The organism is Acinetobacter sp. AOR18_HL (assembly GCF_027855145.1).
GTDB classification, from domain to species: Bacteria; Pseudomonadota; Gammaproteobacteria; order Pseudomonadales; family Moraxellaceae; genus Acinetobacter; species Acinetobacter pittii.
Genome location: NZ_JAKTIG010000011.1, coordinates 1 through 56,673, shown reverse-complemented (window position 1 = coordinate 56,673; position 56,673 = coordinate 1). Strand labels below are relative to the sequence as shown.

The 56,673-nt window shown below is 39.2% G+C and carries 53 protein-coding genes and 4 tRNA genes; 41 read left to right on the top strand and 16 right to left on the bottom strand.

Going from position 1 to position 56,673, the window contains the following annotated elements; genetic code table 11:
• Positions 1 to 153 precede the first annotated feature (153 nt).
• A complete protein-coding gene (filE, locus tag MKL51_RS03045) occupies positions 154 to 1,464 on the top strand; it encodes a putative pilus assembly protein FilE (RefSeq protein ID WP_270904174.1) in 1,311 nt (436 codons plus the stop codon).
• Between the two features lie 18 nt (positions 1,465 to 1,482).
• Positions 1,483 to 3,411, top strand: coding sequence for a putative pilus system protein FilF (gene filF / locus MKL51_RS03040; protein WP_017481238.1), 1,929 nt, complete (start codon positions 1,483 to 1,485; stop codon positions 3,409 to 3,411).
• Between the two features lie 58 nt (positions 3,412 to 3,469).
• Here filF and MKL51_RS03035 read toward each other — a convergent pair whose 3' ends face one another.
• Positions 3,470 to 4,018, bottom strand: coding sequence for an NUDIX hydrolase (locus MKL51_RS03035; RefSeq protein ID WP_002115876.1), 549 nt, complete (start codon positions 4,016 to 4,018; stop codon positions 3,470 to 3,472).
• 114 nt (positions 4,019 to 4,132) lie between these two features.
• Here MKL51_RS03035 and MKL51_RS03030 point away from each other — a divergent pair, with 114 nt between their 5' ends.
• From MKL51_RS03030 to fghA, 6 genes are all read left to right on the top strand, one after another.
• Positions 4,133 to 4,759, top strand: coding sequence for a CoA pyrophosphatase (locus tag MKL51_RS03030; RefSeq protein ID WP_014208431.1), 627 nt, complete (start codon positions 4,133 to 4,135; stop codon positions 4,757 to 4,759).
• Positions 4,760 to 4,781: 22 nt separating this feature from the next.
• Entirely contained in the window at positions 4,782 to 5,309 is a 528-nt protein-coding gene (locus tag MKL51_RS03025; RefSeq protein WP_080612917.1) for a gamma carbonic anhydrase family protein, read from the top strand.
• Between the two features lie 135 nt (positions 5,310 to 5,444).
• Entirely contained in the window at positions 5,445 to 6,110 is a 666-nt protein-coding gene (gene tsaB / locus MKL51_RS03020; protein WP_017481240.1) for a tRNA (adenosine(37)-N6)-threonylcarbamoyltransferase complex dimerization subunit type 1 TsaB, read from the top strand.
• Positions 6,111 to 6,121: 11 nt separating this feature from the next.
• Positions 6,122 to 6,913: a class I SAM-dependent methyltransferase gene (locus MKL51_RS03015; RefSeq protein ID WP_002115856.1), complete on the top strand. Its 792-nt coding sequence runs from the start codon at positions 6,122 to 6,124 to the stop codon at positions 6,911 to 6,913.
• A gap of 136 nt (positions 6,914 to 7,049) precedes the next feature.
• Positions 7,050 to 8,501, top strand: a complete 1,452-nt coding sequence (locus tag MKL51_RS03010) for a C13 family peptidase (RefSeq protein ID WP_005071224.1) — start codon at positions 7,050 to 7,052, stop codon at positions 8,499 to 8,501.
• Positions 8,470 to 9,315 (top strand): S-formylglutathione hydrolase, encoded by an 846-nt coding sequence (fghA, locus tag MKL51_RS03005; RefSeq protein WP_017481241.1) that lies wholly within the window; start codon positions 8,470 to 8,472, stop codon positions 9,313 to 9,315. Before MKL51_RS03010 ends, fghA begins: the two co-directional genes overlap by 32 nt.
• 5 nt (positions 9,316 to 9,320) lie before the next feature.
• Here fghA and MKL51_RS03000 read toward each other — a convergent pair whose 3' ends face one another.
• On the bottom strand, positions 9,321 to 9,593 hold the full coding sequence (locus MKL51_RS03000) for a DUF2218 domain-containing protein (RefSeq protein ID WP_017481242.1): 273 nt from the start codon (positions 9,591 to 9,593) through the stop codon (positions 9,321 to 9,323).
• 184 nt (positions 9,594 to 9,777) lie between these two features.
• On the opposite strand from MKL51_RS03000, the gene rpe reads away from it, so the two are divergent.
• The 15 genes from rpe (at position 9,778) to MKL51_RS02925 (ending at position 21,354) form a co-directional block, all read left to right on the top strand.
• Positions 9,778 to 10,464, top strand: coding sequence for a ribulose-phosphate 3-epimerase (gene rpe, locus MKL51_RS02995; protein WP_017481243.1), 687 nt, complete (start codon positions 9,778 to 9,780; stop codon positions 10,462 to 10,464).
• A 356-nt stretch (positions 10,465 to 10,820) separates the two neighbouring features.
• Positions 10,821 to 11,642 (top strand): Cof-type HAD-IIB family hydrolase, encoded by an 822-nt coding sequence (locus tag MKL51_RS02990; protein ID WP_017481244.1) that lies wholly within the window; start codon positions 10,821 to 10,823, stop codon positions 11,640 to 11,642.
• 103 nt (positions 11,643 to 11,745) lie between these two features.
• Entirely contained in the window at positions 11,746 to 12,141 is a 396-nt protein-coding gene (locus MKL51_RS02985; RefSeq protein WP_017481245.1) for a hypothetical protein, read from the top strand.
• A 41-nt stretch (positions 12,142 to 12,182) separates the two neighbouring features.
• Positions 12,183 to 14,120 carry a copper resistance system multicopper oxidase gene (locus MKL51_RS02980; RefSeq protein ID WP_057062510.1) on the top strand — a complete coding sequence of 646 codons (1,938 nt, stop codon included), beginning with the start codon at positions 12,183 to 12,185 and terminating at the stop codon, positions 14,118 to 14,120.
• The gene (locus MKL51_RS02975; protein ID WP_017481248.1) at positions 14,107 to 14,862 is read left to right on the top strand and encodes a copper resistance protein B; all 756 of its coding nucleotides are present in this window, start codon (positions 14,107 to 14,109) and stop codon (positions 14,860 to 14,862) included. The genes MKL51_RS02980 and MKL51_RS02975 overlap by 14 nt, the downstream gene beginning before the upstream one ends.
• A gap of 28 nt (positions 14,863 to 14,890) precedes the next feature.
• Positions 14,891 to 15,886, top strand: a complete 996-nt coding sequence (locus MKL51_RS02970) for a cation transporter (RefSeq protein ID WP_017481249.1) — start codon at positions 14,891 to 14,893, stop codon at positions 15,884 to 15,886.
• 149 nt (positions 15,887 to 16,035) lie between these two features.
• Positions 16,036 to 16,356, top strand: coding sequence for a DMT family transporter (locus MKL51_RS02965; RefSeq protein WP_002115842.1), 321 nt, complete (start codon positions 16,036 to 16,038; stop codon positions 16,354 to 16,356).
• Between the two features lie 12 nt (positions 16,357 to 16,368).
• On the top strand, positions 16,369 to 16,848 hold the full coding sequence (locus MKL51_RS02960) for a methylated-DNA--[protein]-cysteine S-methyltransferase (RefSeq protein WP_032063532.1): 480 nt from the start codon (positions 16,369 to 16,371) through the stop codon (positions 16,846 to 16,848).
• A gap of 134 nt (positions 16,849 to 16,982) precedes the next feature.
• Positions 16,983 to 18,203: a bifunctional glutamate N-acetyltransferase/amino-acid acetyltransferase ArgJ gene (gene argJ / locus MKL51_RS02955; RefSeq protein WP_017481251.1), complete on the top strand. Its 1,221-nt coding sequence runs from the start codon at positions 16,983 to 16,985 to the stop codon at positions 18,201 to 18,203.
• A gap of 144 nt (positions 18,204 to 18,347) precedes the next feature.
• Entirely contained in the window at positions 18,348 to 19,412 is a 1,065-nt protein-coding gene (gene nadA / locus MKL51_RS02950; protein WP_017481252.1) for a quinolinate synthase NadA, read from the top strand.
• Positions 19,413 to 19,554: 142 nt separating this feature from the next.
• Positions 19,555 to 19,631, top strand: a tRNA-Pro gene (locus MKL51_RS02945).
• A gap of 56 nt (positions 19,632 to 19,687) precedes the next feature.
• Positions 19,688 to 19,764: transfer RNA gene (locus tag MKL51_RS02940), tRNA-Arg, on the top strand.
• Between the two features lie 33 nt (positions 19,765 to 19,797).
• Positions 19,798 to 19,873 (top strand) — tRNA-His (locus MKL51_RS02935).
• Between the two features lie 4 nt (positions 19,874 to 19,877).
• Positions 19,878 to 19,954: transfer RNA gene (locus tag MKL51_RS02930), tRNA-Pro, on the top strand.
• Positions 19,955 to 20,235: 281 nt separating this feature from the next.
• Positions 20,236 to 21,354, top strand: a complete 1,119-nt coding sequence (locus tag MKL51_RS02925) for an acyltransferase family protein (RefSeq protein WP_017481253.1) — start codon at positions 20,236 to 20,238, stop codon at positions 21,352 to 21,354.
• Positions 21,355 to 21,406: 52 nt separating this feature from the next.
• On the opposite strand, the gene add is transcribed toward MKL51_RS02925, so the two are convergent.
• On the bottom strand, positions 21,407 to 22,399 hold the full coding sequence (add, locus tag MKL51_RS02920; protein ID WP_005803337.1) for an adenosine deaminase: 993 nt from the start codon (positions 22,397 to 22,399) through the stop codon (positions 21,407 to 21,409).
• A 401-nt stretch (positions 22,400 to 22,800) separates the two neighbouring features.
• Between add and MKL51_RS02915 the strand changes: the two genes are divergently transcribed.
• Complete coding sequence (locus MKL51_RS02915; RefSeq protein WP_017481254.1) at positions 22,801 to 23,976, top strand: zinc-binding dehydrogenase; 1,176 nt, start codon at positions 22,801 to 22,803, stop codon at positions 23,974 to 23,976.
• Between the two features lie 102 nt (positions 23,977 to 24,078).
• Here the strand turns inward: MKL51_RS02915 and MKL51_RS02910 are convergent, their stop codons facing one another.
• Positions 24,079 to 25,026, bottom strand: coding sequence for a LysR substrate-binding domain-containing protein (locus MKL51_RS02910; protein ID WP_017481255.1), 948 nt, complete (start codon positions 25,024 to 25,026; stop codon positions 24,079 to 24,081).
• A 245-nt stretch (positions 25,027 to 25,271) separates the two neighbouring features.
• Here MKL51_RS02910 and MKL51_RS02905 point away from each other — a divergent pair, with 245 nt between their 5' ends.
• The 3 genes from MKL51_RS02905 (at position 25,272) to MKL51_RS02895 (ending at position 29,321) form a co-directional block, all read left to right on the top strand.
• Positions 25,272 to 26,492, top strand: coding sequence for an acyl-CoA dehydrogenase (locus MKL51_RS02905; RefSeq protein WP_017481256.1), 1,221 nt, complete (start codon positions 25,272 to 25,274; stop codon positions 26,490 to 26,492).
• Between the two features lie 225 nt (positions 26,493 to 26,717).
• Positions 26,718 to 28,040, top strand: coding sequence for an MFS transporter (locus tag MKL51_RS02900; RefSeq protein WP_017481257.1), 1,323 nt, complete (start codon positions 26,718 to 26,720; stop codon positions 28,038 to 28,040).
• Positions 28,041 to 28,091: 51 nt separating this feature from the next.
• Positions 28,092 to 29,321, top strand: coding sequence for a CaiB/BaiF CoA transferase family protein (locus MKL51_RS02895; RefSeq protein WP_017481258.1), 1,230 nt, complete (start codon positions 28,092 to 28,094; stop codon positions 29,319 to 29,321).
• Positions 29,322 to 29,405: 84 nt separating this feature from the next.
• On the opposite strand, the gene MKL51_RS02890 is transcribed toward MKL51_RS02895, so the two are convergent.
• Complete coding sequence (locus MKL51_RS02890; protein WP_017481259.1) at positions 29,406 to 30,065, bottom strand: VOC family protein; 660 nt, start codon at positions 30,063 to 30,065, stop codon at positions 29,406 to 29,408.
• Positions 30,066 to 30,079: 14 nt separating this feature from the next.
• The gene (locus tag MKL51_RS02885) at positions 30,080 to 30,628 is read right to left on the bottom strand and encodes a TetR/AcrR family transcriptional regulator (protein WP_005302902.1); all 549 of its coding nucleotides are present in this window, start codon (positions 30,626 to 30,628) and stop codon (positions 30,080 to 30,082) included.
• A 97-nt stretch (positions 30,629 to 30,725) separates the two neighbouring features.
• On the opposite strand from MKL51_RS02885, the gene MKL51_RS02880 reads away from it, so the two are divergent.
• Complete coding sequence (locus MKL51_RS02880; protein ID WP_017481261.1) at positions 30,726 to 31,259, top strand: HPP family protein; 534 nt, start codon at positions 30,726 to 30,728, stop codon at positions 31,257 to 31,259.
• Positions 31,260 to 31,336: 77 nt separating this feature from the next.
• Here the strand turns inward: MKL51_RS02880 and tcuB are convergent, their stop codons facing one another.
• The 6 genes from tcuB to MKL51_RS02850 all read right to left on the bottom strand — a co-directional run bounded on the left by tcuB (position 31,337) and on the right by MKL51_RS02850 (position 38,423).
• On the bottom strand, positions 31,337 to 32,470 hold the full coding sequence (gene tcuB, locus MKL51_RS02875; RefSeq protein WP_270904173.1) for a tricarballylate utilization 4Fe-4S protein TcuB: 1,134 nt from the start codon (positions 32,468 to 32,470) through the stop codon (positions 31,337 to 31,339).
• Positions 32,460 to 33,866, bottom strand: a complete 1,407-nt coding sequence (gene tcuA, locus MKL51_RS02870; protein ID WP_000543960.1) for an FAD-dependent tricarballylate dehydrogenase TcuA — start codon at positions 33,864 to 33,866, stop codon at positions 32,460 to 32,462. Before tcuA ends, tcuB begins: the two co-directional genes overlap by 11 nt.
• Before the next feature lie 103 nt (positions 33,867 to 33,969).
• Positions 33,970 to 34,899 carry a LysR family transcriptional regulator gene (locus MKL51_RS02865; protein ID WP_017481263.1) on the bottom strand — a complete coding sequence of 310 codons (930 nt, stop codon included), beginning with the start codon at positions 34,897 to 34,899 and terminating at the stop codon, positions 33,970 to 33,972.
• A 120-nt stretch (positions 34,900 to 35,019) separates the two neighbouring features.
• Positions 35,020 to 35,814: a substrate-binding domain-containing protein gene (locus MKL51_RS02860; protein ID WP_017481264.1), complete on the bottom strand. Its 795-nt coding sequence runs from the start codon at positions 35,812 to 35,814 to the stop codon at positions 35,020 to 35,022.
• 91 nt (positions 35,815 to 35,905) lie between these two features.
• The gene (locus MKL51_RS02855; protein ID WP_017387501.1) at positions 35,906 to 37,216 is read right to left on the bottom strand and encodes an MFS transporter; all 1,311 of its coding nucleotides are present in this window, start codon (positions 37,214 to 37,216) and stop codon (positions 35,906 to 35,908) included.
• Between the two features lie 277 nt (positions 37,217 to 37,493).
• The gene (locus MKL51_RS02850; protein ID WP_017481268.1) at positions 37,494 to 38,423 is read right to left on the bottom strand and encodes a LysR family transcriptional regulator; all 930 of its coding nucleotides are present in this window, start codon (positions 38,421 to 38,423) and stop codon (positions 37,494 to 37,496) included.
• Between the two features lie 510 nt (positions 38,424 to 38,933).
• Here MKL51_RS02850 and MKL51_RS02845 point away from each other — a divergent pair.
• The 7 genes from MKL51_RS02845 (at position 38,934) to MKL51_RS02815 (ending at position 46,326) form a co-directional block, all read left to right on the top strand.
• Positions 38,934 to 39,107: a hypothetical protein gene (locus MKL51_RS02845; protein WP_155394939.1), complete on the top strand. Its 174-nt coding sequence runs from the start codon at positions 38,934 to 38,936 to the stop codon at positions 39,105 to 39,107.
• A gap of 108 nt (positions 39,108 to 39,215) precedes the next feature.
• Positions 39,216 to 40,268: a Bug family tripartite tricarboxylate transporter substrate binding protein gene (locus MKL51_RS02840; protein ID WP_017481270.1), complete on the top strand. Its 1,053-nt coding sequence runs from the start codon at positions 39,216 to 39,218 to the stop codon at positions 40,266 to 40,268.
• A 54-nt stretch (positions 40,269 to 40,322) separates the two neighbouring features.
• Positions 40,323 to 40,769, top strand: coding sequence for a tripartite tricarboxylate transporter TctB family protein (locus MKL51_RS02835; protein ID WP_080612898.1), 447 nt, complete (start codon positions 40,323 to 40,325; stop codon positions 40,767 to 40,769).
• 13 nt (positions 40,770 to 40,782) lie between these two features.
• A complete protein-coding gene (locus MKL51_RS02830) occupies positions 40,783 to 42,282 on the top strand; it encodes a tripartite tricarboxylate transporter permease (RefSeq protein ID WP_000382837.1) in 1,500 nt (499 codons plus the stop codon).
• 49 nt (positions 42,283 to 42,331) lie between these two features.
• Positions 42,332 to 43,378 (top strand): AbrB family transcriptional regulator, encoded by a 1,047-nt coding sequence (locus MKL51_RS02825; protein ID WP_017481273.1) that lies wholly within the window; start codon positions 42,332 to 42,334, stop codon positions 43,376 to 43,378.
• Positions 43,379 to 43,539: 161 nt separating this feature from the next.
• Positions 43,540 to 44,925 carry an outer membrane protein transport protein gene (locus MKL51_RS02820; RefSeq protein WP_107908852.1) on the top strand — a complete coding sequence of 462 codons (1,386 nt, stop codon included), beginning with the start codon at positions 43,540 to 43,542 and terminating at the stop codon, positions 44,923 to 44,925.
• A gap of 33 nt (positions 44,926 to 44,958) precedes the next feature.
• Entirely contained in the window at positions 44,959 to 46,326 is a 1,368-nt protein-coding gene (locus tag MKL51_RS02815) for an amidohydrolase (protein ID WP_017481275.1), read from the top strand.
• 56 nt (positions 46,327 to 46,382) lie between these two features.
• Here the strand turns inward: MKL51_RS02815 and MKL51_RS02810 are convergent, their stop codons facing one another.
• On the bottom strand, positions 46,383 to 47,390 hold the full coding sequence (locus MKL51_RS02810; protein WP_270904172.1) for an AraC family transcriptional regulator: 1,008 nt from the start codon (positions 47,388 to 47,390) through the stop codon (positions 46,383 to 46,385).
• A gap of 215 nt (positions 47,391 to 47,605) precedes the next feature.
• Between MKL51_RS02810 and MKL51_RS02805 the strand changes: the two genes are divergently transcribed.
• Positions 47,606 to 48,631 (top strand): fatty acid desaturase, encoded by a 1,026-nt coding sequence (locus tag MKL51_RS02805; protein WP_080612922.1) that lies wholly within the window; start codon positions 47,606 to 47,608, stop codon positions 48,629 to 48,631.
• A gap of 101 nt (positions 48,632 to 48,732) precedes the next feature.
• Here the strand turns inward: MKL51_RS02805 and MKL51_RS02800 are convergent, their stop codons facing one another.
• Positions 48,733 to 49,341 (bottom strand): LysE family translocator, encoded by a 609-nt coding sequence (locus MKL51_RS02800; protein ID WP_017481278.1) that lies wholly within the window; start codon positions 49,339 to 49,341, stop codon positions 48,733 to 48,735.
• Positions 49,342 to 49,596: 255 nt separating this feature from the next.
• Here MKL51_RS02800 and MKL51_RS02795 point away from each other — a divergent pair, with 255 nt between their 5' ends.
• The 4 genes from MKL51_RS02795 (at position 49,597) to MKL51_RS02780 (ending at position 53,566) form a co-directional block, all read left to right on the top strand.
• Positions 49,597 to 50,469: a LysR family transcriptional regulator gene (locus MKL51_RS02795; RefSeq protein ID WP_017481279.1), complete on the top strand. Its 873-nt coding sequence runs from the start codon at positions 49,597 to 49,599 to the stop codon at positions 50,467 to 50,469.
• A gap of 368 nt (positions 50,470 to 50,837) precedes the next feature.
• Positions 50,838 to 51,824: a DUF1852 domain-containing protein gene (locus MKL51_RS02790; RefSeq protein ID WP_017481280.1), complete on the top strand. Its 987-nt coding sequence runs from the start codon at positions 50,838 to 50,840 to the stop codon at positions 51,822 to 51,824.
• A gap of 21 nt (positions 51,825 to 51,845) precedes the next feature.
• Positions 51,846 to 52,889: a methionine synthase gene (locus MKL51_RS02785; protein WP_017481281.1), complete on the top strand. Its 1,044-nt coding sequence runs from the start codon at positions 51,846 to 51,848 to the stop codon at positions 52,887 to 52,889.
• 185 nt (positions 52,890 to 53,074) lie between these two features.
• A complete protein-coding gene (locus MKL51_RS02780; protein WP_000249487.1) occupies positions 53,075 to 53,566 on the top strand; it encodes a flavin reductase in 492 nt (163 codons plus the stop codon).
• A gap of 53 nt (positions 53,567 to 53,619) precedes the next feature.
• Here MKL51_RS02780 and MKL51_RS20960 read toward each other — a convergent pair whose 3' ends face one another.
• Positions 53,620 to 54,036 (bottom strand): NF045616 family extracytoplasmic (lipo)protein, encoded by a 417-nt coding sequence (locus MKL51_RS20960; RefSeq protein ID WP_025468418.1) that lies wholly within the window; start codon positions 54,034 to 54,036, stop codon positions 53,620 to 53,622.
• Positions 54,037 to 54,734: 698 nt separating this feature from the next.
• On the opposite strand from MKL51_RS20960, the gene MKL51_RS02765 reads away from it, so the two are divergent.
• Complete coding sequence (locus MKL51_RS02765; protein WP_002115916.1) at positions 54,735 to 55,286, top strand: TetR/AcrR family transcriptional regulator; 552 nt, start codon at positions 54,735 to 54,737, stop codon at positions 55,284 to 55,286.
• Here MKL51_RS02765 and MKL51_RS02760 read toward each other — a convergent pair.
• The gene (locus MKL51_RS02760) at positions 55,283 to 56,578 is read right to left on the bottom strand and encodes an ImmA/IrrE family metallo-endopeptidase (RefSeq protein ID WP_005075179.1); all 1,296 of its coding nucleotides are present in this window, start codon (positions 56,576 to 56,578) and stop codon (positions 55,283 to 55,285) included. The genes MKL51_RS02765 and MKL51_RS02760 overlap by 4 nt on opposite strands.
• Positions 56,579 to 56,673: the final 95 nt, after the last annotated feature.

The window sequence follows — 56,673 nt, the reverse complement described above, 5'->3', positions numbered from 1 at the left end:
ATTTACAGAATTAGGCAGACCTCATACCCAAGTTGTAACCTAAATTTTAGCAACTTAGGAAAACTTTACCTTCAAAGGCTTTATGCAACAAAGCCGTTTAGATGTAAAAACGAATACTAAAGTTACAGTGCTTGGTTTGAGTTATAGAACAAAATGGTAAGACAATATAAATGGATGTTCCGCCCTAAACTTGCTATCTCAATTTTATCTGTTGCGATGGTAAGTGTTTCTGGATCTTATGCAGATGGTTTTTACACGATTATAGGTCCAGATGGGCGTCCTATGATTGTACCGAGTAAAAAAGTTGATCAAAAAAGACAGCTACCTCCTAGAGTGGAAATACAATCTCAAAATCTACCGAATAAAATTATAATTGATCCAGCTCAAAAAGTTTCTAAAGAAAAAACTATAGATGCACCAAAAAAAATGGAGCAATCAACACAAAACAAATTAAATACTGCACCGACTGCACCGACTGCACCGACTGCACCGACTGCACCGACTGCACCGACTGCACCGACTGCACCGACTGCACCGACTGCACCGACTGCACCGACTGCACCGACTGCACCGACTGCACCGACTGCACCGACTGCACCGCAAAAAGTCCAAAATACTCAGCCTACTTCAGCAAATAGTCATGAATTAAAAACACCTATTGAAAATGTAAAACTTCAAACGGCGTCTAATAATGAATGGCAGAAACAATTACTTTTAATTCCACCTCCGATCAAAAGTACCTCACAGGCTTCTCCTGAGCCAACTTCTTCACAAGATAAGTCTAAATTTACTACTATTGATGGCATAGAATATGTAAATAGTGAATATCTAGAAGACCAAGAGTTTAATTTAGAAGGAAAAAAACGTTTTTATATCGTGCCAGATGGATTAGGCAGAACTGAGTCAATAGAACGGAAAAAAGGTCTAAGTCGATCAACATTGGATCAGCTTTTTAATCGCCATACTCAAGATACAGAGTCGGCAGTGGTATTAGCCCCGACGTATATACGTTTATCTTCTCAAGACTTAGAAGCAACTTTTGAACAGGATAAGTGTTTTATTAAAAATTATAATAAATCAATTAAAAAGCTCAGTATAAATAAAGAAGTAAATTTGTGGCCAAGAAAACCTCTTAAAGAGAAGTTTGAGTATGAGTTGATAAAGCTTGATCCTTCAATTCAACATTTAAAACTTATGTCATTCGCTGCTAGTAATGAAAGACCTTTATATTATTGGCCTTTGGTTATTTTTTTAGATGATAAAGGGTGTATTTTAGAGGGGGTGAGCGGTTTCAAGAGTAAATCGTATCCTTCTACTCTATTACAACACGCATCAATTCAGGGCGTTTTAAAATTACCACCCTCAGCGTACTACATGATGTTGACACCATTATCCTCTGCTGTAGATGTTGCAGAAAATGAGTTAACGAATCAGGGACAAATTCAAATTTCGGTATTACGTTAAAAATAAGTAGGATATCTAATGAATAAAAAAGTTTTATGGCCTTTTGCACTTACCACACTGGCACTGATGCTAAACGGATGTGGTGGTGGTAGTTCCACAATAAATGAGAATCCTACAAATGGATCAGGAGGAGCTACTGCTAATGGAAGTTGTTCTGTAACAAACAGTGATTGTCTACAATTTTCTTTAGACTACCCAATAGCGGGTATTAATTTTACCTGTAGTAGTGCAGCGAATCTAAGCTTTGTTACTAAGGCTTCTGGAAATCGTGTTATTGGATCTTGTAAAGCCGGCGATACTGCTAGTTTTTATTTGCAAGATGCTAAAGCTACAAAAAAAATTGAACTAGGTTCTGTTAAGTTAGACACTGTTTCAAAAATTCAGATGACTGTTCCCCCACGCTTGAAAGTCATGGATATGGCAATAGGATTAACTGGCCAAACTCCAACATCACTTAATCAGAGTGACCCTACAGTGCAGGTTGCAATGGCATTGGTAAAACTCTTTCAAAGTATTGGCTTAGAGAGGGGAGATAATGTTGCTGGTGATTTGCAGCCAACCCAATTTACCGATGAGAAGAAAAACACTTTAAATATTTTAGTTCAAAATATTACAGCTGCAGAATGGAAAAATGGTGCTTATGTCAATATTTTGAAACCCTGGTTAGATGTAAGTCCAGTATCAGATACGCAAGCTTTTGACTTGGTAACGCGGTTGGCACACTTAAGTTTAGTAGGGTTATATCAATCAGATTATATTACTTTGGCTAAACCTGATTTTGTAGCTGAAAATTTTTATGGTTGTAATTTAACTAATTTAGTGGATTGTCCAAAAAGTGGGGTTAATACCCAACATATGTTTGGCAATTTGTTCTTATTATCCGATCGTCAGGGATATACCTTTGGTTATGGCTTACAATGGAAAGGAACAAGTACGATCGCCAGTGAAACAGCAATTAGTAAAGTATTTAATATCTTTACAAAATCTAAGCCAACTCAAATGATTGCGGATTCTCAAACTACTTGGCTTGATCCAATACAGACAGAAATTAAATCAACACAACCATTCCGTTTAAAAACTTCTAGCAATACAAATGAAGATTTAGTGATTTATCAAGGTAAATTATTGAATGATTCACTTATTGCAGGACGTGATAGTTCATATTTCGGGTTAACAAATACTAAAACTCCTAATCCTCAGCAGTATGCTTTATGGAAACAGAGTGTTGATAACCAAAATTATAATGGTTCTATGGATATTTATAAGGTAAGCCCTGCGAGCTATTTATCTAATCAGATCTTTAAAACAGCTAATAATGTCAAATCTGGTCAAACTTATATTTTCCCATTATATGCAACTCTAAACTTTAAATTTGATACAGCAGGAATTGCACCTATTGATTTGGGTATTGTAGTTGATGAAAATGGAGACATTAGAACAGATATTAAACCTAATGCTACTGCAACAGACATGTCTGGTCAGTGTGGAGTGGTTTCGAATACGAGTTTAATTGATAACAATGGGGTTCAGCAGTACAGAATTGGTACAACTGGAGGAACAGAGTCGGCCACCAATGATAAGTCAATTACAGTAAGAATGATTTTTGGGGTGCCTCAATTAGGGAATTTAAATGGCATTGTAGTAGGCCTAAATTCAAATGTTGTTCAAAGTACTTCTCAAACTGGTAGCCAAACTTTACTTGTAAGTGGCGCAAAAATTAACGTTGCGAACTTATTACAAGGGCAGGTCAGTGGTGCAAACCTTACGACCTATACAAATACAACAGTTTCATGGTTAAATCCATATGCTTTCTATCAGCAGGTATATAATAATATTAAAGATATTTCACCTGCTCCGACTGAGGCCGAAAAAGCTTTAGGTCAGCGTATGGCTGGAACTGTAACACTTAGAACCGCTGATTGTTATCAGATTAAGACTAAATCTTAAAAATAAACGACAAATAAAAAAAGACCGCGAGAGCGGTCTTTTTTTATGATTCAAGTGATTAACCTGTATGGTCTAAACGAGTCCCCAAAGTTTCAAGATGGGTTGGGAATACTTGTTTCTTACGATCTTCAAAATAATGTCTTAATGTATGTTCGACGCTAGGGAAGGCAAGCTCACCCCATGGAATTTCATGTTCTTCAAACAACCGACTCTCGATACTTTCTTCACCTGCACCAAAAATGCCATCTTTCAGCTGTGCTTTGAAAAGAACATAAATTTGACCAATACGAGGAATATTGTACATACAATACAGTTGTTCTATTTCTATCTCGGCTTCTGCTTCTTCTCGAGTTTCGCGTGCTGCACCTTGCTCCATGGTTTCGAACAATTCCATATAGCCAGCAGGCAAAGTCCATAAACCATAACGAGGTTCAATCGCACGACGACAGAGTAATACTTTGTCTTCCCATAACGCTAAGGCACCGCAGATTACTTTGGGGTTTTCATAGTGAATATTTCCACAATGAGTACAAACACGGCGTACTTTATGATCACCTAAAGGAATTTTTTGTTCGGTTTTATGCCCACACGCTACACAGAAACTCATAATTATCATCGAGTATAGAGATGCCTCAGCATAACTGAATTTTTAGACTTACGCATCAACTCTATTCCCTAACTTTGATTTTCAGATATGATGCAAAGAGAGACAGAATAATAGGTGAATGGTATGGAAGAGCACTTGCTAACACAAAAGTTACAGCAAAGATTACGCTTTTCCACCCGCATACAAGAAGCACAAGCTGCAGTACTCATTGCCATTACGAATGAGAATGATCCAAAGGTACTGCTTACACGCCGTTCAATACATATGAACAACCATGCGGGGGAAGTTTCTTTTCCGGGTGGAAAGCGTGACCCCAGTGATACGAGTAATATTGTTGTAGCGTTGAGAGAGGCTCAAGAAGAGACAGCTTTAAATCCGTTTGATGTACAGTTGTTAGGTGATTTGCCGATGCAGCGTGCAAGAAGCGGTTTGTCTGTAAAACCGATCGTTGGGCTTATTCCTCCTGAGGTCACTTTAATACCTCAGCCTACCGAAATTGATCGAATTTTCTTTGTCCCATTACAGCAACTTATCGAGACGCGTCCAACACCTTATGAAGTTCGATATGCTCATCAGTCTTTATATTTTCCAAGCTTACAGATTGATAATGAAATTATTTGGGGCTTAACTGCTCGTATGTTAGTTGCTCTGTTTAAATATGGATTGGGTTATCAAAAAGATTGGCCATTTTTACTCAACTCACCAACCTTTGGAATGCCAAAGTTTTCTCATAAAAAATAAAGATCAGGATTGATAAATTATGATGTATAGCTATCAAGGACAGCACCCAAAAGCATTACATGAGCCATGGGATGGCTGGGTTGCTCCAACTGCAACGCTTATTGGGCAGGTAGAACTAGGCCGTCAGGTCAGTATTTGGTTTGGTGCAGTAGTTCGTGCTGATAACTGTGTCGTTCGGATTGGTGATTTCTCTAATATTCAAGAAAATTCTGTCTTACATACCGATGCTGGACTTGAGCTAAACATTGGTGAATATGTCACCATTGGGCATAAAGTCATGCTGCATGGTTGTACGATTGGTGATAATAGTTTGATTGGTATGAACGCCGTAATTTTAAATCGGGCTGTGATTGGTAAAAATTGTATTATCGGTGCTAATGCTTTAATTCCTGAAGGGAAGGTGATTCCAGATAATTCAGTGGTGATGGGTTCACCTGGCAAAATTGTCAAAACTTTAGATGAAGATGGCGCTGCAAAAATACGTTTGAGTGCATTGCATTATGCTGAGCACTTTAAGAACTATGCAGATTTAAAAGAATTCCACTTTTAACTCTTTTTTAGCAAAATATTTTTATGCCAAGCACAAGCTTGGCATTTTTATTTAGAAAGAGAACAACTCGCCTATCAGAGCCGAGTGGGGTATCATAACCCTCGTTTTTAATCTGATTTAATACTAAGGTTGTGCATGAAATTGCTGGCGTTGGAAACTGCAAATGAGCAGTGTTCTATTTCATTAGTCGATGAAACCCAAGAACTATTTTTTCAACTCGATACGCGGGCGAAAGCACAAACCCAGACCATTTTGCCCATGATCGAGCAAGGGCTACAACAAACAGGTCTTGAAGTTGCTGGTTTGGATGCGATTGCCTTTAGCCGTGGACCTGGTTCTTTTAGTGGTGTTCGAATTAATGCTGCTGTTGCCCAAGCTTTAGCTTGGTCACAAGATTTACCTGTAGTTCCAGTTTCTACATTGCAAGCTTTAGCACAAGCGGCATACCGACTTGAAGGTTTGGAACAAGTGACTGCCGTGCTCGATGCGCGTATGAATGAAGTTTACATTGCAAGTTATGTTTTAGATGAACAAGGAATTATGCAGTGTATTGATGAAGAAAAATTAATGGGCTATGAGCCAGCAGCAGCTTATGCAAAACATTGCTTAATTGGTTCGGGCGCCAAGCTACTTCAAGCTGATGCAGAGCATCAAACAATCACTGCAACTGCACAGGATATTGCTTCTATTGCACGTGTCTATGCTACACAAAAGCAATGGGTGGATGCCGAGCATGCTTTGCCAGTTTATTTACGTGATGATGCGTGGAAAAAGATAGCGGATCAGGGTAAAGCAAAGTAAAGGCAGTACTCATGCATATATATTTTGAAGAAGATTTTCAAGAACAAGCACAGCACTACCAAGCTGTGCTTTGTTCTAGAGGTGTGACTGTCGATTTACAGCCAATTGAAAAGCTGAATGCGCGATTTTTACGCTTCAATCCTGAAATTGCCCTTTGTGTAGATGAAAACGGATTATGGTTATCTGCTAATGGCATGAAAATGCAGCCCGACTGGAAAGCAGAAATTCCACGTTTAAAACGTGCAAGTCTTAAATCGGAAATGATTGCCCGTGCTTGTCAGTTAGGTGAAAAGCCGGTATTGGTTGATGCTACAGCGGGTTTAGGCCATGACAGCTTACTTATGGCTTATTTAGGTGCCCAAATCCAGCTTGTTGAGCGCCATCCGATTTTATTTACTTTACTTGAAGATTCAAAAGCTCAGGCGGAACGTGATCCATTCTTAAGTCAATTTATGGATCGTATTCAACTGATCTTTGCTGACTCTGGAAGCTATTTACAGCAATTACATCAAGAAGCAAAAACGGTTGATGTAGTCTATCTTGACCCGATGTTTCCACAGCGCGACCAGAACCAACAAGCAATTAAAAAACAAGCTCAAGTCAAAAAACAAATGCAGCTTTTACATCTTCTTTTACCTGAAGATGGTGAGATGGATTTGGGGGATAATTTGCTGGTTTTAGCACAGAGAGTTGCTAAACGTGTAGTCGTTAAGCGGCCACGCCATGCTATTTTCTTGGCAAATCAAGAGCCAGCTCATCAATGGCAAGGAGATGCTTGTCGTTTTGATGCGTATTTTCAGTAGGCTTATGTAAGGTTAGGTTTTATTGCTTGAATAATGCACAAATATATGTGATATAGTTCAAAAGCATGATTGCTAAAATTCTTAGCAGGCATACACTTAAGATGCCTGTCAAAAACGAAATTTTTGAAAACCTTTTATGATTGATCTTAAACCCTCCATTAACTTTTGGCATGATTTTAAAAGCAACCAAATTGCCGGAATGTGGCTGTTTTTGGGGTCAAGACGTTCTTTACAGATTGTACATCCATCTATTCTTCAGCTTATTGTTTGGGGAATTTTAGGAGGATGTACCAACTCTCTTTATAGCTGGCTTGTAGCTGGTCAAATCGGTGATTTTAATTCACAAGGTTTAATTGGTTATGCACTTTGGCCATTCATTGCCTTAATTGTTGGTATTTTCTTATCACAGCGAACTAACCAACCTCGCTTAATGCTAGTTCCTGCTTTACTGTGGTTGGTTCTAGATACAAATATCTTATTAATTCAATGTTTAATCCAGTATTTGGGGTCTAACGGTTATCTCAACTTTATTCCCGATGCTATTTATAACGGAATTTTACCGAGTTTATTTGTAGCTTTATTCGTGTGGCAAAGTTTAGCCGTAATTTGGGTTTTCTCACGTGAGCTTAAGTGGCCATGGTGGGAACGTGCACTGGTTATGGTTGCGACCATTGCAACGATGGTGGTTTGGCAACTTTCTGTAAAAGATCAACCGATTTGGAAGGTCGAAGATTCGGCTCCAACGTTTGCTGAAGATGCTTTTTATGCGCAAAGTAAACTGTTAAATGATTCTTTAGAGCAAGTTCAATATGGTGAGCTCGCCAAAAGCCATTGGTATTTTCTAGGTGTTGCTGGCGATAGTTATCAAGATGTTTTTAAATCGGAAGTGGTCCGTATTAAAGAACAGTTTGATACACGTTTCGGAACGATAGGTCGCTCAATGATGCTGGTCAATAATCCAGATACCCGTACAGAGATTCCAATTGCCTCTAAAACCAGTATCGAGTTAGCCCTACGCCGTATGGGGCAGCAAATGAACCGTGATAGTGATGTCTTATTTCTATATATGACTTCACACGGTGAACAAAATCACTTTGAAATTGAAAATGCGCCATTAGATTTAGGGCAAGTAGACCCGAAATGGTTACGTGAAACACTGGATAAATCCGGTATTCGCTGGCGTGTAATTGTGATCTCAGCCTGTTATTCAGGAAGCTTTATTCCTGCTTTACAGTCTCCTGATACTTTAATTATTACCGCATCGGCTGCTGATAAAACTTCTTTTGGGTGTAATAACGAAGCTGACTATACCTATTTTGGTCGAGCTTTCTTTGATTTGGCTATGCGAGAGCAATCGTCGATGAAAGATTCGTTTAACACAGCTAAGCAAACGGTAACCAAATGGGAAGTGGCTCAAGGTGTTGAACCTTCAGAACCTCAGTGGATGATCGGTAAAAATATGGAACTTATGCTACCTCAATTGGAAAAGTATCTATTTCCTCAGCAAAATACGGGTAGTGTAGATATTGCTCAAACAAAAACAGAGGCTAAAAACGATGCAACTCCTGCAAAAAAACCGCTGCTTTGAGGGCGAGCAGCGTATATACCAATTTGAATCTTCTTATTTAAAAGGACCAGCGAAGTTTGGTGTTTATTTACCACCAGCAGCTTTAGAGGGTAAAGCTTGCTCAACTTTGTTTTACTTAGCTGGGTTAACGTGTACTGAAGAAACTTTTGCCATTAAAGCCCATGCTCAGCATATGGCAGCACAACTGAGCCTCATACTGATTACCCCAGACACTTCTCCACGTGGTGAACAGGTTACGGCAGGGGATCATTGGGATATAGGTCAAGGTGCGGGCTTTTATATTAATGCTACAGAAGCACCTTGGTCTGAGCATTATCAAATGGAAAGTTATTTAATTGATGAGCTACATCCACTCATTTTAAAAAGCTTTCCTGTAAACGATCAACAAGTTGGTATCTTTGGGCACTCAATGGGTGGCCACGGCGCATTGACTTTGGCTTTTAAATATCCTGAGAAATTTAAGTCGGTATCTGCTTTTGCTCCGATCTGTGCACCAACAGAGTGTGCATGGGGAAACAAAGCGTTTAGCCATTATTTAGGTGCAGATCGCAATAGCTGGTTAGCTCATGATGCTACAGCTTTAGTCTCAAAGAATGGTGCAATATTTAGCGAAATTTTGGTGGATCAGGGATTGGATGACCAATTTTATGAACAACTTCACCCTGAAAAATTTAAGCAAGCATGTTTAAAAGCAGGACAGCCTTTAACTTTAAGACAACATGCTGGCTATGACCATGGTTATTATTTCATTCAAACCTTTATGGATGAGCACTTACAGTTTCATGCAATCCAGTTAGAAAAAGTATTTGGCTAATTAGTTTAGTGTTGCCATTCAACTTGAAATTCTTGTTGAGCCATACGGTTTAGATGATCAAGAACAACTTTTTCTAAGTGGTTGTGGTCATCTAACTGACTATCAATAGCAACGTTTAACTGCTCTGTTGCTGGTGCAAGCGTAATTGTTGCTGTAGGCATTAAGATTTTAAAATCCTGTTCAGTTTCTTGTACTTCAAATTTGTGTTTCCAATGATTAACTAGACGTTTTGCAATGCGTTTTCCATCGTTTGTTAATAGATGAGTTGTGCTTTTCATTATCAATCCTCACATTGGTTTAATGTACCTTAACAAATTCGTTTCGCCGTTAGCATTCTATTGTTGCAACGTTACGTTGCAAGTTTGAAATGTTGTCATTTAAGCAAGGAAGGGCGGGCCAATTAGGTTCTTTTTTGTTATAATTTTTAGTCTCTCCTTAAACTTCTAGCCAGGTCATCCACCTATGTCCAAGCCTTATTTGATTGCTCCTTCTATTTTATCTGCCGATTTTGCTCGTTTAGGCGAAGATGTAGACAAAGTGTTAGCCGCAGGTGCAGATGTAGTGCATTTTGACGTTATGGATAACCACTATGTTCCAAATTTAACTTTTGGTGCAGGTGTATGTAAGGCTTTAAAAAACTATGGGATTACAGCTCCTGTTGATGTGCATCTAATGGTATCTCCAGTTGATCGTATTATTGGTGATTTCCTAGAAGCAGGTGCAGATATTATTACGTTCCACCCAGAAGCATCTCACCACATTGACCGTTCATTACAGCTTATTAAGTCTGGTGGTGCTAAAGCAGGTTTAGTTTTTAACCCAGCAACGCCATTGCATTATCTAGATTATGTACTTGATAAAGTTGATCAAATTTTATTAATGAGTGTAAACCCTGGTTTTGGTGGACAAAAGTTCATTCCAATGACTTTAGACAAATTACGTGAAGCGCGCAAAATTATCGATGCAAGTGGCCGTGATATCCGTTTAGAAGTTGATGGTGGTGTTGGCCCTGCAAATATCCGTGAAATTGCAGAAGCTGGTGCAGATATGTTTGTTGCCGGTTCAGCAATTTTTGGTCAACCCGATTATAAAGTTGTGATTGACCAAATGCGTGCAGAGCTTACGAAAGTAGGCAGTGTTGATGCTTAAAAAGATAGAGTTAATCTAAAATAAACTTGTGGATAACTTTGTTTATAACTGTATGGATAACTGTGTTGATAACCGTATGGATAAAATGTTGGTAAAATAAACAAAATTAGATCAACCGTTTATTCTATAGACAAAAACTATGAAAAAAGAACGTTTTGGCGTTCTTTTTTTATGCGTGTTGAATAATTTATTAGCTGGTTTTTTATTAAGCTTTGCTAAAAAATAACCTGTGCAAAAAACGATGTAGCTCTGTGTAAAACTTTTTGTGCATAGATACGTATAAAACTGTAAAAGTGTCATGAAAAATAAAGCTAAATTTGGTTTAATAAGTTTTTAGTAAGAGACCTTGATCATTAATGACAGTAAAAATTTTAGCAGTAGATATGGATGGGACTTTTCTTAATTCCAAAAAGCAGTACAACAAAGCACGTTTTTTAAAACAATACGAACAACTAAAACAAAATAATATTCATTTTGTGGTAGCCAGTGGTAATCAACTTGCAAAACTTGTTACCTATTTTCCAGAAATTAATCATGAGATTGCTTTTATTGCAGAAAATGGCGCACATGTTGTAGATGCAGGGCAAGAAATAGCTTTTGCTCATTTAAGTCAGCAACAATACGTTGAGATTTTAAAAGCGATTGACTCTTCATATATCTCAACCATGGTGATCTGTGGGAAACAGAGTGCTTATGTGCATAGCAGCATGAACGCAGAAGACTATGCCAAAGTTGCCCGATATTTTGAAAAACTGACAGTTGTAGATGACTTTTATGCACTAGATGACTTGGTGTGCAAAATTACTTTTACCGCTCAGGAAAACGAAAGCTTTGCGATTTTTGAACATTTTCAGAAGCAAAGTTTTGTAGCAGATAAAGTTTTGGTACCTGTTTCAAGTGGTTTTAATTTTATCGATTTGATTCTTCCCGACCAGCATAAAGCACATGGTTTGAAGCTGTTACTACAAAAATGGCAGGTTGCACCTAATCAAGTGGTTGCGATTGGTGATAACAACAATGATATGCAGATGATTAAAGCTGTGGGTTATGGGTTTGCAGTTGAAAATGCAGTAGAAGCATTAAAAGCGGTGGCACCTTATACCACTGTAAGTAATGAACAAGAAGGTGCATTAGAGGTGATTGATTTAGTCCTTCAGCATCAACCTCCATTTGCTTAATTACTTTAAAACAAACAGTTAAGATTGAAAATTGTATCTGTTTGAAAACTTGGTTATGCTAATGGGGTTAAGATCACTCATCGGCTCTAGGTGATAAATCACAATGGCTCTACAACACTTACGCAAGTATGCTTGGTTTGTGTTCCTAATGGCTTTCGTCATTGGGTGGAGTGGTGTGTCTATTGCACAGACGCCTATGCAACATGATCTTCATACTATGCCGTGTCATAGTGAAAAATCTTCGCATAACAATATGCATGCTCAAGCAAATGATCAGACCATATGTCATCAAAAGATGACTCAGTCTCTTCATTTGCATGGTGAGCATTGTCAGGACTGTAACCCAGTCCATTGCCAAATGGTGAATTTGGCTCTGCAACAAGTTGTACCTGACGTTGAATCTCCACTTATTCCTATTTCATATCAATTTAGCAGTATTTATCAGGCTCAACATTTAGCCGGATACTGGCAAGAGATTTTACGTCCTCCTAAAGCTTGATCCTTATTTACTTATTTTTTTAATTAAAAAGGATCACAGCAATGTCTCATAAAACAATTAGCAGCTTAGTTGCTGTATTTGGACTATTGGTTTCACCATGGTCACTCGCAGCAATTAAGGAATATCACCTTAATATTAATGAACAACAGGTCAATGTTACGGGCAAACCCCTTAAACGAATTACCGTAAATGGCAAGTTTACAGCCCCACTCCTTGAGTTTGAGGAGGGGGATGAAGCAGTTATTCATGTTCATAATCAGCTAAAGAACCAAGATACCTCTTTACACTGGCATGGCTTATTACTGCCAGGGTTAATGGATGGCGTACCGGGTTTCAATGGTTTTAAAGGAATTGCGCCAAATGGAGATTTTGTTTACCGCTTTAAGGTGAAACAAAACGGCACCTATTGGTATCACGCGCATAGTAAAGGCCAAGAGCAAGATGGTTTATATGGCCCACTTGTGATTTACCCAAAAGGGAAAATACCCGTAGCTGCTCATGAGAAAACTGATCGTGATTACGTGGTAATGCTTTCAGATTTTCATAATTCTTCTAGCGATAGCATTATGAAGAATTTGAAGAAATCTGCTGAGTATTATCAAAACCGCCGTGAAACGGTATCTGATGTCTTGAAGCAAGTTAAAACGCAAGGTTTAAAAGCAACTTGGCAAGATCGTTCGATGTGGAATCAGATGCGGATGTTAAAAACCGATATGTCTGATGTGACGGGCTATACGTTCTTGGTCAACGGCAAGACACCTCAGCAAAACTGGACAGGTAACTTTAAGACTGGCGATAAGGTTCGATTACGATTTATTAATGCATCGGCCATGTCATTTTTTGATGTCAGAATTCCAAATTTGAAAATGACTGTTGTGAGTGCAGACGGACAGCCAGTTAAGCCTGTTGCAATTGACGAGTTTCGTATTGGTACAGCTGAAACCTACGATGTCATTGTAGAGCCTACGCAATCAAATTATCAGATTGAAGCAGAGTCTATTGACCGTAGTGGTTTTGCTATCGCTACTTTGCATAATGAAAGTGCACAGGCTCTAGGCCCAGTTCAAATGCCAGAACCACGTCCACGTGCTTTGTTAACCATGGAAGATATGGGCATGAGTCATGGCAATGGGGCAAGTGATGAACATGCTGGCCATCAAATGAACATGCAACATGACATGTCGGCTATGCCTGAAATGAAAAAAGAAGCGAACTATGCTAATCATGATTCTACAATGATGAATATGGATCATGACATGAAAAATAATTCATCTAGAGAACATGATCATTCCATGATGCAAATGAAGCATGACATGTCAGCGATGCCTGAAATGAAGCATGATATGCAGGCAATGTCAGCTAGCGAGCATGACCACGCTATGATGAATATGAATCATGAGATGCCTGCGCAATCTGAGAATAAGCCTAAAAAGGATGAACCCGTTTATGGTTGGGCAAATGCTTCAACACCAGCGGACATGAGGGCACTGCAATATAGCGATTTGCAATCTTTAACACCTCAACCAGACACGCGTGCACCAGAACGTGAATTAGTTATTCGTTTAGGTGGCAACATGGAGCGTTATATCTGGACCATTAATGGCAAAAAATTTAGCGAAGCTGAGCCATTACAAGTTAAGTATGGCGAACGTATTCGCTTGAAGTTTGTGAATGACAGCATGATGGCCCACCCAATGCATTTACATGGGATGTTTATGCAATTAGAAAATGGCCAACAAGCTGAAAACTTACCAAATAAACATACTCTCATTGTTCCACCAGGAAAAACCGTTACTGCGTTATTGACAGCTGATGCCTTAGGCGAATGGGCGATTCATTGCCATCTGCTTTATCACATGAGTGCTGGAATGATGAATAAGTTGATTGTGGCTCAAGTGAATGATGGACAACAACCTGCTCAAGCTCAATCACCTGTTCAATCTGAAAATGAGAAAGGAGCTAGTCATGCGCATCACTAAGTTATTTTCTCAAATGTTATATTGCGGTGCTTTCTCGAGCATATCAGTATTTACTTTTGCTCAAGAGCCTTTAACTCATGATCATTTACGTGAACATGGCGGACAGGTTTATCAAGCAACAAAAATTGATACTAGCTGGACTCAAAATGAAGAAGGAGAAGGTAGTTTTTCTTCTGAATTAGAAACTTGGGTGGGAACGGATGAAAATAAATTGTTCATTAAAGCCCATGTGGATAAAGCAGAGTCAGAAGATGCTAATTACGGCAGTTCAGTACTTTATAGTCGAAATGTAGCTGACTATTGGGATGTACAGGCTGGGGTAAACTACGAGCGTTTGCAGCGGGAAGATGAAAAGCAAGATCGTTGGGCAGGTGTCGTGGGTTTACATGGCATGGCACCTTACTTTTTTGAAACCGATGCATATCTTTATGTAGGTGAAGACCAGCTATGGAAGTTAAGTTTAGAAACGGAAAGGGACTTGCTCTTCACCCAAAAGTTAATTGGTAAACCTTATTTAAAAGCAGATGTTGTTTTGCAAGATGAATCTCGCTATGCAAGCAAAACAGGTTTATCAAGTTTACAAGCTGGTTTCCAAACCCGTTATGAAATCAACAAAAAGGTGATGCCATTTGTTGATGTTGGTTACGGCTATGAAAAAGGTTTAAAACAAACTGCTTGGCAAACTGGAACCGACTCTGAACATGGTTGGTATTATGGAGCTGGCTTAACACTAAAATTCTAATTGCCGAACAAAAAGTAAGCTTAAACATATGCCATTGGTTTATACTAATGGCATTGTTTTTTGTGTCAGTTATGGTGCAAAGATGGCTTTAGAAAAACAAGAGAATCAAATACATTTAAGTAAAAATAGCTCTAACTGCGAATGCTCAAGCAGGTCGTCTCAGGAGAGTTTCACGCCTAGTGAACCTGTGGCTAAAAAGAGTCAATGGGTAAGTTATTACCATATTCCTCGCATGGATTGTGCAGCCGAAGAGCAAATGGTACGGATGGCTTTGGCTTCTTACAATGACGATATTCAAGAACTTTATTTTGACTTACCAGCGCGTCATTTGGCGATTTATCATAGTGTTCAGGCTGAAATGATTACTCAAAGTTTACAGCGTCTAGGATTAGGAGCAGAGTTACAACAAACGCAGCCACATTATGAACCAGTTGAAAAACCTAAAAAGGTTCGAGCTAGTTCTTCAACTAATGCAGCACAAAAGCAAGTTTTACAATGGTTGTTACTGATTAATGGTGTCATGTTTGTCATTGAGTTTATGGCCGGCATCATCGCTTCCTCTACAGGATTAATTGCCGATTCGCTCGATATGTTTGCCGATGCTGCAATTTATGGCATTGCTTTATTTGTGGTGGGTAAAAATCTAAATGCGCAATTAAGGGCTGCACATCTTTCGGGGTGGTTGCAGTTTGGCTTAGCCATGATTGTGTTAGTTGATGTACTGCGCCGTTTTATTTATGGCAGTGAACCCGTTTCAATTCTCATGATTTTAATTGGCGGATTAGCGCTTGCGGCCAATATTAGTTGCCTTTATTTAATGAGAGACCATAAGGAGAGCGGGGCACACATGAAGGCGAGTTATATCTTTTCTGCAAATGATGTCATCGTCAACTTGGGTGTCATTGTCGCGGGAATATTGGTTGCCATTACAGGTTCGCGTTATCCTGATTTAATGATTGGATTGATTATTGTTTTGTTTGTTTTAAATGGTGCACGAAAAATTTTACAGTTAAAAAATGAATAATATTTTCTGATAGAGGCAAGCCTGTGTCAGGGTTTGCCTTCATTTTTTATTTTAAAGTAAACTGAGTCCTCACATAAAGGAGGAACGACCTCCCCCATAATGGGACATCATGTCGGGACGACCTGACGCTATAAAAATTAGTGAATGTTATGGCTTGGGCTATTTTAATTTTAGCAGGTGTATTTGAAATCATTTGGGCATATTCTATGAAAATGTCCGAAGGTTTTACACGTTTAACCCCTAGTGTTATTACCGTAGTTTTTATGATTTTGAGTGTAGTTCTGCTTTCAATATCAATGAAAACTTTACCTCTTGGCACTGCCTATACGGTTTGGACAGGCATTGGCGCAATTGGGTCATTTCTTGTAGGTATATTTTTTCTTCATGAACCTATTGGAGCTATGCGAATGATTGCCGCTGTATTAATTGTGTCAGGTTTGGTTTTAATGAAAATTTCATCGCCGTCTTAAGAGAATAAAACTATGTTGCTGTCTTATAAGTATATCAATTCGCCTGTTGGGCAATTAAAGCTAGTTGCGAATGAAAATGCTTTAGTGGCAGTACTCTGGGACAATGAAAATCCAAAACGTGTTCGACTGGCTGAGCTGGTCGAACAACTTGAACATCCAGTTTTATTAAAGACCGAACGACAATTACAAGAATATTTTGAAGGTAAACGCCGAGAGTTTACATTGCCACTAGATTTCGAAGGAACCGCATTTCAAAAGTTGGTCTGGTCTGCTTTACTGACCATCCCTTATGGGGAAACAAGAAGTTATAAAGATATTGCACTCCAAATTGGCAATGAAAAAGCGGTGAGAGCAGTGGGCGCGGCAAACGGTAAAAACCCAATTTCCATTATTGCACCTTGTCACCGAGTCATTGGTGCTGGTGGAGCTTTAGTTGGTTTTGCTGGTGGGCTTGATAAGAAAGATATTTTATTAAAACTAGAGCAACAATGAGCCGTTTTTGCGCTCGATTTTTTTAGTCTTTTCTACTAAGCTGTCCACTATGATATTTCATAAGGTCGGTGCTTCACTGCATTGCTTTTTTGAAATATTGATCTTATTCATAACAAACTTTGGATGTTCTAAAAATGGCTGTCGGTGACGTAACAATGCCACAAATGTATGTGGTAAAAGGTGTAAAAATTGGCTCAACAGAAGCATATGTACGTTACCAAAACCGACGAGATTTAGTCATTTTTGAGTTTGCAGAAGGCTCAAATGTTGCTGGTGTATTTACTCAAAATGCATTTTGTGCAGCACCTGTTCATGTCTCTAAAGCTCATCTTGCCGAAGGTAATCCGCGCTATTTAGTGATTAACACAGGTAATGCCAATGCGGGTACTGGACCTACAGGTTTGAAAAACGCTCAAGATACTTGCGCGAAGTTAGCGGAGCTTGCAGGAGTTAATAGCTCTGAAGTACTTCCATTTTCTACAGGTGTGATTGGTGAGCAGCTTCCAATGGAGCGTTTACTTGCTGGTCTTCAGCCTGCATTAAATAGCGTACAAGATGCTGCTTGGAATGATGCTGCAACTGGCATTATGACAACAGATACTGTGCCTAAAGGCGCATCTGAACAATTTGAACTTGATGGCATTACTTATACCATGACAGGTATTAGTAAAGGCGCCGGAATGATTCGCCCGAACATGGCAACCATGTTAAGTTTCGTGGCAACAGATGCACCTATTAGCCGTGATTTAGTACAAAAGCTACTAAAAACCACGGTTGAGCATTCATTTAACCGTATTACGATTGATGGCGATACTTCGACTAATGACTCTTGTATTTTCGTAGCAACAGGTCAGGCGGGTGGCGCTGAAATTACATCGGACAGTGATGTACGCTACGCTAAAGTGTTAGAAGTTCTTGCTCGTGTAATGAATCGTTTAGCACAGTTAATTGTCCGTGATGGTGAAGGTGCGACGAAATTTATTACTGTTGCTGTAGAAGGCGGCGCAAATACTCAAGAATGTTGTGACATTGCATATAGCATTGCGCATTCACCACTTGTCAAAACTGCACTTTTTGCATCGGACCCGAACTGGGGACGTATTTTAGCTGCGATTGGCTATGCAGGCGTTAAAGACTTAGACGTGTCTAAAATTCAAGTGTGGTTAGACGATGTACAAATCTGTAAAGACGGTGGCGCAGCTGAGGACTATACCGAAGAAGCGGGTGCGCGCGTTATGGCACAAACCGAAATTACCATTCGTGTTGATTTAGGACGTGGTCAGGCCAAAGACACGGTATATACGTGTGACTTATCTTACGACTATGTCAAAATTAATGCTGATTACCGTTCTTAAATATCAGTTATAATCAAGCCTCGACAAAGAGGCTTTTTTATTAGCCCCATCTTTTGATATTAAATGATTCAATCCGTAAATCATTTAAGCAGTAACGTTATATGCGAGCAGGTATGCCAGCATGAAGGATAGAGAAGACGTTTTATGAGTGATGCGACTTTAATTGCCAACGATGCAAAAAACATTGTACAAGCGCATTTAGACCGTTTAGGTGAGCCAAAAGACAATCGCTTAAGTGAAGAAGCAAAACAAGAAAAGTTTGCGCAGATCGAAGCAGAGCTCAAAAAACGTGATGCTGTCCTTGTTGCTCATTACTATTGCGACCCTGAAGTACAAGAACTTGCCGAAAAAACAGGTGGATGCGTTTCTGACTCTTTAGAAATGGCCCGTTTCGGACGAGATCATGCAGCCTCTACACTGGTTGTGGCTGGTGTTAAGTTTATGGGAGAAACAGCAAAAATTCTGTCTCCTGAAAAAACAATTTTAATGCCGACACTTGAAGCAACCTGTTCACTCGATTTGGGCTGTCCTGTCGATGAGTTCACGGCATTTTGTGATCAGCACCCTGACCACACTGTAGTTGTTTATGCTAATACATCGGCTGCTGTTAAAGCACGTGCAGATTGGGTCGTGACATCAAGCTGTGCGGTTGAAATTGTTGAGCATCTAGACAGCTTAGGTGAAAAAATTATTTGGGCACCAGATCAGCACTTAGGTCGCTATATTCAGAAGAAAACTGGTGCAGATATGTTGCTTTGGGATGGCGCATGTATTGTGCATGAAGAATTCCGTGCGCGTGGTATTGCCAACATGAAAGCACTGTATCCAGACGCTGCTGTATTGGTACATCCTGAGTCACCAGAGTCAGTTGTAGAAATTGCAGATGCGGTAGGTAGTACTTCTCAACTCATTAAAGCTGCGCAGACTTTGCCAAACGAAAGACTCATTGTGGCAACTGACCGCGGTATTTTCTACAAAATGCAGCAAGCAGTACCCAATAAGATTTTAGTTGAAGCGCCAACAGCGGGTGAGGGGGCAACTTGTCGTTCATGTGCGCACTGTCCGTGGATGGCAATGAATGAACTTGACGGAATTTTAGAAGTTTTACAAAAAGGTGATCAGGAAATACACGTCGATCCAGCGCTTGCTGAACGTGCCAAAATGCCTTTAGATCGAATGTTAGCCTTTAGTGCATCGTTAAAACGTTAAAAAGCCTCAAAATGCTTGTTAAATATACATTTGATAAGGATTTTTAACTTTTTTTGACAATAGGTGTTGACGTCTGAGGGCGTCGCGCCTAGAATGCACACCGTACCGCACGATGTGCGATACAGCAAAAGCTGAGATAGATCGGAGCATAGCACAGCCTGGTAGTGCACCTGGTTTGGGACCAGGGGGTCGTAGGTTCGAATCCTACTGCTCCGACCACTTAAAAGAATATTTTAAGATCGGCGAAGTATCGCATGATAAGCATCATCGGTTAAGCGCCTGTAGCTCAGTTGGATAGAGCATCCGCCTTCTAAGCGGATGGTCACAGGTTCGAATCCTGTCAGGCGCGCCATTTGGTAGCTTGGTATGTAGAACTTATTTGATGGTGGATGTAGCTCAGTTGGTAGAGCCCTGGATTGTGATTCCAGTTGTCGCGGGTTCGAATCCCGTCATTCACCCCAATTTCGGAGCATAGCACAGCCTGGTAGTGCACCTGGTTTGGGACCAGGGGGTCGTAGGTTCGAATCCTACTGCTCCGACCATTTGAATAATTTTTTCATTTCTTAAATAGTTTATTTAATTATCCTATTTTTATAAATTAGCAAAAATTTAATTTTTTTATTTTCTCAAAAATCGCGAAGTTCTTAAAATTTGAATACAAGATGATTTTTAAAGTAATATTCAGATATAATTTGTTTTTTTATATCTTTACTCCTTCTCAATTTTTTAAACATAATTTTATTTTTTGTAAACTTTTGTATAGAAATTTAACACAATAAAAATTAGAATACTCTTTATTCCTAAGAAGTAAGTTTATATTTTTATGACACTTTTTCAAAATGAAGCATTGCTCTTGCTTGTTTTACTATGTTTTTCTGTAACTATATTTTCCCTTATCTTCACCAAAATTAATATTTTGCCAGAGACAAATTCTGGCAGAACATCAACCATTGATGGTCTGCGAGGCATACTAGCCTTATCGGTTATGACACATCATTTCTACATTACATATATATGGAAAACAGTAGGAGAGTGGAAAAAGCCCGAAAATATTTTAATAGATAATTTTGGTGGAGTAGCAGTCTCATTATTTTTTTTGATTACAGGTTATCTGTTTATCTCAAAAATCAGAAAAGATGAAGTTTCATGGAAGCAAATTTACATTTCACGTATCAAGCGAATCATTCCTTTATATCTATTTGTCTTTTTATTTATTTTGGCAATTACATTACTCAATGTTCAGATTACAGCATCAAATTACATAGAATTCCTAAAGTGGGTTAGTGACTGGATTCTATTTAAAGGTGGAAGTTTTCAGAACTTTGAAAGTGGGTTAGTCATTGCTGGTGTTCATTGGACATTAATATACGAATGGAAATTTTATTTCGCTTTACCCCTAATCTTTGTGATCTGGCAGCAAAAGATTCCCAAATGGATATCTAGTATTCTAGTCATTGCTTTTATGGTATATATCTTTAAGCATAAGTCTCATCACTTATATGCATTATTTTTCCTTGCAATTCCAGCAGTATTGTATAAGGATAGGTTTAAGCAATTCATGCAGACTAAACCTGCTATTACCCATATTGTATTAGGCATTTTAAGCATCATAGTATTATTCTTCACTGAAGCTTATTCATGGTTTCAGATGCTAAGTTTGGCTGTTATTTTCTCATTTATTGTTAGTGGATATAGCTTTGGTATCTTAAATCATAAGGGTTTAAAAGTACTTGGAGAAATAAGTTATAGTATTTATCTAATACACGGGCTTGTATTATATACAATTTTTACCGTAATTAATATTGTGGATTTGAAGACAATTTCATTGGAAAAATATTATTCATTCTTCTTGCCTACAGCATTATTGGTGACGATAGTATCTTTGTTTACTTATAAGTTTATTGAGTGTCCTTTTTTGAGAAGACCATTAAAAAAATTATAATCATGCTCTTATGATCATTTAAATAAGGTACTACATAAGGCAGTTTTTTCTTTCAATATTTCTGTCTTAACTCATCTTTTTCTTGTTCTGATAAAAATGCGATTTTAAGTCCATTTTCTTGAGCTGTATAAATATGCTCAGGGCTTAAACCTGCTAGTGGGGCAGCAGTTAAATATTCATGTTGTATCTCAATGCCTTCTACTGCTGGGTCATCCGTATTAATGGTAGCAAGCACACCATGTTCTAAAAAAGTCTTTAATGGATGCTCTGCTAAAGAAGGCACTGTGTTGGTTTGAATATTTGAGGTGAGACAAGATTCAATCCCAATCTGGTGTTTAGCCAAATAATCTAGAAGTTTTAAATCTTGAACTGCTTTAACACCATGTCCAATCCGTTCTGCACCTAATTCTACAATGGCTTGCCAAATACTTTCTGGGCCAGCAGCTTCGCCTGCATGTACGGTAATGTGCCAACCTGCATCACGTGCTTTTTTAAAGTGATCAATAAATAAATTGCCCGGAAAACCAAGCTCATCTCCAGCGAGATCCAACGCTTTAATATCATTTTTATGGGCAAGCAGGGCATTTAATTCTTTTTCGCAGGCTTCTTGACCAAAAGTACGACTCATAATGCCAATTAAATTCGCTTTTACCCCGTACACCTGACTACCCTCTTTTACGCCAGCAATCACAGCTTCAACAACACCTTCGAGCGGGAGTTGATGTGTCATTCCCATATAACCCGGGGAAAAACGCAGCTCTACATAGTCTAGGCCTTGCTGTGCTGCATCTTGCATGTTTTCAAAAGCAATACGTTTGCAGGCATCTAGGCTCGCTAATACTTTTACACCCCAATCGAGCTTAGATAAAAAACTTAATAAGTCTGGTTGGTTATCCATCACTTGTACGTGGGGTCGTAAAGATTCAATGTCGTAAGCAGGTAAATCTAAATTGTATTGTTGCCCCAAGTCTAAAATGGTTTGAATGCGGATGTTGCCATCAAGGTGGCGGTGTATATCTGTAAGTGGAAGCGTTTTAGTAATCATAAATTTCTTCTTATCTGTTCGTATCAATTCATCATGCATGTTTAGTTGCGCTGATAAAAGTTTGGATTTGCTATGTTTTTGTGAAAAGCGTTGAGTTGAGTTTTTTGAACTTACTATATTTGTATAAGTTTTAATTTTGATGACATTGTTCTGGCCTAAGAAGACAACGCAGTCTGTGTAAAATACAAGCACCAAGATTTTTATTGTTTTTAATTTCGCTGAGCCTGTTTTTGTTGACTCTTCAAGAGTGGATTGGCTGAAGAATGGTCATTGGTATTTTGCTTTTTAGTTGTAAAGATGAATAAAGGCTTGCTAAAGACCAAACTGATAAAGCGATTAATTTATCTGTAGAAATCTATTTCTGGCAAGTAAATGAAAAAGAAGAAATAGGAAGCGCTCAAATGAAGTCGGTACTTTGTCATCAAGCAAAATTACAAGTGGTAGACCAACCGAACTTAACGCCTGCAAAAGGGCAGGTTTTATTGGAAGTGGTGCGATGTGGGATCTGTGGTTCAGATTTACATATGCAGCACCACTGCGACCACATGCATGATTTGGCTGCACGTGTCGGGTTTAATGGTTTAGCCAAGTCTACAGATCCGTTTGTATTGGGACATGAGTTTTGTGGCAAGGTTTTAGACTACGGCCCAAAAACACGTCATAAATTTAAAGCCGATACACTTGTCTGTGCAATGCCGCTTTTAAATGTAGATCAGCATGGTTATTTATCTACAGGGCTTTCTCCAAATGCTTCGGGTGGCTATGCCGAGCAAGTATTGGCTCAATCGAGCTTGATGTTTGAAGTACCCAACGGTCTAGATGCCGATAGTGCTGCCATGACTGAACCTATGGCGGTTGCATTGCATGCTGTTCGCCGTAGCCGTGTAAAAACAAGTGAACCTGCGATTGTGATTGGTTGTGGTCCTGTTGGGTTAGGTGTCATATTAATGCTTAAAGCGGCTGGTGTTAAAACTGTAGTTGCCAGTGACTTTTCTCCAAACCGTCGTAAGCTTGCCGAGCAATGTGGTGCGGATATTGTGGTAGACCCTAAAGAGACATCACCATTTGCCAACTGGAAAGAGTTTGGTTTGCTTGGCAATGTTTCTGATGCCATTAACATGGGCATGGGACTGTTTGATAAGTTGCAAGCGACACGCTTACCTTGGTGGCATGGATGGCGCATGATTGATAAATTGGGTGCTCTGCCAAAACGTCCTGTTATTTTTGAATGTGTGGGCGTACCGGGTGTTTTACAGCAGATTATTGAAGGGGCGCCTTTATTTTCCCGAATTGTTGGGGTGGGCGTCTGCATGCAAAGTGACAAAATCGAACCCGCACTTGCAATTAATAAAGAGTTAGAAATTCAGTTTGTGTTGGGCTATACACCGCTTGAGTTTCGAGATGCGCTACACATGATTGCAGAAGGTAAAGTGAACTGTTCACCACTGATTACGGGTGTTGTTGGCTTAGAAGGAGTTACCAATGCATTTGAAGCGTTACGTGACCCTGAACAACATGCCAAAATTTTGATTGACCCGAAGCGTAGTGGTTCAGATATTCAATTAATGAGTCATTAATTTCAAAGTCATTTATACTTAACTAAAAGATTGTGATTAATCAAATCACAATCTTTTTTATTTTATAGATCGTAATATTGAGCATAAATAAAACCTGCTGAGCTAATTTGAATTGCTCTTTAGTTGTTCTAGTTCTTGGTAAATCCACTCAACAAATTTTTGAATAGTCGGTGAGATGTCTTGGCCCGAATGAATAAGGTAATACTTTCGGCTACCTTTTAATTTTTTATTGGAAACAATCACCAGTTCCTTTTTTTGTAGTTCAGACTCAATCAACATTTGCGGAATTAGAGCCATTCCCATGTCATGACTGGCAGCAACCGCAAGCATTGAAAATAACTCATGGCGTTGTCCATCAAAAGGCTTCGGGTGTTGCATCTGATGAGTGAGAAACCATTCTTGCCAAATGCTAGGTCGAGTGGTTTGTTGTAGTAGAGGGATTTTTAATAAATCTTCTGGGCTTAAATCATAGGTATTTTCATTAATCATCACCGCATCTGGAAAATACTTTTCGATTAGTCTTGGTGAGCACACAGGTACAATTTCTTCATCCATTAAATAATGTGCTTGTATGCCGGGCCAGTGGTCAATTTGCTGTTGCGTACCTGCAAAAATCGCAGCATCAAAAATGTTGTCATTAAATAAAAAAGGTTTAGTACTGGTTTCTAAATGAACCGTAATTTCAGGGTGTTTTTGATTTAAAAGATGGAGTTTGGGTAATAACCATCGCGTTGCAAAGGTAGGAACCACACCTAACTTTAATGTTCCACCTAAACCCTTATGAGAAATCACATCGGCTGTACATTTCTCTAAACCTAATAAGTAGGGCTTAATACTTTTAAAATACTGCTGACCAGCAATGGTGAGTTCGACACCATGCCGAGTACGTATAAAGAGTTCAACGCCTAAGAAATCTTCTAATTGTTGAATTTGGCGAGAAACTGCACTTTGGGTAATACATAACTCTTGCGCAGCATAGGTATAACTTAGATGTTTTGCTGCACTTTCAAAGCAAATTAGACCCTGAATGGAAGGGATGCTTCTTCGCATAAATAAATCCTTTTATTTGTCGTCATATTTCAAAACAGCATATGATCTAAACGCAGATATCAAAGTTTAGTATAAAAATAAGCCATTTTTAATGAAATACAATGAATTAAATATCTAAATTTAATACGTCTTATTTTAAATATGCGTAAGTCGCATATCTGCATGAACATTTATCGTTTGATTACTGCATTTTTCACGCATAACATCGAGTTAAATAAAGAAGTTCAAATTAAGCAGAGGATGCGATGAATCACATGGTGACAACAAAAAAAGCAAAAGTTCAATTTAACTGGCAAGACCCATTTTTAATTGAGCAACAGCTTAGCCCAGATGAGCGCATGATTCGTGATGCGGCTCATGCCTATTGTCAAGAACGTTTGCAACCCCGTGTACTTGAACAATTCCGTCATGAAACAACAGATCCATCTATTTTCCGTGAAATGGGAGAGCTTGGCTTACTTGGCCCAACCATTCCTGAGCAATATGGCGGCGCGGGTTTGAACTATGTGAGTTATGGTTTGGTTGCGCGTGAAATTGAATATGTCGACTCGGGCTACCGCTCTATGGCGAGCGTGCAAAGCTCATTGGTCATGGTTCCGATTCATGAATTTGGTACTGAAGAGCAAAAGCAAAAGTATTTACCTAAACTTGCCACAGGTGAATACATTGGCTGTTTTGGTTTGACTGAACCTGATCATGGCTCAGACCCGGGCAGTATGATTACTCGTGCTAAAAAAGTTGACGGTGGTTATCGTTTAAGTGGCGCAAAAATGTGGATTACCAATAGTCCAATTGCCGATGTATTTGTCGTTTGGGCAAAAGAAGTTTCTGCTGAAGGTAATGTGGGTGACATTCGCGGCTTTATTTTAGAAAAGGGTTGGGAAGGCCTATCTGCGCCTGCCATTCATGGCAAGGTCGGTTTACGTGCCTCGATTACGGGTGAAATCGTGATGGATAACGTTTTTGTACCTGAAGAAAATGCGTTCCCTGAAGTTCGAGGTTTAAAAGGCCCATTTACCTGTCTAAATAGCGCCCGCTATGGTATTGCATGGGGTGCGATGGGTGCTGCCGAGTTCTGTTGGCATACAGCCCATCAATACACCATGGACCGTAAACAATTTGGTCGTCCATTGGCTGCAAATCAGTTGATTCAAAAGAAACTGGCAGATATGCAAACTGAAATTGCTTTGGGTTTACAGGCTGCTTTACGTTTTGGCCGTATGAAAGATGAAGGTATTGCATCCGTTGAAGGTACATCTTTAATTAAGCGTAATAACTGTGGAAAGGCACTTGATATTGCCCGCATGGCACGTGACATGATGGGTGGAAACGGCATTAGTGACGAGTTTGGTGTGGCACGTCATTTGGTCAATCTTGAAGTCGTAAATACCTATGAAGGTACACATGATGTTCATGCCTTAATTTTAGGTCGTGCACAAACAGGCATTGCCGCATTTAGTAACTAACTCAATCATTTTTTAAAGATAGAGGTGTTCTTTCGAGAGCACCTTTAGGGATTTTTACGCAAAAATTTATGGAAAATGACAAGATTCATCGTAAGGATACTCATGTGAAGATGTCCTCTGTGTACTTAAAACTAAATATAAGATGGTGAAAATATAGAAGATTAAGTCATACAGAAAACATAAGTAGGCTACCGATGACTCATTTGGGAAAATGAGGAAATAAATATGAACAATGACGTTCAAGTAATATCGAAAGAATTAAGAACCACATTTCCAAGTAACCTTGGAACATATGAAAAGATTGGACCAAATACATGGAAATGGGCGTTGTTATTTGCCTATTTTGCGATGGTGGTCGATGGCATTGATATTATGCTGCTGTCTTATAGCTTGACCAGTTTAAAGGCGGAGTTTGGTTTAAGTACCTTTCAAGCGGGTGCCTTAGGCAGTGCTTCTTTAGCAGGTATGGGTATTGGCGGTATTTTGGGTGGTTGGGCATGTGACAAGTTTGGCCGTGTACGAACGATTGCCAACTCGGTAACCTTCTTTTCGGTAGCGACTTGTTTGTTAGGCTTTACGCAAAGCTTCGAGCAATTTATGGCTCTACGTTTTATTGGTGCTTTAGGAATCGGAGCACTCTATATGGCTTGTAATACCTTAATGGCTGAATATGTGCCGACAATTTACCGTACAACGGTCTTGGGCACATTACAGACGGGTCAGACCGTAGGTTATATTGCTGCGACGTTATTAGCTGGTGCAATTATTCCAGATCATGGCTGGCGTGTTTTGTTCTTCCTGACCGTAGTGCCTGCTTTTGTTAATATTTTCCTGCAACGCTTTGTGCCAGAGCCAAAATCTTGGCAGCTCACCAAAATTGAAAGCTTACAAGGCAACAGACAACCTAAAGAAAGAGTGGTGGCTGAAAAGCCGAAAAGTAGCAGTATCTACAAACAAATCTTTAATAACTTTAAGCACCGTAAAATGTTTTTGTTGTGGATGACCACAGCATTTTTCTTACAGTTTGGTTATTACGGCATTAACAACTGGATGCCAAGTTATTTAGAAACAGAAGTACATATGAACTTTAAAAACTTAACCAGTTATATGGTGGGTTCATATACTGCAATGATTCTAGGCAAAATTTTAGCGGGTTATCTTGCTGACAAATTTAACCGCCGTGCTGTTTTTGTGTTTGGAACAATAGCCAGCGCCGTGTTCTTGCCAATCATTATTTTCTTCAATACGCCTGACAATATTTTGTATTTATTAATCACTTTTGGCTTCTTATATGGCATTCCATATGGTGTAAATGCGACTTATATGGCTGAAAGTTTTTCAACTGATGTACGCGGAACAGCCATTGGCGGTGCTTATAACATTGGTCGTGTTGGGGCAGCGATTGCACCAGCCACGATTGGTTTCTTAGCATCGGGTGGAACTTTTACCATGGCCTTTATTGTGATGGGCGCTGCGTATTTTGTTGCGGGTGTATTGCCAGGCTTATTTATTAAAGATCGTCAGTACGATCCACAAAGACAATCATAAACAATGAAAAGAAGGTGCGTTGAGTGCCTTCTAAAAGATAAGGGTATCGTTATGGGTGCATTACAAGGAATTCGGGTTTTAGATTTAAGTCGTGTACTTGCGGGGCCATGGTGCGGGCAAATCTTGGCAGACCTTGGCGCAGAAGTGATTAAAATTGAACGTCCTCGAGTAGGTGATGACACCCGCATGTGGGGACCACCATGGATGCCCGATCAAGATGGAAACATGACCCGTGAATCTGGTTATTTCCAGTGTACCAATCGTAATAAATATTCAGTTGCGGTGGACATTACCACACCCGAAGGTCAGACTTTAATTTATGAAATTGCCAAGACTGCTGATGTCGTGATTGAAAATTATAAGACAGGGTCTTTGGCTAAATATGGTTTGGACTATGCTTCCTTAAGTGCGTTGAACCCAAATATTATTTATTGCTCGATTACGGGTTTTGGACAAGATGGCCCACGTGCACAAGAGCCTGGCTATGATTTTATTATTCAGGGTATGTCTGGCTTAATGAGTATTACTGGCGAGCCTGATGATGTGGCAGGCGGTGGTGCACAAAAGGTTGGTGTGGCTGTGGTAGATATTCAAACGGGTTTGTATTCCACGATTGCGATTCAAGCGGCCTTGATTGCACGCTCACACACTGGACGCGGTCAATATATTGATATGTCACTCCTTGATGTGCAGGTCGCGGCACTGGCAAATCAGGGAATGAACTATTTAGCTTCTGGTAAAGCCCCACAGCGCATGGGTAATCAACACCCAAGTATTGTGCCGTATCAAACTTTTAAGGCCAAAGATAAAGAATTTATTATTGCTTGTGGTAACGATAAACAGTTTAAAGATTTGTGTATTGCAATTGGTTATCAAGAGCTACTCGAAAATGAAAATTTTGTGCGCAACCAAGACCGTGTCAAATATCGAAATGAACTGATTCCTTTATTATCGGAGCACTTTTTGCAAAAAACTGCTAAAGAATGGGTTGAGATGATTCATGCTTTAAAAGTACCCGTAGGTGTTATCAACTCTATTGAAGATGCCTTGGCTGAACCACAAATTGTACATCGCAATTTGTTGGTCAATATTCCTCATCGTTTAAATGAAAACTTCCAAACGATTGGCTCACCAATCAAGTTGTCTGATACTCCAGTTGAATATCATCATGCACCGCCAGAGTTGGGTGAACATACGGCTCAAATCTTATCGAGATTTAAAACAGCAGAAGAGCTAGCTGCGTTAAAAGAGAAAGGCATTATTGATGGAAAAATTGCTTAAGCTATTGTCATTTTTAATGTGATTCAATTTAAATAAAAACTGTGATTTGCAATAAATCACAGTTTTTATTAGAAACTAAGCGTTTTAATATTTAAAAATAAGCGGCAGCTCTGGTCTGAAATCATGAATTATTCCTTGATGTTCATGATCAAAACTAATTTCCATTAAATGCTCCGATCCATCAGTCACTTCAAAATCATCAAGCGTATTGAACAGTAACGAAGTAGGGTGCTGTTCGAGGTTTGGAATAGAAACCTTAATTGAGGTGATTTCTGATAAATCTTTGCTATGCACAAGTGGTTGTTGTTTTTCTTTCGCAGCAAGGTCTGGTCGTGAAGCAAATGAGAGAAAGAACCACATTGGCTCAGATACAACAGAGTCTTTGGCAACATTTACTTCTAAGCTGGCTGGTAAATAGCTTGGCTTGTAAACCCAATTAGGAAATTTTGCGCCGTTATCATCTTTATCTTTAGGTCTAAAGCAAATACCAAAAGGGGACGGGATATTATCTTGAGCACTCAGTCGTTCAAAAAGCAGAGTTGGTTTGGTGAGATCGCTTGAGGCTTCTTCTGGATTATTTAAAAAGATTAACTCGATAAAAATGTTTTTAAAGAAAAATCGTCTGTTTTCGGTACCTTGACCTGGGTGCTTATTGGATGAACCTTCTGTTAGACCGAATTTTTTTAAAGTTTCAGCTTCGGGAGCGCCTGATTGTACACAAATAAAAATATGGTCCACTTTCATTTTAAGTTCTCATGCTAATGTTGATGAATATTAAATAATTGATTAATAGAATTTTTCATGTTTATCGCAAGTATTTCATCGAAACCATCGACTAAAAAGCGGCTAATTAAGCCTTCAATCACTGTATAGATCAGCTCAGATAAAGCTTCACCATTGGGTATATTGCAGTTTTGTGCAATCAATACTTTAATCCATTGTTTATGGGCTTTAGAAATAGAAATAATGTCTTGATCATCTTGGTTAGATTCAGCGACAGCTCTTACAAATAAACAGCCCTTAAAAAAATCTTGTCTAAACCAGTTAGTGTGCCAATCCAGAATTTTATTGATGGCCTCTAACCCTGTTGCATCTCCCACATAGCCCAAAAGGCTTTGCTTAAACCGTTCATCACGTGCAACGAGCACAGACTTAACCAGTTGATTTTTATTTTTATAGTACGTGTACATCGTGGTTTTTGAGCAGCCAGATTCATCGCGAATCAGATCGACACCAACCCCGACAAAACTATTTTCGTTAAATAACTTCTCGGCTGTATCTAATATTTTTAAGGCAGATTTTGACATAAAACTTTTCCAAAAAATAAAATAGTACAGATCTGTACTATTTGAAATTTTATCTATATGCTTTTTAAAAAGCAATGTCTGTTTAAGGAATAAAACCATGTTCTCGATTTTTTATGGCAAAGAAAAACTGGCTCCATCGCCCACTAAAATTGATGTTTTAAGAAGCCTTGTTGGGGGGACAGTCAGTATTTTTATACTTCTGTGGTTGAGTAAACTCACACACAATATCTTTATCATGGCGCCGTTTGGTGCGACCTGTGTATTGCTCTATACCGTGTCGCAGTCACCTTTGGCACAGCCGAGAAATATTATATTTGGGCATCTTATCTCGGCTTTTGTGGGTTTGTTTTTTCTAAAATTTGTCGGTGTTTCTATTTTTACAATTGCGTTATCAGTGGGCTGCGCTATTGCACTCATGCAGATTTTTAAATGCGTTCATCCACCTGCTGGAGCTAATCCTTTGGTTATTTTGCTCACCGCAAGCAGCATACATTACGAGTGGAGTTTCTTAATTTTCCCTGTTTTGGTTGGTGCAGTGTCTTTAGTTTTAGTGGCGATGCTCATTAATAATATTAAAGCAAGTACGAAGTGGCCAATGTATGGCTTGGGAATTTTAAACAGTAAAAAGTAGGGATGGCATGAAGTGTTTTGAGCTTAAAATAATGAAAGTATTCACTACGCCAAGATAGTGAATACTTTTGAATGAAATTATGATTTCTTGGAAATACGTTCTTCGATGGCAAATTTGAGTAAAGAAGCACTGCGGTAAAAACCGTGTGCGAACTTACCAAATGGCATGGTAATAAAGAAAGTCATGACAGTGGCTAAATGGAAAATCAGTAAAAGTGCCATGTAAGGGGTATTGCGAAATGCCATAAGTGCTAGCCCTGAAGCACTAACGATAAGTAGAAGGAAAATAAAGCCTCGATCTACAGGTTTTTGCTCACGGTCACCATGCAACGGATGACGTTTAAGATTTAAATAGAGTAAGCCAGCAGGCCCGACAACTAAGCCAATTCCACCTAAAGTGCCTAAAATCACAGGCAAGCTTAGGTAAGGATAAGGTGCATGTAGGTCAAGAAAATAGTGATATAAAGTCGCTACACCTGTAGCTGCAAAGCAGAGCATAAAGCCATAAAAAGTTAGGTGATGGAACACACGGCGGATTTGTGTGTAACGGTCATCTTGCTCATTACAGCCTTTACCATGACCGCCATCTAAATATTTAAGTGTTAATACATTTTGAGTGGCTTGAACCAGATCGGGTTTCTCAACTTTGCCATAAATGACTTTAGAGGTTTGTCGCCAGAATTTGCTAATTCCAATACCGAGTAAAACAATCGCAACTGTAAAGGTCCCTCCAAACAATAGTGCTAAAAAGTTATGCGGGAAAATCGCATAGAAATTACCTTGGTAGCCTGCAAATAAGTCAGTGCCTTTGTACCACACCACAGCTAACATGCAAAAAAAGAAAATAAGTGTTAAAGCCGAGACAAAAGGAATACCTACAGACTTATAAAGTCGACCTAAAGGCTGAGGGGTCGCAAATTCTTGATAAGTTTCTAAACGTACTTGTGCCATCGCTTTAGGAATGTTTACCCCAAACTCATGAGGTGGGGCATACTGGCAAGCATGTAAACACGCACCACAGTTATGGCACAGGTTTGCTAGGTAATGAATATCGGCTTGGTTAAACTCAAGGCGTTTGGTCATGGCCGCAAATACAGCGCAAAATGACTCACAGTAGCGACAAGCATTACAAATCTGTAGGGCTCTTTGAACTTCTTGCTCATGGTCAGAGAGCTGAACAACTGGAATTAGGGCTTTGCTATTAGCATTCATGTTCAACTCCTTGTGAAAGTGCATAGTGGGCGGCATTTTTTCCGGCAATTCGCCCAAATGTCGTGCCAATCGACATACCAACGCCCGCGGTATAACCCTGACCAAGTACGTTACCTGCCATCATTTCACCTGCGACAAACAGGTTGCGGCTTGGCTTATTGTTAAAACGCACAGCAGCATCGTCTTCGACTTTTAAACCTAAATAGGTAAAGGTAATGCCGGGTTTAAGGGCATAGGCATAGAAGGGTGGTTGATCGAGAGGAACAGCCCAGTGGGTTTTGTTGGGAACAATATTTTCGGTGGTGCAGTCATCTAAAACCGTGTGGTTAAAGGTGCCTTGTACACAGGCTTGGTTAAATTCTTCTACGGTATGGCATAAGGTTTTTGCATCTAGTCCGATTTTTTCGGCCAGTTCTTGAATGCTATTTGCTTTTACACCTGCAAACACAGGTGGCATAAAGCGACCAATGGCTTTTGAATCAATAATCGAATAGGCAATTTGCTGAGGTTGTTTAGCTACAAGGCGGCCCCAAATCGCATAACGTTTTGGCCAGAAGTCTTCACCTTCATCGTAAAAACGTTCAGCTTTGTTATTGACCACAATTCCCAAGGAAACGCAGTCAATGCGAGTACAAATACCACCATCATATAACGGTGCTCTTGCATCTACGGCTACGCAATGTGATTGTGATGGATCACCAATAATATCGGCGCCTTGGTCTATCATAAATTTAAGCAAGTTGCCTTGATTAAAGCGGGTTCCACGGATAATGAAATTATCGGCAGGCCATTCGCCGTTTTCATTTTGTCCCCATGCTTCTCTTAACCACTCCAAATTTGACTCAAAACCGCCTGCGGCCAATACACAGCTTTTTGCTTTAAATACACGGCCATCTTCCGCAATTGCAGCTTCAAAATGCCCTTGATTTAACTTTAGATCTTTAATTTTTGTGTTGTATAAAATTTCAATACCAAGTTCTTGGGCACTCCGGTAGTACGCATTAATGAGGGCTTTACCACCACCCATAAAAAATGCATTGGTACGTGCAACATGCAAAGCACCCGATAGTGGTGGCTGAAAATTCACACCATGTTTACGCATCCAGTCGCGGCAGGTGGCCGTGCTACGAATCACTAGACGAGCTAAGTGCTCATTGGTTTTTCCAGCAGTCACTTTAAGTAAGTCTTGCCAATATTCTTCCTCGGGATAGGCATCGACTAATACATCTTGAGGGGCATCATGCATGCAGCGAAGGTTACGAGTGTGTTGTGAGTTACCACCACGCCACTCTTTAGGTGCTGCTTCTATTACCAGTACAGAAGCGCCACTTTCTTTTGCTGTGAGTGCGGCACACAGTGCGGCATTCCCACCACCAATTACAATCACATCATGCATGGATTTCTCCCTTTCTCAGCTAGGGCTAATGTAGCTTTAAAAGGAAAGGTGAAGTGAGAGGCTAAGCTTGAATGGGTGTTTATTAAAAATAAACACTAAGTGCTTAAGTATTTATGAGTTCCGCACCGGGCCAGCGCTTTTCATTAATCAGGTTGGTCACACAGGCGCGAATCACTACTTTCGTGGCTAAAGTAGCAGGTGAGATTTCTTCTTCAGAGAGACTAATTAAATAGTTAATGCGTTCAATGGCAGGTTCTACAACGCGCAGTAAACATAGGTCTTGCCTTGAGTTTAATGATGCACCCGCAGGTTGAATGGTTGCCATTTCCAGTTGGCTAATGCTTTCCATTAATAAGTGCAGTCCATCAATTTCATAAGCCACTTTAAGCTGATGAATTTTCTGTTCGAGCAATAAACGCAGTCCATGTCGTTGACTTGGTAAAATCAGAGGGAGTTCTTTAAGCTGTGAATGAGTAATGGTCTGAGTGTCGATACAGCTTTCAAGCCCGTACTGACTCAGCACATCTTTAGGCGAGATTAAAAACATCTGTTCTTTAACTAAAGGCTGTATGGCCCACTGTGGGTCGACATCATCACTAAAGATGATGGCAACATCGAGCTGCCTTGCATTAACCAAGGCTTTGAGGTCACCCGATAAACCTTCGATTAAACGGACTTTAATATCGGGATAACGATTTCTCATGAGTTTTAAAAAGTGCGTGCCAATAACAGCTGCAACACTCGGTGAAAAACCGACGGTGACGTGACCACTTAAACGTGAGGAATGCGCAGAGTCTACGGCATGGTCTAGGTGTCTAAGCGCCAGTTGCACTTGTTGAAAAAAAGCTAAACCCGCAGGGGTGGGAACCGTACCCAAAGCGGTACGTTGTAAAAGGCGAATAGAAAGCTCGCTTTCTAATTTTGAGATTTGCTGGCTTAATGCAGAAGTTCCAATATCGAGATTTTTTGCAGCTTTACCCAAGCTTCCTGACTCGATCACTGCAATAAAATACTTTAATTGTTTGAGTTCCACGGTAAATACTACATTAACCTTTATGGATTAATTCTACACTGGTTTTTTGTTCTATTGCTTTGAGTAAACCACTAAAAGAGAAAAGGCAACATCACCTCAAGACGTTGCCTTTTAGAGCTTTTATTGTTTAACCTGCTCAAGACCCTGTTCTTCAATAATTTGTGTTGCTAGTGGCGATTTCACAAATTTAATTAACTCTTTTGCGACTTTTGCATGTTCCGAGTTTTTACCAATGCCTGCCGCAAATACAGTCACTTTTTGATACGGTGCAGGGATTGGGCCGACTAATTCAACTTGACCATATTTGCCTGTAAAAGGTTTGATTTCGCTAATTTGCTGGAAACCAATATCAAACTGGCCTTCGGCGATACGTTTTGCAACGCGGTCACCTACCACTTTTTCTGCCTTACTCGAAATTACTTTGTACTCGACAGGCGGGAAGCTTGGGAAAACATCTTTTTCAAGATGCGTACCGCTCGCACTTGCTGAATAGCCGATGTGCTTGGCATTTAATAAAACTTTTTCAAATTTTTCTGCAGAACTAATATCTGGCTTTGGTGCACCTTTAGGCACAGCCATGCCGATGCTTGAATTGACTAAAGGACTTTGTGAATTGGGTTCTACATAACCCTTTTCTGCGAGCTTGTTGAGTTCAGGAGCAGCCAAGACCACCACGTCAAAACGTTCACCACGATCGAGTCGATTTGGAATTGCAGTTGGTGATGCACCCATTGATGAACCAGATGAGAGATGCACGGTATGGCCTGTTTGTTTTTCAAATAATGGAATGAGTTTTTCCATAGATGAATAAAAACCACCAGAGCTAATCACTTCGATAGTATCTGCGTTAGCAAGAGTTGAGCCTAAGCCAGCACCAGCTAGGCAAATGGTCATGAAGATAGGGGACTTTTTCATAGTATCTCGCTTTAATGACAGGAGAATACAGTACGGAGATTTAAGATCCACCGTACTGTTCATTAAAATTTCAGGTTAAGTCGTTGTTGTTTTAAGCGCTAATTTTTGCAGGTTCAGCAATCGCGTCAGTATTTTTCTGTTTAGAACCGCGGCATAGATACAAGCTTGAAATAAGGCTACAAACTGCAGCAAGCATGAGCCAGAAAGCAGGGGTACTTGGGTTGCCTGTGTTTTCGACAAGGAAGGTACAAGCCATTGGGGTCATACCACCAAAAATAGCGGCTGCAAGGCTAAACGCTAAAGAGAAACCAACTGTACGTACACGTTTCGGCATCACTTCTGCAAGGGTTGCGACCATGGTTCCGTTGTACATACCAAAGAAGAACGAGAAGTAAGCAAGCGTAATTAGAAGGTTCGAGAAGCTAATGTTACTCACTAACCAACTTAAAACCGGATAACTTGTAAAGAGAGCAAGTGTGGTAATGCCGACTAGTACTGGACGGCGGCCAATTTTGTCTGAAAGCAAACCACCCATTGGTAACCAGAAGAAATTAGACAAACCAACAAACACGGTTGCTAAAAGGCTATCTGTTACTGACATTTCTAAAGTACGTTTTGCATATACTGTGGTGTAAACCGTAATGAAATAGAACGTGGTTGTGGTCATGGCACTCATCATCATGCCTGCAAGGACGATGCGCCAGTTGCTTGCCAGTGTGCTGAAAATTTCTTTTGTTGAAGGATGAGTCTTTTGCGATTTAAAGTCTTCAGTTTCCTCTAAAGTACGACGGAACAAGAAGATTAAAGGAATAATCAAACAACCGATTAAGAACGGAATACGCCAACCCCATTCACCCACTTGAGCAGTAGTTAAGATGGTGTTGAGCCAGTAGCCAAGTAATGCAGCAAACACAACAGCAACTTGTTGGCTGCCAGACTGCCAGCTTGTGATAAATCCACGATTTTTATCCGTTGCAATCTCTGCGAGATAAATCGACACACCGCCAGATTCAACACCTGCCGAAAAGCCTTGTAATAGACGTCCAATGACCACCAAAATCGGCGCAATAATACCTATGGTTTCATAACCCGGTACAAAGGTAATTAAGATGGTTCCGATGGCCATAAGGCTTAAAGTAACAATGAGACCTTTGCGTCGACCAACTCTGTCGACATAAGCGCCCAAGAAAATAGCGCCGAGAGGACGCATAAGAAAACCCGCAGCAAATACGGTAAATGTCATCATTAAAGAGACATATTCATTTTCAGAGTGGAAAAATTTTGCCGCGATATAAGTGGCATAGAAACCAAAAAGAAAAAAGTCGTACTGCTCTAAAAAGTTGCCACTTGTTACATTTAATATTTTTTTAAAAGTAGCCCTACGGTTATTCACGACATCCATTGGAGACCTCCTTGGCCTGACAAAATGGAAACATTCACGATTTTCGAGGCTGGACCTAAATTGATTCAATCAATAAATCTAAAGAGCAAATGGGTTAGAGATGAGATTTAGCGAGGTCCTTTGCAGAAAATGTGATGCCTTGTTTCCAGTTCAAACTACACATCTATATTTCGATAAGCGGAAAACCACTTATCATTCGGACGAAAATGTAATCTCAAAAAGCAGGAGGGAGTGAGAGGGCAAAATTAATTAGGTATTTAATAAAATTAATGACTCTTTATAAAATAATTTCAGAACATGGCCAAATCTGGTTTTGAATCAAATCTTTCACGCAAGCCTTAATGGCTGACTTTGCGGCAAGTGCAGCAGGTGATAATTCTTCTTCGGCAAGGCTTACCAAGTAATTGATTCGTTCAACTTCAGGGTCTACTAACTTGAGTAATTGAAGCTTATGTTTGTACTCTTGCAGACAAGCGCTACCTGGGCGGACGCTGGCAAGGTCGAGGTGAATTAGACTGTCCATGAGTAAGTGTAGGCCATCAATTTCATAGACGACATTAAGCTGACCAATCTTGTGCTCAAGCAACTTTCTTAGACTATGGCGCTGACGTGGCAGTACTAAAGGAAGGTCTCCAATTTGTTGAGACTGAATGACACCACTTTTGATGCAATCGGCAAGACCATATTTTTCTAGCACTTCCTTGCGTGCCATTAAATACATTTGCTCGCGTACCAAAGGTTGAATCGACCACTGTTTATCAATTTCATTGGTAAAAATAATTGCGATATCGAGCTGACGCGAGTTAATGGATTGAATTAGATTGCCTGATAGCGTTTCCACAATCTCTAAACGAATGTCTGGGTAACGTTCAGACATTAGTTTCATTAAAGGGATACCAATCAAAGCCGTAATGGTCGGTGGAAAGCCAAGGCTGACATGTCCAGATAGTCGTGCAGAATGGGCAGCATCTACCGCGAAGTTCACTTGACGTAAAATAAGTTGAGAATGTTTTAAAAAGGCGAGACCTGCGGGAGTAGGAGTGACACCAAAGGCATTACGCTGTAATAGGCGAATGCTTAGCTCTTGTTCTAATTTACTAATTTGCTGGCTAATTGCTGAAGCGCCCACATCAAGTTTTTGGGCAGCTTTACCAATACTACCTGCTTCAACCACAGTTAAAAAATATTTTATTTGTTTGATTTCCATAATAAATGTGTTCGCTCATCATCCTTGATTTAATTTGTACAGATATGAAGGATTGGGAAATCTATCATGCACTTTAATATTAACAGCAATCCATAAAAAAGATCTTTAATTTGATATTCTAAAAACAATAAAACGATCTTTTTCAACTTTAATATTAAAATTTATTCTCTAACTTTTATTTATTATTACGATAAATTTACCGCTAGATTTTCAGTCTTTCACATTCCCTTTTCTTAGAATTTTAACCTATTTAATTTTACTAATGCCCCCTTTAATTTATTGGTATCACGATGTTTTCTTGATCTGTGCTTTAATCTTTTCAAATGAAAAAAGGAGCACATTAAATGCATGATGCATTAAAAAATATGATGGATTTTCAAATGATGAAGAAGAGTAACTGATTAAATAACTATTGGAAAAATATATGAGTATGTAGCTCATTTGATCAGAAGGGAAGATTGGGTAAACAGGTTTATTTATTTAAATATTAACGTTACCCATAGCATGGATATGCAAAAGACAACACAATGGATTATTTTTTACTATCTTGTTGTTATTCATCAGTATTATTTAACCGAAGCATTTTTAGATATTTCTGCAAAGGTTTTAATTCTCATTATAGATCTGGTGATTGTCCTAACTTTCCCTCTACTTAGCTATTTCTTTCAGTCGATTGATTCGTAATTTTTATAGTAACGCTGCATTACTGAAATTCGCTGTAAAAAAGCGCATTTCAAAACATAAGACCAAAACTAAAAACCAATAAGCATGATCGTGCCAAGGAGGTCGATTATGGAGATTGGTAAAAATCAAAATATGAATAGAGCAAAACGTTATAAGGATGTATGTAACATGAAAAATTTAACTTTACTCGCATTAACATGCGTCAGTGTGACAATAGCTGGGTGTGGTTCAGGAAATGCTTCTAAAGAGGCGGGGCAGCCAAAACGCCCAGAATGTATAGCACCAGCCAAGCCGGGTGGTGGGTTTGATATGACCTGTAAATTGATTCAATCTGGCTTTAAACAAACAGACCAGCTCAAAGATCCAATACGTGTAACCTATATGCCGGGTGGGGTAGGTGCCGTAGCCTATAACAAAATCGTAAACAGTGATCCTGCGAATAATAATGCCGTGGTTGCATTTTCCACTGGTTCACTCTTGAACTTAGCACAAGGAAAATTCGGACACTTCACTGAAAAAGATGTGAAATGGTTGTCTGGGGTCGCCGTCGATTATGGTTTGGTTTCGGTACATAAAGACTCACCATTGAAAAATCTCGATGACTTGATGAAAGCACTCCGAGAAAACCCAAAAGCACTTAGCTTTGGTGGTGCAGGAAGTGTAGGTGGTCAAGACTGGATGCAAACAGCAATGTTGGCAAAAAAAGCAGGTATTAGTCCTGCCGATTTAAGATTTGTTGCACTTGAAGGCGGTGGGGAAGTGCTGACTTCATTACTGGGGCAGCATATTCAAGTTGGGGTAGGTAATATCAGTGAAGTCAGTTCATACCTAGAGTCTGGTGATATTCGAGTTTTAGCAGTTTTTGCTAACAAGCGATTAGATGGGAAGTTCTCAAAATTACCTACTGCAAAAGAGCAAGGCTATGACATTGAGTGGCCAGTCATCCGTGGTTTCTATATGGGACCAAAGGTCAGTGATGAAGCCTATGGTTGGTGGAAAAATGCCTTCGATAAAATGATGGCTAACCAGAAATTTGATGCAGTCCGTGAAAATCAGGATCTACTCCCATTTCAGCTGACAGGTGAAGAACTCACAGCTTATGTTTATAAACAGACCGCGGAAATGCGGCAGTTATCGCAAGAATATAAATTATCACAATAACAAATCGACTGGGTTGAGAAGCTATTTTTCAGCTCAGTTTTTTTCTGAGGATAGATGATGAAATCTGAACGGATTCTTACCGCCATTATTACGGTTTGCGGGTTATTTTTGTTGATTTATGCGAGCAATTTTGAAGCCCCAATTTCCTACGACCCAGTGGGCCCTAAAGCTTTTCCTATTTTATTAATGGGCTTAATTACAGCGAGTGCAGCGTATCTCACTATTCGACCAGCCATTATGTTTGAACCCGTTGAGTTGGGATGGACAAAACATTTAATCGTTAAGTTAGCGTTGTGCGCGGTGGCTTTAACGCTATATGCATTAGTTTTTGAATGGCTCGGCTTTATTGTTGCAACCCTGTTGATGACCATTGCAGTGGGCAAACTTTTCCATGGCAAAACCATACCGGTTTTGGTGACAGGTTTAGTACTTAGCATGAGTACCTACTATATGTTTGACCGTTTCTTGGATGTGCCATTACCACTTGGATTTTTTGGTTAAGGATGACCCGATATTGGATGTATTAAGTTTTTTAATGATGGGGTTTGAGGTTGCCTTGCAGCCGCAGAATCTTTTAATTGCTTTGATTGGCGCATTTATTGGAACGATTGTTGGCTTATTACCGGGTTTAGGTCCAATTAATGGGGTGGCAATTTTATTGCCGTTTGCTTATGCCTTGGGTTTACCTGTAGATAGTGCCTTGATTTTATTGGCAGCGGTTTATTTGGGCTGTGAATATGGCGGACGTATTTCAGCGATTCTGTTAAACGTACCCGGAGATGCTGGAGCCATTATGACCACCTTAGATGGTTATCCATTGGCACAGCAAGGAAAAGCAGGAATCGCATTGTCTTTATCATCGGTCAGTTCCTTTGTTGGAAGTACGGTTGCCTTTATTGGGATTGTATTGTTTGCTCCTATATTGGCGAAATGGGCAATTGCATTTGGTCCTGCTGAATATTTTGCTTTGATGGTCTTTGCAATTGTTTGTTTAACTGGTCTGGTCAGTACGCAGCCTTTTAAAACCTTAATTATGGCACTCATGGGCCTAGCACTTTCAACTGTGGGAATGGATGCAATTACAGGTGTATATCGCTTTACCTTTAACAGTGTGGGTTTAAGTGACGGAATTGCTTTCACTACTTTGGTTATTGGCTTATTTAGTGTAAGCGAAATCCTATTAATGCTCGAACGCACGACAATTGGTCAAGTTGCCTTAAAACAAGGAAAGCGTTCTCTTTTTAATCTTAAAGAGTTCTTTTTCTCGTTGGTTGCTATTATTCGCAGTTCAGTGATTGGTTTCTTCTTAGGTATTCTTCCAGGAGCAGGTGCAACCGTTGCAAGTGCGATGGCATATACCACTGAGCGAAAAATGGCAAAGGATAGTAGCAAGTTTGGTAAAGGTGACTTACGTGGGCTTGCTGCACCAGAAAGTGCGAATAACGCAGCGGCTTGTGGTTCATTTGTACCCATGCTGACATTAGGCGTGCCAGGTTCGGGAACGACTGCGGTCATGATGGGCGCGTTGCTTATGTATAACATTGCACCAGGTCCACAGTTATTTGTTCAGCAACCTGTACTGGTATGGTCACTGATTGCATCGCTTATGGTGGGTAATATCATTCTGTTGGTATTAAACTTGCCATTGGTAGGCTTCTTTGCCCGCATGTTGAGTATTCCTAATTATATTTTGATCCCGATCATCGCAAGCGTGAGTTTTGTGGGTGTGTATGCTATTCATAGCAATATCTTTGACTTGCTGCTCTGTATGGGCTTGGGTGTGTGTGGATATATTCTTAGAAAATTTGATTTTCCTTTAGCTCCATTAATCTTAGGTTTTGTACTTGGCGAATTAATGGAATCGAATCTGCGCCGTGCACTTTCAATTTCTCAAGGGGAACTTGATGTCTTATGGAGCAGTAACATTAGTATAGGACTTTGGATCATGTCAGGATTATTATTGATCTTGCCAATCGTTCGTAAATACTTGTTTATCAAAAAGCAACAAGCTTAAAAGGACAGCAATAATAGCCAGCATTGGTTGGCTATTATTGCTCTGAATTATGGAAAAAATAAGCTCAAATCTCAAAGGATTAGCAATTGCTCTGGTCGGAGCTTTAATTGCCAAATATTTGCATATTCCCTTGCCTTGGTTGCTTGGACCTTTATTGACGGCCTTATTGTTCGGTAGTGTTGGTCATCCACTTGCCTGTGATCCCCAGTGGCGACGCATAGGGCAGGTCATTATTGGTATGGCTTTAGGCCTATACTTTTCACCAGCTTTGGTACAGGCAGTGGCAGCATATTGGGGTTTTATTCTCATAGGTTTGGCATGGTCACTTGTGTTGGGTACTTTGCTGGCTGGATTGCAATATCGAGTTAATGCCTTGGATTGGGCAACTGCATGGTTTTCTTCTGCGATTGGTAGCGCCAGTGAAATGGTGAATATTGCAGAACGATATCAAGCTCAAGTCGATAAAGTCGTTGCTGCCCATAGTTTGAGAATTGTGATTTTGGTTGTGCTGGTTCCAATTTTTATGGAGCTTTATTTTCATGTTCAATGGACTGGTTTAAAGATACCAGTATCGGATCAATTTAGCTTTTTTCAAGTCGTCTTACTGTTTTGTCTGGCTCTGTTTGTTGGTCAGGTTTTTCAATTTTTTAATCTTTTGAATGCTTGGATTTTGGGGCCACTCGCCATTATTGGGTTATTGTCATTTTGTGGAATACTTCAGATGAAATTGCCTGAATGGTTTACTGCCTTTGGTCAAGTCTGTATTGGCTGGTCATTAGGCAGCAAATTTCCATTTAGCTTTTTAAGGAAAAATAAAAAATTTATTGGAATCACACTGATATTCAATTTACTGGCTTTAGCGTTATCGATCAGCGTTGCTTTATTACTGGTTAATTTAAGTCATACAGAAAAACAAATCTTGATTTTAGGCCTTTCACCTGGAGGCATCGCAGAAATGTCACTGATGGCTAAAGCTCTCGGACTCGCAGTACCCATCGTCGTTTCCTTTCAACTCTCAAGATTAATTTTCGTCATTCTCACTACACGCTTTTTTTATCAATACAGTCTGCAATTGTTTTTTAAATCTAAAAAGTAAGAGCTTTTTTAATATAAGAACTTTGTTGTGCTTACCGTTATACAAACCATAACTTTTCAATATGGCATCTACGGTCAAATCATTGGCGTTTGGAGCTAAGCAGAAGCATTCAAATCTACATAAAGTTAGGAATCAAAATAAAAAATATCCAGGATGGATCCATGAATTTTGTTGTGAATAAAAAAATATTGATCTTAGGAATAACTTCAATTTGCACAAGCACCTTACATGCGGCTGCATTTGATAAAACAGGGCAGTCTGTAGCGGCATTTTTACAACCGGGTAACTATTTTGAAGCAAGTTTAGGAATCACAGATGCCGATTTAAGTGGTGTAGAGTCGGGCACAAACCCGTCACATCATTCAATTTCAGATATAGCCAACACCGATTATCGACCTACCGCAGCTTTAAAATTACAGTTAGCACCGCAGTATTCATTTGGCTTGCTTTACGATCAACCATTTGGTGCCGACACAGAATATTCAGGCCTAAATGGCTTTGTCGCAACGCCAAAAGACACGGTTATGTTACCCAGCATTACAACAGCAGGACTTGCCAATGCTACTTCTGGTCAGGCTCCTACAGGAAATGCAAAATCAGAATTTGATATACAAAATTTAAGCTTTATTTTGGGATATCAACCCACAAAGAACTGGAATCTTTATGTGGGGCCAGTCTATCAAACCTTTAAAAGTCAGGTTGAATTAAGAGGTAATGTATTTAGTCTTTACAACGGCTATGACTTTCATACCAAAACTGTAGGTGACTTGGGATGGTTAGCAGGGCTTGCCTACCAGATTCCGGAAAAAGCTGTGAAAGTCTCATTAACCTACCGTTCAGCCATTACTCACAAACTAAACGCGACTGAAAATGCCCCACTCATTGAGATGTTAAGCACTCAACAAGGTCGTGATTTAGTTAATCAGCATCTAGACTACATGATTTCTATTGGTCAGATGACTCCACTAAAGAAAGCTTACTTAAATCAGATTATTGCCAATTTGCCAGAACAAGAAGATACAGGTACAACAAAATTTAAATCTCCTGATTCAGTGAATTTGGAGTTCCAGACCGGACTTCGTCAGGGAACGTTACTGTTTGGTAGTTTACGCTGGGTAAATTGGAGTGATCTCGCTCTACAACCTTATCGCTTCGGTGAGATCTCAAAAGTTGTTGGCGTACTATCAACGCCAAGCCGTCCGGAAGGTTTTAATTTGGTTCGTTATTATGATGACCAATGGTCTTTAAATTTAGGGGTTGGACAACGCTTTTCACCTAAATGGTTAGGTTCTGTGTCGGTTGGATGGGACTCGGGAGCAGGTGATAAAGTGTCAACGGGTGGCCCAACCAAGGGATATTACAACTTGGGCTTGGGTGCTCAATATAGCCCGACATCGCAATACTTTATTTCTGGTGGTGTGAAGTATTACTGGTTAGGCGATGCAAAAGCTCAGCTTGGCGCACAGGCGGGTAGTGACTATTATGTAGGTGAGTTTAAGGATAACCACTCAGTCAGCTATGGCTTAAAAATTGGATATAAATTTTAAAATTAAATCAGTCATTTATAAGGTTTTAATTACATGAATAAAATCATTAAAAACAGCCTGTTTTTAGGATTATCGACTTTCATTGCAGGTTATGGAACTCTCCTTCATGCAGAAGCAAGTCCAACAACTTTGCCGGCAGTTTCGCAAAAAGCGTTAACCATTATTGATGGCCAAACAGAATGGTTAAGCAAGGTCTATAAAGACATTCATGAACACCCTGAACTTGGGTTTATGGAAACGCGTACTTCAGCAATTGTTGCCAAAGAACTTAAGTCACTGGGTTTTGACGTTAAAACGGGAATAGCCAAAACAGGCGTGGTCGGCATTTTAAAAAATGGTGAAGGGCCAACAGTCATGTACCGTGCCGATATGGATGCCAACACTGTTGAAGAAGCGACTGGTTTACCATACGCGAGTAAAGTGCGTGTAAAACTTGATGATGGAACTGAAACACCTGTAGCACATATGTGCGGTCATGATGCACATGTGACATGGATGCTCAGCATGGCAAAAACATTAGTCGCTTTAAAAAAGGAATGGAGCGGAACTGTTATTTTAGTCGCGCAACCTGCCGAAGAGCCGATCACAGGTGCAAAAGCTATGGTGACCGATGGCTTATGGACAAAATATAACTTGCCAAAACCTGATTATTTCTTTGCAGTGCATACCACGCCTGCACCTGTGGGCGTGGTCATCAATGCACCGGGGCCACGTATGGCAGGAACAGATCAGCTTGATGTTTTATTTAAAGGTGTGGGTGGACATGGTTCATTACCAATGCTCACCAAGAACCCGATTAGCATGGCTGCAAACGCAGTGACTCAATATCAAACCATTATGGGTAATGCAGTTGATCCGCAACAAGCGGCAGTGTTATCGATTGGCTCAATCCAAGCTGGAAACTCGAATAACGTGATTCCTTCTACTGCATTGGTCAAAATGAATTTGCGCTGGTTTGATCCTAAAGTGCGTGAAACCATGCTAAATAATATTAAGTCTATGAGTGAAGGTGCGGCCCAAATGCAGGGGATGGGTAAAGATCAATTACCTACCTTTACGTTTAAAGGTTCGAGCACACCTGTAGTTAACAATAAAGAATTTTCGGCACGTTTAAATGGGCCTTTAAAAGCACTATTGGGCGATAAACATGTTCTAACTGAGTATCCCGCGGTTATGGGATCAGAAGATGTTCATCATTTATTAGGCGACCAAAAAGACATTCCTTTTAACTTTATGTTTATTGGTGTAGCAGACCCAGTTGTGTTTGCAAATGCAGTCAAACAAGGCAAACCTGTGCCTTATATTCCACATAGTCCAAACTACATTGTTGACTTAAAAGCTTTGCCAGTTGGTGCCAAGGTCACTACAGTTTCGATGTTAGAACTACTCACTAAAAAGTAAGTTACTCATAAAAAAAGATGCATTCATATGCATCTTTTTTTCTAAGTTTTTAAAAGTTAAGAGCAAGCTAGATATTTTTCTCGATAATGGATGGGCGATAAATCGGTCCAACGTCGAAAAGCACGTGTAAAACTACTGACATCTGTAAAACCTAAAATATATGCAATTTCAGTCACACTATGGCCTGTGTTTTTTATATAAGAAAGTGCCAGTTCATGACGGGTGTCATCTAACAGTTCACTATATGAAGTGTTTTCTGCCGAGAGTTTCCTTTGCAAGCTACGAATACTTAACCCTAAACTTTTTGCTATTTCTTGTTGCTGAAAGTCGCCTGTAGATAATTTTTCGATTAATTTTACTTTCACTCGTGCCAATATATTTTCTTTATCTAACCGTGCCAGATAACGATTAATAATTTCATCATATTCTTGGGTGAGAGTGGGATTTGCACCTTCTAGTGGTTGTTCTATGGTTGCTGTATCAAACACAATCATGTCTTTGGGTGCATTAAACACAATCGGAGCTTTTAAAATATTCTGGAATGTTTCTAAATCTTCAGGTTCTGAACGTCTAAGTTCAATGCGTAATGGCGAAAAAACAGAGCCTTGTAAAGCACGACTTGAGCGAATAAAAACGGAAATAAATGCATCGATAGATTCGGGCTGAACTTCGTCGGGAACATGAATAACGAAATAATGGTTATTTCCTTGCCCATAAAACTCTAGCTCTGGAATATCCGTAACCACACGAAAATAACGAATAATTCTTAGAAACATCTCTTTTAGGGTGGTGCTGGTAATCAGTGAATGCCCTAACACATGAAAAGTATTTTGATTGACTTGGCTGGCAACTTTAAGGCCAAAACTTGAATTTTGAGTTTTCTGAACTGCTAATTTCCATAAATTTGCTGTTTGTTTTAATGAATATCGTGCATCAGGATTACTCAGAGCCTGAATATCTAAACCTGCTTGTTCTAATAAAGGTTGACTATCAACACCGGCTTTTTCGAGCGCTTTTTGAATCGCTTTCACCCAGCTAGCCAGTGCCGTTGCTGTCTGTGGCATGTTATGTCCTATAACTTGTGATTCATATTCCTCTGAACAGTATAAAAGATTCAAAACTAAAAAATCTTTTGTTTATTCTGAATCTTTTTATTTTGGCATCCATAGCCAATAGATTGGCGTTTCGAGCTAAGCACACTTAGGGTGATCTAAATAAAGTAGAGGCATGAAAAACTGAGGAATAACGGATGACCTATATTTATAAAAATCCTGCCGGAATGACCGATAGCGAAAAAACCGAACATATTAAAAAAGTAGTAACAGCAGAAGGCGTGGCTTTACGCAAACGTCATCCTATTTTGAACCATCAAAATGCCATTGGGGCGATGATTCTATTTATATCTTTGGTCGGCATGATAGCGACTGCCGTGCTCTATATAAATCATCAACTTTCAGCTTGGTTTGCAATTCCGATTATTGCTTTTTTCGCATCGCTCACCCATGAGTTAGAGCATGACCTGATTCACTGGATGTATTTTAGAAAGAAACCATGGGCACATCATTTAATGATGGGCTTAGTCTGGTTAGCTCGACCAAGTACCATTAACCCGTGGAAGCGTCGTGAGCTGCATTTTAACCATCATAAAAACTCAGGCACCGAAGTTGATTTAGAAGAAAGAGCTTTAACTAATGGAGAGCAGTGGAGCATACGTCGACTCATCGCGATTGGTGATAACGGCTTGGCGGTCTTGTTCCGTATTATTTCTACAAGCAATTGGACGGTTAGAAAAGTAATTTTTAAACGTGCATTTATGGCTTATTTTCCGTTAGGAATTATTCATTGGTCGCTGTGGTATATCTTTTTAGGTTTTCATGCAGTAGATGCTGTTTTAAGTTGGGCGAATGCACCGATTGCTTGGTCAGCTACCACTTTAAATATTATGCATGTGGTTAATATTTTGACTGTTGTTTGGATTGCACCGAATGTGCTGCGTACCTTCTGCTTGCACTTTGTGACTAGCAATATGCATTACTACGGTGACGTTGAATTGGGTAATGTCATTCAACAAACTCAAGTATTAAAGCCGTGGTGGATGACTCCGTTCCAATTGTTTTGCTTTAACTTTGGTTCAACGCATGCCATCCACCATTTTGTGGTGAAAGAACCATTCTACATTCGCCAAATGACCGCGCCAGTTGCCCATAAAGTCATGCGTGATATGGGAGTGCGGTTTAACGATGTTGGAACCTTTAAAAGAGCAAATCGTTGGAACGTAAATGATTTATCAGAATCAAAAAGTTAAAGCATAGCTTTTTATCTCACTCAAATGGACTGAGTTCTGTACAAAGCACTCAGTCCATTAATTATAAATTCACCCTAAAGATTATTAAAAATTAAACGGCTCTACTGAAACTTAGTAAAAAGTAAAATCACGCCTAAGACACATAAGATTGAACCAATCACCTTATTAATCTGTACTTGCTTGGCTAACATTTTCTGTCTCAGTAGCATGGATGAAAACAGCACTGCCACCAGTGAAAACCATACAAAATGGGCAAATGACATAAAAAAGCCATAAGCCAAAAGAATGGTTTTAGGCGTGGTTAAACTCACAATTTGCGTATAGGTGCTAATTACAAATAGGGTGGTTTTAGGGTTCAGGGCGTTGGTAAAAAAGCCGTATTTTATGGCTTGCAAAGTACCTATAGAAGTTAAAGCCGCAGTGTCTAAAACAGGTTTTTGAGTAAAAGTTTTATAGCCAATATAGATCAGATAAAGCGCACCAATATACTTAACAATATTCAAAATTTGAGGCGTATATGTCATCACAAAGGCAACGGCTACAAGTGTATAGGTCACATGCACCAACACGCCAAGCGATATTCCCAGTGAAGTGAACACACCTATTTTTCTGCCGTACAAGTAACTATTTTTCGTAACGATCGCGAAGTCAGCGCCGGGGCTAACCACCGCTAAAATCGTAATGAGAATAACCGCAATAAACTCTGCCATTATCTTGCACTCTCGCTGAAAACGAGAGAATTTATCTGTACTTTTTGGAATGTATGTAAGAGGGCGAAAACACTACTTAAAATTGCTATTCTTTTTGCAAAAGATGTTAGAGCTTTAGGTTTACGAAGATAGATATCGATATTCAATATACTTTTCATCATCTAAAATAGGTTTTAATAAAGACGATTTTTATTTTGAACAGAAATCTAAAAATAAAAATCGATAAAAACGACTATATATCTATGAGTTTTTGGAATGATAGAAAGAATATCTCTGAATTCATTAAAGTTTTTCTACTTTGTGGCGAAGTATGGCAGCGTCACTTTAGCTGCAAAGAAATTATTTGTGACGCAAAGTGCGGTTAGTAAACAGATTTATAATTTAGAAGAAGCTTTAAATACGACTTTATTTGACCGTAAAAATAAAACACTTGTGATGACTAAGCAGGGTGAAATTTTAATGAGTTGTTGCCATCAGGTGTTTAGTCAACTCGATGAATGCTTAATACAACTCAGCCAGCCTAAAGCTGAAAACAAACAACTGGTCTTGTCGTGTGAACCGACTCTTTCTATGAAATGGCTCATTCCACGGTTATCAAAATTTAAAAAGCTCGGTCATGATTTTGAGGTTGTGCTACTCACCGCAGGTGGCGTGGTCGATTTTGAAAAAGAGAATATTGATATCGCGATTCGCCGAAATGACTTTGATTGGGGAGAGCATATTTATAGCGAAAAAATTACCGATGAATATATCGCTCTAGTTCAAGCAACCAAACCATCGGAAACAAACGACTTACTCATTTCAACTTCTAGACCAAATTTTTTCAAAAGTACGAGTCGCATTGCTGAGTTAAAACAAAGTTTAAAAGGCTACACCAAAGTCGAACTCGAACATTTTTATCTATGTTTAGAAGGTTGTTTGGCGGGACTTGGCGCAACGGTCATCTCAATTTATATGATTGAAAAAGAACTTGAGTGGAACTTACTGCAAAAAATTTCACCTGTTGTACAAGATACTTCAGCCTATTTTTTACTTTCTCATAGTGCTTTTGAGGAAGATTCACGCAAAACCATATTTTTAGAATGGCTAAAAGCAGAGATGAATGAAAGTCAGCACACATTACTTTAGGTTGATTCTTTTTAACTTAAATTTTTACTATTAAGTATTTGAAAGTAATAATTAATATTTAAAATAATTAAGGTGCCGTGTGAGCGCCGCATATTGAATTTCTGCTGTCTAAAATTCCCGATGATGAAAAATATTTAACTTCATACTTATTTATTAAACCCTAAACATGAATTTCACTCAGTTTGTAATGAGACTAAATCATTTTTATTCATGTTCTGATTGCGGTATAAATCTATTCATGCTCTGAAGCGCTCCAGTAATTCACTTTGGTAAGACCATAAGGCACAAATCTGACAAGTCTGGAAAGTTTAAAAAGAGCAAAAAGTTTTTATTTAGGTTTTATCTCAGAAATTAGGGTACTGATCACAATGAGTAAAGAATTTACATTTACGATTAAGAGTATTTGTTTCGATGAGAACTATCGTCCAGCAGACAATACACGTATTACAACCAACTTTGCTAACTTGGCAAGAGGGATGAGCCGCGAAGAAAATTTGCGCAATACATTGCAGATGATCGACAATCGTTTCAATGCCTTAGCTCATTGGGACAACCCTAAAGGAGACCGCTATGGCGTTGAACTTGAAATCATTTCAGTTGAAATGAACATTGATGCCGAAAACCGTATTAGCGGGCTTCCTTTAATCGAAATATTGAAAACCAATATTGTTGATAAAAAAACCAATGAACGCATCGAAGGTATTGTAGGCAACAACTTCTCGTCTTATGTACGTGACTATGACTTTAGTGTGCTGTTGTTAGATCACAACAAAAATAAGTCGACTTTTAGCACGCCAGAAAAGTTTGGTGAATTACACGGTAACTTGTTTAAGAGCTTTATTAACTCTGAGACTTATAAAGCCAACTTTAAAAAGGCGCCTGTGATTTGCTTAAGCGTTTCGACGACTAAAGAGTACCACCGTACTGAAAACGAACATCCTGTTTTAGGTGTTGAATACAAGCAAGAAGATTATTCATTAACTGATGAATATTTCCAAAAAATGGGCTTAAAAGTTCGCTACTTCATGCCGCCAAATAGCGTTGCGCCGTTAGCGTTCTATTTTACAGGCGATTTGTTGAGTGATTACACCAACCTTGAGTTGATCAGTACCATTAGTACGATGGAAACATTCCAAAAGATTTACCGTCCTGAAATTTACAACGCAAACTCAGTGGCTGGAAAATCTTATCAACCAAGCTTGAAACACGAAGATTATTCACTTACTCGAATTGTGTATGACCGTGAAGAACGTAGCCGTTTGGCTATTGAGCAGGGGAAGTTTGTTGAAGAGCAATTTATCAAACCATACCAAGCGATTCTTGAGCAGTGGTCTGCTAATTACGCTCCTAATTAATCAACATACGGGTCATTGATCATGAAAAAATTATTACCAACTTCAACTGCTGGCAGCTTACCTAAACCGTCTTGGCTTGCAGAACCTGAAAAGCTTTGGTCACCTTGGAAACTCGAAAACGAAGGCTTAGTTGAAGGTAAAAAAGACGCGTTACGTTTGGCGTTGCATGAACAACAACTTGCAGGCATCGACATTGTGAGCGATGGCGAACAAACCCGCCAACACTTTGTGACGACATTTATTGAACACTTAAATGGCGTAGATTTTGAGAAGCGCGAAACAGTTCGTATTCGTGACCGTTACGATGCAAGCGTACCATCTGTGGTAGGTGCGGTGTCTCGTCAAAAGCCTGTGTTTGTTGAAGATGCGAAGTTTTTACGTCAGCAAACCAATCAGCCAATTAAATGGGCATTACCTGGCCCAATGACTATGATTGATACGCTTTACGATGGTCACTACAAGAGCCGTGAAAAGCTTGCTTGGGAATTTGCCAAAATCTTGAACCAAGAAGCGAAAGAGTTAGAAGCTGCTGGTGTAGATATCATTCAGTTTGACGAACCTGCATTTAACGTATTCTTTGACGAAGTAAATGACTGGGGTATCGCGACTTTAGAGCGTGCAATTGAAGGTCTAAAATGTGAAACTGCGGTGCACATTTGCTATGGTTACGGTATTAAAGCCAATACTGACTGGAAAAAGACACTTGGTTCTGAATGGCGTCAATACGAAGAAGCTTTTCCGAAACTTCAAACGTCTAACATTGATATCATCTCGTTAGAATGTCACAACTCACATGTGCCTATCGATTTACTCGAACTCATTCGCGGTAAAAAAGTGATGGTCGGCGCAATTGATGTTGCATCTAACCAGATTGAAACACCAGAAGAAGTGGCTAACACACTTCGTAAAGCGCTTCAGTTTGTAGACTCTGACAAACTTTACCCGTGCACAAACTGTGGCATGGCACCTCTTTCTCGTGAAGTGGCACGTGGCAAGTTAAATGCTTTAAGTGCAGGTGCAGAAATCGTTCGCCGAGAACTGACTGGTTATGATCTTACTGCTTAATATTTACCAATAAGTGGTATAAAGGGTTACTTTTTTGATGGCAGTTGATAATCAAACAAGTAACCCTCATTTTACTTACTACATGTCGCTCTAATCAGATCGCATGTCGATAGTACCTTCCTGATGGAGTTGGGCGGTATAGCAAACACACAGGACAAGGTACCGTTCAATTTAGGAATAATGTCATGGTTCAAGCAACAGACTTTAGAAATGCAATGTCTTTACTCACAAGTGCAGTTAGTGTTGTGACCACGGCAGGCATGTCTGGCCGTTTTGGATTTACTGCCTCTGCTGTTTGTAGTGTGACCGACACACCTCCGACATTATTGGTGTGTATGAACCAATCTGCGAGTTCACATGCACATTTCCTAGATAACAAAATCTTAACTGTGAACGTTTTAGGCGCACACCACGAACATATTTCAAAGGCATTTTCATCTAAGCTCACACCAGAAGAGCGCTTTAAACATGGCGCATGGATTGAGTTAGAAACGGGTTCACCTGTGTTGGATGATGCTTTGGTGAGTTTCGATTGTGAGATTGAGCAAATTCAACAAGTCGGCACACACACGATTTTTATATGCCCGATCGTAGCGATTAAACAAAGCCAACATGACCAAAGTTTGGTTTATTTTAACCGTGCTTATCACCAAGTGGGACAGACCGAGATTGTCTAAACCCACTTGTTTTGTTGTTTCTGAAATAGCGAAATGAGGACCTAGGAACAATCCTATTTACAAGTTGTTTCACCGAGTTCAGGCTCTCGGATTTCTAGCTTATTGTTATGTTCTACTACACAAATACGTGTATCAAAAGTTTTGTATATATCTAAAGTAATGTCATAAACCACATTCTTTTCAAATTCTTTTAGAGGAATTTTTACACAATCTTTTTCTTCTATAGGCAGAGGGGCATTTAAATATTCTTTCTCATAAGAACTTTTAAATCCGTTTTGGTAGTCCACTTTCCCCATAAAAATCAAAAATTTATTATCAAAAGAATAATTTGTTTTTTTAGGGTTATTGGTAAAGGCACATACATAATCTTGATGTAGCGTAACTTCTAATGGAAGAGGGCCTTGGCTACAGCCATTTAACAAACACCCAGTTGTTAATATTAAAATGGACTTTGAAGATAGTCTTATCATTTATGTTCTCGTAAAGTTCTAAAAAATATTCCAAATCAAAAAGTAAAATTCATGTGGTTTAGCTTACCGTATCTGACTCTTTTTAAAAAATAAATAAATACAATTAAATATAATATCTAAAATAATAATTAAGTTAATCTAATGAAAAACAATAAGAAATTTAATTGCTTGTCATAAAAGCTACATTGACACCTCTAAACTCTCAGATTATGCTTTGCGTGCTGGCCACATTGCCAGCCGGTTTTAGCAGACCGCATAGTAAGAGCATCAGATTATTCCTTCTGAGGAGTAGTCTCATGTGTATCAATCGTCCCTCGCTCGTTGCGGTAGGACGAGTGAGGGACACCTTCGGGTGTGCTGATTTCTTACTATCAGTCTGCTAACCCTTGCTCGTTCTGCCACCATAATTTCTAATGAATGCTTTGGCAGAACTCCCAAAATCAGGAGTTGGCTATGCACATCCATTATTTCTTGGCACTCAATGCCAAAAGCTATAACGACACAGCTTAAAAATTTACAGCAGCTTGAACGCCATAAGGTTTTCAGGCTCTAAGTCATTTTTACTTAAAACTTAGCAAAACAAAACTTGAGATGTGCCAAGCACCGTCTTACGGCTATGCTGTGCCTTTTTTTCTCCCAGAAAGGGCACAGGCTTTTTATCTCATTTAGAAACAACAAGAATTTATAACGGTAAAACTATGCCAACTTTAGAAAGATCTTCCAAAAAATTACAGGTTGTTCAAACTGCCATCCAACTTTTTACCACGCATGGATTTCACAATGCAGGGGTAGACCTGATTATTAAAAAATCCAAAATTCCAAAAGCCACGTTTTATAACTACTTTCACTCGAAAGAACGTCTTGTTGAAATGTGTTTAATCTTTCAAAAAAGCCGACTCAAAGAAGAAGTACTAGCAATTGTCTATTCACACCGCTACCCAACCGCAGCCGATAAACTCAAAGAAATTGTCCGTTTACATGTCGATGTGAATAGCCTTTACCATCTTTTGTTTAAAGCCATTTTTGAATTAAAACTGCTTTATCCTCGGGCTTACCGCATGGCAGTTGAATACCGAAAATGGCTATTGAAAGAAATTTTTGATTTAGTTTTTAGTCTGGAAACTAACAAACTCAAACCTGATGCCAATATGGTTTTAAACTTAATTGATGGCTTGATGCTACAGGTTTTAAGTTCAAATCGTGTGGATGAACGGGATGTGGTGTTGGAGAGGTTTTGGGGGAGGGCTTAGAACCGATCTATATATGACTTCTTTACCTTATTGGTAGAAGTAGGTTGAAAAGCAAATTGAGCTAAACCTAATTCTGTTAGTCTAATTTTCATTGTTTCTTGGGAAACGTTAAAAATTTCAGTCAAAGGTAAAATGATTCTTCTATAATTTTCAAAGTTACATGGTTGTGAGTCAATGTAGAGTGGTGAGAATCCTCTATTTCTGATGCCATAATGTTGTAAATAATAGTTTAAAGTTGCTTTTAACCGATTTTCAGGCAGTAGTAAGCAACCTGCAAAATAATTTGCTTGAAATTCTAGTCGATCAATATTTTGGGTAATTTCTATATCTACAGAGTGAGATTCCATAGCTGGTGAAAAGTTCTCTGAAATTATATATTTGCTATGGTTAAGAAAAATATGTGCTATTTCATGTGCTTTTGCAAAATTAATCTGATGTTGAGAAAAGAAGGTAGTTCCCAAAATAGTAATAGTTTTTAATTTAGTTTCTAGCTTACCAATAATATTGGGGTGTTCGGGAGTATCAATCTCAATAAGTTTATAACCTAGAGTATTTATTATTTCATTTAAATCTATCTCATCGTTTTTATAAAATTTATCAAATAAGTTTTCTGCAAGGATGCTTAACTCTTTTTTAGATTTATAAGGGATAGTTTTAGAGTATGAATTTACACGGTGTTGTGTGAAGAATTCTTTTGGAGATACATCTTTCTGCAAAGAAAGGAAATCATAAATTAAATCTTTTGGAATGCTTGTAAAGCGTAGGGGTGTTTGAATAAAGATATTCGTAGCAGAAATATCTTGGAAATTTTCTGAAGTGAGTGCATTACTTATGATTTCATCATTATTCTTTATTCTATTAATTGTTCTATTAAAGATAACTTCATGATTATCATTAGTGGTGATTTTCCATAGTCCTATATTTCTATTTTTTGCAATTTTTAATGCTCCTTTTTGGAAGCCATTTTTAGTAATGCAGATAGCCTTAGTATTATGCTTTCCGACTTGACTAACTTTGGTTGAAAATTCCTCAATATCATCAACAGGTACTTTTTTACCATAATCTTTACATTCAATAAGAATAACTAGAAATGGATCTTCTTGTTCAAAGAAGGAAACTTCAATAGCTACATCAAAGATAATGTAGCCCTCTCTATCCTTTGAATAGTACTTTTTCTGTTTGTAAATTTTAGCTTGATTAGGGTTAATGCCTAAGTAACCCTTTCTGAGTAGGATCGAGAAATAATCAAAAACAAAATTTTCAAAAGCGTCGCCTTTCTTTTTAGTATTCATGGGCTTTGTTGCACAAAGATTTGAAAGGCAAAGCGCCCCTAATTGAGCCAAATTTAAGGCGTAACTTGGGTAAGTGGTCGACCTAATTCCGTAAA

Bases quoted from the DNA above. Each gene is read 5' to 3' on its own strand.
- filE (WP_270904174.1), top strand. From the start codon at position 154: ATGGTAAGACAATATAAATGGATGTTCCGCCCTAAACTTGCTATCTCA.
- filF (WP_017481238.1), top strand. From the start codon at position 1,483: ATGAATAAAAAAGTTTTATGGCCTTTTGCACTTACCACACTGGCACTG.
- MKL51_RS03035 (WP_002115876.1), bottom strand. From the start codon at position 4,018: ATGAGTTTCTGTGTAGCGTGTGGGCATAAAACCGAACAAAAAATTCCT.
- MKL51_RS03025 (WP_080612917.1), top strand. From the start codon at position 4,782: ATGTATAGCTATCAAGGACAGCACCCAAAAGCATTACATGAGCCATGG.
- tsaB (WP_017481240.1), top strand. From the start codon at position 5,445: ATGAAATTGCTGGCGTTGGAAACTGCAAATGAGCAGTGTTCTATTTCA.
- MKL51_RS03015 (WP_002115856.1), top strand. From the start codon at position 6,122: ATGCATATATATTTTGAAGAAGATTTTCAAGAACAAGCACAGCACTAC.
- MKL51_RS03010 (WP_005071224.1), top strand. From the start codon at position 7,050: ATGATTGATCTTAAACCCTCCATTAACTTTTGGCATGATTTTAAAAGC.
- fghA (WP_017481241.1), top strand. From the start codon at position 8,470: ATGCAACTCCTGCAAAAAAACCGCTGCTTTGAGGGCGAGCAGCGTATA.
- MKL51_RS03000 (WP_017481242.1), bottom strand. From the start codon at position 9,593: ATGAAAAGCACAACTCATCTATTAACAAACGATGGAAAACGCATTGCA.
- rpe (WP_017481243.1), top strand. From the start codon at position 9,778: ATGTCCAAGCCTTATTTGATTGCTCCTTCTATTTTATCTGCCGATTTT.
- MKL51_RS02990 (WP_017481244.1), top strand. From the start codon at position 10,821: ATGACAGTAAAAATTTTAGCAGTAGATATGGATGGGACTTTTCTTAAT.
- MKL51_RS02985 (WP_017481245.1), top strand. From the start codon at position 11,746: ATGGCTCTACAACACTTACGCAAGTATGCTTGGTTTGTGTTCCTAATG.
- MKL51_RS02980 (WP_057062510.1), top strand. From the start codon at position 12,183: ATGTCTCATAAAACAATTAGCAGCTTAGTTGCTGTATTTGGACTATTG.
- MKL51_RS02975 (WP_017481248.1), top strand. From the start codon at position 14,107: ATGCGCATCACTAAGTTATTTTCTCAAATGTTATATTGCGGTGCTTTC.
- MKL51_RS02970 (WP_017481249.1), top strand. From the start codon at position 14,891: ATGCCATTGGTTTATACTAATGGCATTGTTTTTTGTGTCAGTTATGGT.
- MKL51_RS02965 (WP_002115842.1), top strand. From the start codon at position 16,036: ATGGCTTGGGCTATTTTAATTTTAGCAGGTGTATTTGAAATCATTTGG.
- MKL51_RS02960 (WP_032063532.1), top strand. From the start codon at position 16,369: ATGTTGCTGTCTTATAAGTATATCAATTCGCCTGTTGGGCAATTAAAG.
- argJ (WP_017481251.1), top strand. From the start codon at position 16,983: ATGGCTGTCGGTGACGTAACAATGCCACAAATGTATGTGGTAAAAGGT.
- nadA (WP_017481252.1), top strand. From the start codon at position 18,348: ATGAGTGATGCGACTTTAATTGCCAACGATGCAAAAAACATTGTACAA.
- MKL51_RS02925 (WP_017481253.1), top strand. From the start codon at position 20,236: ATGACACTTTTTCAAAATGAAGCATTGCTCTTGCTTGTTTTACTATGT.
- add (WP_005803337.1), bottom strand. From the start codon at position 22,399: ATGATTACTAAAACGCTTCCACTTACAGATATACACCGCCACCTTGAT.
- MKL51_RS02915 (WP_017481254.1), top strand. From the start codon at position 22,801: ATGAAGTCGGTACTTTGTCATCAAGCAAAATTACAAGTGGTAGACCAA.
- MKL51_RS02910 (WP_017481255.1), bottom strand. From the start codon at position 25,026: ATGCGAAGAAGCATCCCTTCCATTCAGGGTCTAATTTGCTTTGAAAGT.
- MKL51_RS02905 (WP_017481256.1), top strand. From the start codon at position 25,272: ATGAATCACATGGTGACAACAAAAAAAGCAAAAGTTCAATTTAACTGG.
- MKL51_RS02900 (WP_017481257.1), top strand. From the start codon at position 26,718: ATGAACAATGACGTTCAAGTAATATCGAAAGAATTAAGAACCACATTT.
- MKL51_RS02895 (WP_017481258.1), top strand. From the start codon at position 28,092: ATGGGTGCATTACAAGGAATTCGGGTTTTAGATTTAAGTCGTGTACTT.
- MKL51_RS02890 (WP_017481259.1), bottom strand. From the start codon at position 30,065: ATGAAAGTGGACCATATTTTTATTTGTGTACAATCAGGCGCTCCCGAA.
- MKL51_RS02885 (WP_005302902.1), bottom strand. From the start codon at position 30,628: ATGTCAAAATCTGCCTTAAAAATATTAGATACAGCCGAGAAGTTATTT.
- MKL51_RS02880 (WP_017481261.1), top strand. From the start codon at position 30,726: ATGTTCTCGATTTTTTATGGCAAAGAAAAACTGGCTCCATCGCCCACT.
- tcuB (WP_270904173.1), bottom strand. From the start codon at position 32,470: ATGAATGCTAATAGCAAAGCCCTAATTCCAGTTGTTCAGCTCTCTGAC.
- tcuA (WP_000543960.1), bottom strand. From the start codon at position 33,866: ATGCATGATGTGATTGTAATTGGTGGTGGGAATGCCGCACTGTGTGCC.
- MKL51_RS02860 (WP_017481264.1), bottom strand. From the start codon at position 35,814: ATGAAAAAGTCCCCTATCTTCATGACCATTTGCCTAGCTGGTGCTGGC.
- MKL51_RS02855 (WP_017387501.1), bottom strand. From the start codon at position 37,216: ATGGATGTCGTGAATAACCGTAGGGCTACTTTTAAAAAAATATTAAAT.
- MKL51_RS02850 (WP_017481268.1), bottom strand. From the start codon at position 38,423: ATGGAAATCAAACAAATAAAATATTTTTTAACTGTGGTTGAAGCAGGT.
- MKL51_RS02845 (WP_155394939.1), top strand. From the start codon at position 38,934: ATGCAAAAGACAACACAATGGATTATTTTTTACTATCTTGTTGTTATT.
- MKL51_RS02840 (WP_017481270.1), top strand. From the start codon at position 39,216: ATGGAGATTGGTAAAAATCAAAATATGAATAGAGCAAAACGTTATAAG.
- MKL51_RS02835 (WP_080612898.1), top strand. From the start codon at position 40,323: ATGATGAAATCTGAACGGATTCTTACCGCCATTATTACGGTTTGCGGG.
- MKL51_RS02825 (WP_017481273.1), top strand. From the start codon at position 42,332: ATGGAAAAAATAAGCTCAAATCTCAAAGGATTAGCAATTGCTCTGGTC.
- MKL51_RS02820 (WP_107908852.1), top strand. From the start codon at position 43,540: ATGAATTTTGTTGTGAATAAAAAAATATTGATCTTAGGAATAACTTCA.
- MKL51_RS02815 (WP_017481275.1), top strand. From the start codon at position 44,959: ATGAATAAAATCATTAAAAACAGCCTGTTTTTAGGATTATCGACTTTC.
- MKL51_RS02810 (WP_270904172.1), bottom strand. From the start codon at position 47,390: ATGCCACAGACAGCAACGGCACTGGCTAGCTGGGTGAAAGCGATTCAA.
- MKL51_RS02805 (WP_080612922.1), top strand. From the start codon at position 47,606: ATGACCGATAGCGAAAAAACCGAACATATTAAAAAAGTAGTAACAGCA.
- MKL51_RS02800 (WP_017481278.1), bottom strand. From the start codon at position 49,341: ATGGCAGAGTTTATTGCGGTTATTCTCATTACGATTTTAGCGGTGGTT.
- MKL51_RS02795 (WP_017481279.1), top strand. From the start codon at position 49,597: ATGATAGAAAGAATATCTCTGAATTCATTAAAGTTTTTCTACTTTGTG.
- MKL51_RS02790 (WP_017481280.1), top strand. From the start codon at position 50,838: ATGAGTAAAGAATTTACATTTACGATTAAGAGTATTTGTTTCGATGAG.
- MKL51_RS02785 (WP_017481281.1), top strand. From the start codon at position 51,846: ATGAAAAAATTATTACCAACTTCAACTGCTGGCAGCTTACCTAAACCG.
- MKL51_RS02780 (WP_000249487.1), top strand. From the start codon at position 53,075: ATGGTTCAAGCAACAGACTTTAGAAATGCAATGTCTTTACTCACAAGT.
- MKL51_RS20960 (WP_025468418.1), bottom strand. From the start codon at position 54,036: ATGATAAGACTATCTTCAAAGTCCATTTTAATATTAACAACTGGGTGT.
- MKL51_RS02765 (WP_002115916.1), top strand. From the start codon at position 54,735: ATGCCAACTTTAGAAAGATCTTCCAAAAAATTACAGGTTGTTCAAACT.
- MKL51_RS02760 (WP_005075179.1), bottom strand. From the start codon at position 56,578: ATGAATACTAAAAAGAAAGGCGACGCTTTTGAAAATTTTGTTTTTGAT.